The organism is Tabrizicola sp. (assembly GCF_034366665.1).
Classification (GTDB): domain Bacteria; phylum Pseudomonadota; class Alphaproteobacteria; order Rhodobacterales; family Rhodobacteraceae; genus Tabrizicola.
In genome coordinates this window covers 1-43114 of the sequence record NZ_JAXMMF010000080.1, presented here as the reverse complement: position 1 = coordinate 43114, position 43114 = coordinate 1, and the positions used below count along the sequence as shown (strand labels likewise).

Below are 43114 nucleotides of genomic sequence, written 5' to 3'. Positions count from 1 at the left end.
TCTCGCCCACCACGTTCGACACGATGTGCATGACGTGGCTGTAGCGTTCGATGATGAAGGTTTCCGTGGGGCGCACCGTCCCCACCTTCGTCACCCGACCGACGTCGTTGCGGCCCAGGTCCAGCAGCATCAGATGCTCGGCCCGTTCCTTCGGGTCGGCAAGAAGGTCCAGCTCCAGCGCCTTGTCTTCCTCGGGCGTGGCCCCGCGTTTGCGCGTCCCAGCGATGGGGCGGACGGTGACCTCGCCGTCGCGAAGGCGCACCAGAATTTCAGGGCTGGCACCGACGACCTGAAAGCCGCCGAAGTTGAAGAAGAACATGAAGGGCGAGGGGTTGGTCCGCCGCAAGCTGCGATAAAGGGCAAAGGGCGGCAGTTCGAACCGCTGCGACCAGCGCTGCGAGGGCACCACCTGGAAGATGTCACCCGCGCGGATATAGTCCTTGGCCTTCTCGACCGCGGTCTTGTAGCCGTCGTGCGTAAAGTTCGACGTGGCCTCGCCGACCGGCGCCGTCTCACCCAGGTCACGCGCGGCAGAGGGCGCGCGGTCCAGATCCCTCAGCGCGTCCATCACCCGTTCTGCGGCCTGCGCATAGGCCGCCCGTGCCGACAAGCCGCCCGCAACCCAGGCCGGGGCCACCACTGTCACCTCGCCCTTGACCCCGTCCAGCACCGCGATGACCGAAGGGCGGATCAGTTCGGCATCGGGCAGGCCCAGGGGGTCGGGGTTCACGTCCGGCAAGTGTTCCACAAGACGGATCATGTCATAGCCGAGATAGCCGAACAGCCCCGCCGACACGGCAGGCAGCCCTTCGGGCATCTCGATCCGGCATTCGGCCAGCAGGTCGCGCAGGGTCTGCAAGGGGTGGCCGGGAAGGTCGGTGAACGACTGCCGGTCAAAGCGCGCTTCGCGGTTGATCCGGCTTTTGTCGCCGTGGCACTGCCAGACAAGGTCGGGCTTCATGCCGACGATGGAATAGCGGCCCCGGATCTCGCCCCCGGTGACCGATTCCAGCATGAAGGTATCGGCGCGGGCGTCGCCCAGCTTCAGCATCAGGCTGACCGGAGTATCCAGGTCCGCCGCCAGCCGCGCCCAGACGATCTGGTTCTTCCCAGCAGTCCAACCTGCCTCGAACTCGGCAAAACCGGGGGAAAGCTGCATCAGGGCAGGCTCGCGTGGACGGCGTTGATCGCGGCCTGGTCCAGCGAGATGCCGGCCTCGGCGGTCAGCGCGTTGGTGAAGGCGGCAAAGGCGTCCTGGGCGATGGCCTGGCGGGCCTGGGCGGCAAGGGCGGCGCGCATCCCTTCGGCATCTTCACCCTCGGTGGCGGCGGGCAGGATGCGGTCAAGCTTGACCACGGCGATGAAGCCGTCCGCCTCGATCACCCGGGCTTCGCCCTCGGTCATCTTGAAGACGTCCTCAAGCAGCGTCTCGGGCGTGTCGGCGACAAAGCCCGAGCGGTCCGTCTCGGGCGTCACGTCGACGATCCCGAAGCTGCCGATGGCAGCCCCGCCGTCCAGCGCGGCCTTGATCTCGGCCCCGCGGGCGGTCAGCGCCTTGGCAACGGCGTCGCGGCGCCAATCCTCGGTCACCTGGTCTTTCGCTTCGTCGAAGGGGATCGGAGCGGCGGCGACGATCTCGTCCAGCCGCAGGGCGACGACCCCGCCGTCCTCCAGCACGATGGCTTCGGGGAAATCCCCCTCTTGCACCGCATCGGCAGCGGCGCGGAAAGCCGGATAACCTTCGATGCTGTCCTGCCCCTGCTGGCCCGGCACATGGTCCAGCGTGGCCAAGGCAAGTCCCATCTCCTTGGCAAGGTCCTCCAGCGTCGCTCCCCCGGCAAGAAGGTCGTCGATCGCCTCGACCTGATCGGCGATCAGGCGACGGGCCGCGTCGGTCTGGATCTCGATCGCCAGCGTTTCGCGTGCTTCGTCAAAGGTGGTCTCTTCGGCCGCCAGGACCGAGACGACGCGGTAAAGCGCAGGTCCAAGGTCGCTGTCCAGCGGCCCGGCCACCTGACCCTCGGCCGTGGCGAAGATCGGCTCGCCCGCGGCCCCGAGTTCGTCCAGCGAGACATCGCCCATGTCGATGGCGTCCAGCGTCAGCCCGCGCTCGGCCACCAGGTCCTCGAACGTGGTTCCGGCGTCGAACTTGGCCTTCGCGGCCTCGGCTGCGGCCTGGTCGGGATAGACCAGCCGTTCCAGGATGCGGCGTTCGGGGATGACGAATTCGGCGATCCGGTCCTGGTACATCTTCTGCAGCATGGCATCGTCAACCGGCTGGTCCTTGGCGATGGCCTCGGGCAGGAGGGCAGCATAGGTGACGCGCTTGGCCTCGGGCCGGGTGAAGCGGTCAAGGTTGGCGTCGTAATGCGCCTGCAGCTCGGCCTCTGTCGGTTCGGCCGGCGGAGCGGTCAGGTCCCCTTCGGTCAGACGCAGCATGGAAAAGCCCCGCCGTTCCCCCACCCAGGCATAAAGCGTATCGGTCAGCGCAGCCGGGGCCGCAAAGCCACCCGCCACCGCGCCCTGCAACAGCTCGCGGCTGATGTCGCGGCGCAGGTTCGTCTCGAACTCGGTTTCCGACAGGTTGTTGCGCTCCAGCGCGAAGCGGTAGGTCTCGCGCTCGAAGCTGCCCGAGACGCCCTTGAAGGCGTCCATCCCCATGATTTCGGTCGCGACCACATCGTCTCCGACCGAGACCCCGACGCGCTGCGCCTCGTTGTCCAGCGCCGCGCGCGTCAGCACGTCCTGCAGCACCTGCTTGTCGATCCCGAAGGCCAGCGCCTCCTGCATCGACAGCTGCTGGCCGAACTGCTGGCCGAAAGCCGCGACCTGGGTCTGCAGCGCGCGGGCATAATCGTCGGTGGTGATGTCGATGTCGCCGACGCTGCCGACCTTGGTCACCCCGCCCGAGAAGCTGGTGACGCCGAAGCCGCCAAGGCCCAGGATCAGCATCCCCAGCATTGTCCAGACGGCCACCTCTTTCACCGTGCTGCGCGGGCGCTTGCCGTCTTCGGTCGGGGTCTTCGCCATGAGTTCGGGCCCTCTGATTGGTTATGGATCAGGTGCATAGTGGGAAGCCCGCAGGGGGGCAAGATCAAGATCGCCCGCCCCTCCTACCGGTCACGCGCCTGTCAGGGCCGAAAGGCCTGCAAGCGGCGGATCACTTCGGCGATGCCGGCGCTGTCCACGTTGGCAAAGGCGATGCGGATCTGGCGCTTGCCGGCTTCGGACCCGTCGGGCTGGAACATCGTCCCCGGCAGCATCAGGAGAGAGGCTTCCGTCACCAGCCGCTTGCACAGGGCGTCGCTGGCCATGTCGAACGGGTGCTCGACATAGGCGAAATAGGCGCCGCAGCCCAGCAGCTTCCACCCCGGCAGGGTCTTGAACCCTTCGGCCATCGCGCGGCGGCGGGCGAGGATCTCGTCGCGTTCCCCCGCAAGCCATTGGCCCAGGTTCCGCATCCCCCACAAGGCGCCGATCTGGCCCAGCTGGCTGGGGCAGATCGCGACGGTATCCAGGAACTTCTCCACCTCGGCCAGCCGCGCGGCCCCGGCGACCACAGCACCCACCCGGTGCCCGGTCAGCCGGTAAGCCTTGGAGAAGCTGTAAAGCTGGATCAGCGTGTCGGCCCAGTCGGGGTCCTGGAACAGGTCATGCGGAGCCCCCGTGCGGCTGTCGAAATCGCGGTAGGTCTCGTCCACGATCAGCGCCAACCCCTTCTCGCGGCACAGGTCGCGGAAGGCCGCCAGCGTTTCCGCCGGATACTCCACGCCACCGGGGTTGTTCGGACTGACAAGGACGATGGCGCGGGTCCGGTCGGTGACAAGCTTCGCCGCCGCCTCGGCCGAGGGGACAAGCGTCGGGCCAGCATCCAGCGGCACGGTCTTCACCGACGACATGTCCAGCCACATCTTGTGATTGAAGTACCAGGGTGTCGGCAGGATCACCTCGTCCCCCGGTCCCGCCAGCGTTGCCATCACCGTGCAGAAGGCCTGGTTGCAGCCTTGGGTGATCGCGACCTGTGCGGGGGCAATTCTGCCCCCGTAGATCGCCGACCATTGCGTCGCGATCTCTTCGCGCAAGGCCGGAAGGCCCAGCACCGGGCCGTACAGATGCGCATTCGGGTCGTTCAGCGCCGCCTCGGCCAGCGCCTGCCGCAAGCCCAGGGGCGGGCTTTCCACCGGGGCGGCCTGGCTGATGTTGATCAGCGGGCGGTCGGCCGGAAAGGTCACCCCCTCGATCCAGCGCCGCGCCTCCATCACCGGGGGCGGCTCAGTGGCGGCAAAAGCGGGGTTCAGGGGCAAGGTCATCGCAAGGCTCCTTCCGGACATCTCAGGCGGCGGGGGCGACCCGCCCGCATAGCGCTTTCCATTCCTGCCAGACGAGGCCGATCATCACCAGATCGAATACTGCCAGCAACAGCAGGATCGGCGTTCCGGCATGGACGAACTCGTAAAGTTGGTAGGCCACGAACCCCGCCAGCACGACCATCGCGGCCGGATAGGCCCAAACCACCTTGCGCCACAGCAACAGCACCAGCGTCAGCTTCAGCCCACCATGCGCCAGCAGGTAAAGCGCATAAAAGTGCTGCGTTGGGACCGGGAACTGCTGGACGGCGCGCAGGGTCCAGCTTGCAAGCGTGTCGTCGGGATGTTCGGCAATCTGGAAATGCGTGACCCAGAAGACAAACCGCGCAACAAGCGGGTTCGGGGTCACGATCAGGCCCAGCCCCGCAAGCGCTTCAAGCGAGGTCAGAAGACCCTTGATCGCCAGACTTGCCTCGAACAGCCAGTGCAGCAGCCGGTCGCGGCTGTGGCGGAGCATTTCAGGGCTCAGTCCGCCCCCCGCATGGGCTGGACGTATTGCAGCGCCATGTCCCAGGGGAAGAAGATCCAGGTGTCCTGGCTGACGGATGTGATGTAGGTGTCGGCCTGCTTTTCGCCCTCGGGCTTGGCATAGACGCAGGCGAAATGCGCCTTCGGATAAAGGCCACGGATCAGTTCCAGCGTCTTGCCGCTGTCCACCAGGTCATCGACGATCAGGACACCGGTCCCGTCGCCCATGATGTCGGCCTGCGGGGCCTTGATCACCATCGCCTCGCGCCGCTGGTCGGCCTTGCCGCCGCCCGAGTGGTAGGACTTCACGGAAATGCTGTCGACCACCCGTATGTCCAGCTCGCGGCTGACGATCATCGCCGGGACCAGGCCGCCGCGGGTGATGCCGACGACGGCCTTCCAGGTCCCGCCCTCGCCCGGCCCCTTGCCGTCCAGCCGCCAGGCCAGCGCGCGCGCGTCGCGGTGGATCTGGTCCCAGCTGACGTGAAACCCCTTTTCATGCGGCAGGCGGTCGGCGGACATGGCAAGCCCCTCCTTCAGGTGGCGACGATCTTGATGCCCAAAAGGGCCAGTGCGGCCCCGAAGCAGCGGTCGATCACGGTTTTCAGGCTGATATAGGTCGCCCGCGTCCGCTCCATCGAGAAGATGCGGGCGACAAGACTGTTCCAGGCGGTCTCCATCACCAGGATCATGAGGATCAGGCTGGCAAGCACCCAGGTCGGCGTGCCGGGGGTTATGGTGCCAAGGAAGATCGAGGAATACATGACCACGGCCTTCGGGTTCGACAGGTTGGTCCACAGACCCAGCCGATAGGCCGCAAAGGGCGAGCGCGGCACGGGGCGCGCGTCATCGGCGATGAAAGGCGTTTTCGCATCCCGCCACAGGTGCCAGGCCAGCCACATCAGATACCCGGCCCCGCCGATCTTCAGCGCCCACAGGAGCGAGGGCGCGGCATCAAAGATCAGGTGCAGCCCGAACATCGCCGCCAAGGCCCAGAAGACCGCGCCAGATGCGATGCCCAGCGCCAGCATGACACCAGTGCGGAAGCCTTCGCTCAGCCCGGTGCGGGCCGACATCAGGACCGCCGGGCCGGGCGAGACCACGGCAAACAGCACCAGACCCGCGAAGGCCAGGAAGGCCGCAACGCTCATGCCCCAACTCTCATTCCACGCCGCGGCTCATTGGCCGCTCTCTTTCTTGCCGGTGACGATGTCGATGTCGGGCGCGTCGATCGCCTTCATGCCCACGACATGGTAGCCCGCGTCGACATGCAGGTTCTCGCCCGTCGTTCCGGACCCAAGGTCTGACAGCAGGTACAGTGCGGCCTTGCCGACCTCTTCCTGCGTCACGTTGCGACGAAGCGGAGAGTTCAGTTCATTCCAGCGCATGATGTAGCGGAAATCGCCGATACCGCTGGCGGCCAGCGTCTTGATCGGCCCTGCGCTGATCGCGTTGACGCGGATGCCGTCCTTGCCCAGATCCTCGGCCAGATACTTGACCGACGCCTCAAGCCCCGCTTTCGCCACGCCCATCACGTTGTAATGCGGCATGACCTTCTCGGCCCCGAAATAGGTCAGGGTCAGCAGGCTGCCCCCCGGCCCCATCATCGCCGCCGCCCGCTGGCAGACCGCGGTAAAGCTGTAGACAGAGATATCCATCGCCAGCGCAAACCCCGCGCGCGAGGTGTCGACGTAGCGGCCGCGCAGCTCGTTCTTGTCGGCAAACCCGATGGCATGGACCAGAAAGTCGATCTGCCCCCATTCGGCCTTCAGCCCGGTGAAGAGCGCATCAATGCTGTCGTCACTGGCAACGTCGCATTCAAAGAGCATCGGCTTGCCCAGGGATTCCGCCAAAGGCTCGACCCGCTTCTTCAGCGCCTCGCCCTGATAGCTGAACGCAAGTTCTGCCCCTTGGGCCGCCAAAGCCTGGGCGATCCCCCAGGCGATGGACTTGTCGTTCGCAAGCCCCATGATCAGGCCGCGCTTGCCCTGCATCAGTCCGGTTGACATTCCTGACCCCTAGCCCATTTTTCGTTGGATATGACGTGTAGGCGAAGCGGGGCCGCCCTTCAAGGCAGGTCCTTACCGCCAGGGAAGGAGTTCTCTCATGGATCGATCAGGCATTTTCGCGGGCAGCGACCCCTTCGTGCTGGCCCAGTCCTGGCTGACCGAGGCCGAAGGGACCGAGCCGAACGACCCCAACGCAATCGCCTTGGCCACCGTGGACGACCAGGGCCTGCCCAATGTCCGCATGGTCCTGCTCAAGGAGATCGAGACCGAAGGCGAAGGCGGCGGGGCCTTCGTCTTCTACACCAACTACACCTCGAAGAAGGGCCAGGAGATCGAGGCCGCCGGCAAGGCCGCCTTCGTGCTGCACTGGAAATCCCTGCGCCGCCAGATCCGCGTCCGCGGGACCGTCACGCGTGAGGATGGCCCCAAGGCCGACGAATACTACACAAGCCGCAGCCTGAAGTCCCGCATCGGCGCCTGGGCCAGCCAGCAGTCGCAACCCCTGTCGTCGCGTGAGGCGCTGATGGCCGAGGCGGCTAAGCAGGCGCTTACAAAGGGCCCGAATCCGCCCCGCCCGCCGTTCTGGGGCGGTTTCCGGATTCGCCCGGTCGAGATCGAATTCTGGGCCGACGGCGCGTTCCGGTTGCATGACCGCTTTCGCTGGTATCGTGCGGGGGTTTCCGACGACTGGATTGTTACAAGATTGAATCCCTGAGGTTTCCGGCACTTGTCGGATTTTATGCAACGAACCGGCACATTTGCCCTTGATCCCCGGTTAACTTTCGCCCCATCTGTGCCCCTTAGGGCTCATTCTGGGGAGAAGGCTCTGTAAATGTCGGAAGAAGATGAGGTCATGCAGATCGTGCATGGTCGCGTTAAGTGGTTTGATCCTTCCAAGGGTTTCGGTTTCATCGTTTCAGACCAGACGGATGCAGATATACTCCTGCACGCCAACGTTCTTCGGAACTTCGGGCAGGGGTCAGTGGCAGATGGTGCGGGTATAGAGGTCCGTGTTCAAAGGACACAGCGCGGCGTGCAAGCCGTTGAAGTGGTTCGCATCGATCCGCCGGAAGGCGTCGTTGTGCCCTTCGGCGAGGATGCGGCCCAGATGGTCAGCGAGGATATCCTTGCTCTGGCCCTGGAACCTGCACGCGTGAAGTGGTTCGACAAGGGCAAGGGCTTCGGCTTTGCCAATGTCTTCGGCAAGCCCGAGGACGTGTTCATCCATGCCGAGGTGCTGCGCGTCTCGGGCTTTGCCGACCTTGCGGCTGGCGAGGCCGTGGCGTTGCGCATCATCGAAGGCAAGCGCGGCCGGATGGCCATCCAGGTCGTGTCCTGGGAAGCCGCCGCGCGTGAGCATACATGACGGTGCTCCGCGCGCTTGCCCTTGCCGCACTTCTGCCGGGCGCTGCCTGGGCTGAAGCCGCCTGTTCCTTGGACCGGCTGGATCTGCGCTGGGAGGGCGGCCGCGAAAGCTTTGCAGTCGAGGTGGCCGATGATGGCGAGGAGCGGGCGCAAGGCCTGATGTTCCGGACCGAGCTGCCCCCCGCGTCGGGCATGCTTTTCGTCTATGCGGCCCCGCGACGGGTCAGTTTCTGGATGAAGAACACACTGATTCCGCTGGACATGGTCTTTGCCGACCCGACCGGAACCGTCACCCGCGTCCATGCGGGTGCGGTCCCCGGCGATCTGACGCCCATCGACGGCGGCGAGGGCGTGCAGTTCGTGCTGGAAATCAATGCGGGCCTTGCCGCCAAGCTGGGAATAGTGCCTGGCACCGTCATGCGCCACCCCGCGATCCCGGCTGAAACCGCCGCCTGGGCCTGCGGCGGATAACCGGCGTCCGCATCGCGCAAGACGTGCGCGCCACTCTCACCTCCTGCCTGACATGTCGCCCAAGCCCACCCGTGACATCTGCCGGCGCGTCGTGGATGTATGACCGCTGCTTTGGCCAAACTCCCTGAAGCCCGACCGCACGCGAAGGCTTTTCAATCCCCGCGTTCCCCTGTAAGTGACCCGCGTCGGGGCGTAGCGCAGCCTGGTAGCGCGACGGTTTTGGGTACCGTAGGTCGAGAGTTCGAATCCCTCCGCCCCGACCACTTTTCACCCCGCCAGCCAACCAAATTTCTTAAGCAAGAAATTTGTCAAAATCCTTTCGTAAGGATTTTGGTCAGGCTCCCGTGCCTTGCCCTTCGCCAGCCCGGACGCCATATCCAAAGGTGAAAGGGGCCCCTTCATGACCATCGCCTTCGACCACAGCTATGCCCGTGATCTGCCCGGCACCTACCTGCGCGCCACCCCCGACGTGGCCCCTGCCCCCAGGCTTCTGGCATTGAACCGGCCCCTGACCGATGCGCTTGGCCTGACCCTGACCGATGCCGAGGCGGCCGACTGGTTCTCGGGCGCCCGGCTGCCACCGGGGGCGGACCCCATCGCCCAGGCCTATGCCGGCCACCAGTTCGGCGGCTTCTCGCCGCAACTTGGCGACGGGCGCGCGCATCTGCTGGGCGAGATCTTGACCCCGTCCGGGCGGTTCGATCTGCAACTCAAGGGCTCGGGCCGCACGCCCTTTTCGCGTGGAGGCGACGGCAAGGCCGCCATCGGCCCGATGCTGCGCGAATACCTGATCTCCGAGGCGATGCACGCCCTTGGCATCCCCACCACCCGCGCCCTTGCCGTCGTCGCGACCGGCGAGGAGATCTGGCGCGAGACGAAGTTGCCCGGCGCGGTCCTGGCCCGCGTCGCCGCAAGCCACCTGCGCGTGGGCACGTTCCAGTTCTTTGCCGCCCGGGGCGATCAGGCCAACGTCAAGGCCGTGGCCGATTATGCCATCGCCCGGCACTACCCCGACCTTGCGCAGGCCGATGCGCCCTACCTGGACTTCCTTGACGCCGTCATCGCCGCCCAAGTCCGGCTGGTGGCGCAGTGGATGGGCGTGGGCTTCATCCACGGCGTCATGAATACCGACAACATGGCGATCAGCGGCGAGACCATCGACTACGGCCCCTGCGCCTTCATGGAAGGCTACGCCCCCGGCACGGTCTTCTCCTCGATCGACCACCAGGGCCGCTATGCCTATGCCAACCAGCCGCTGATCCTGGGCTGGAACCTGGCCCGCCTGGCCGAGACGCTGGTCCCGCTGCTGGATGCCAACCCGGAAAAAGCCGTCGAGATCGCCAATGACCGCCTGTCCGGGATCGCGGGACGCTACCGCGCCGAATGGCTGGCCGTGATGCGACGCAAGCTTGGCCTTGTGGGCGACGACAAGGACGACGCGCCCCTCGCCGACGATCTGATGACCGCGATGGAGGGGGCCGACTGGACGCTCACCTTCCGCCGCCTCACCGACGAAGCAGCGCTGCGCCCGCTTTTCAGCGACTTTTCGAAGATGGAAGCCTGGCTTCCCCGCTGGCGCGCCCGCGCCGGCGAGGGCGCGGCCCAGCGCGTCTCGCAAGCCAACCCCGCCGTGATCCCGCGCAACCACCAGGTCGAGGCCGCCCTGACCGCCGCCACCAACGGCGACATGGCCCCTTTCCATGCCCTTCTGTCCGCGATCCAAAAGCCCTTCACCGAGGCCGAGCCCTACATGCTCCCCGCCCCCACCGGCTTTGGCCAATACGTCACCTTCTGCGGCACCTGACCGGACTGCTCTTCGTTCGACTTCGTCTCCTCATCGCCAAAGCCAGCGAGGAGTGACGAAGTCATCGACGAGCGTCCCCCGAAGATTGACGCCCCCCCTGTTCCCCGCCACCATGCCCACATGGCCGACCGCTCCGACATCCACGACCGCCTCGCCGCCTCCCTCCGCGCCGCCCGCAAGGCGCGCGGCCTTTCCCTCGACGCCGCCGCCAAGCTCTCCGGCGTCTCCCGCTCGATGGTCAGCCAGATCGAACGCGGGGAATCCTCGCCCACCGTCGCCACCCTGTGGGCGTTGACCCAGGCGCTGCAGCTGGACTTCGCCGGTCTGCTGGAAGGCCGCCCCCTCCCCGGCATCGAGGTCACCCGCGCTGCCGCCGCCCCGGTGATCCAGCGCGGCGGCGTCAGGATTCGCATCCTGTCCGCCCCCGAAAGCGTCGGTCGGCACGAGGTCTACGAACTGGCCTTCGCCCAAGGTGCCAGACTGACCTCCGAACCCCATTCCCCCGGCTGCCGCGAGCACCTCACTGTCCTTGAAGGCCACCTCACCGTCACCTCCGGCGACGCCACCGACCACCTCGCCCAAGGCGATGTCGCCCGCTACCCCGCGGACCGCAGCCACGAAATCTCGGCCCAGGACACCGCCCGCGCCATCCTGATCGTCCAGGACAGCTGACTTCCACTTTAACGGAGCCACCTCCGCCAAGTTGACACTGCGCCAACCGTCTGCCACCATCCGCCAAAACGGAAAGGACTCTGCCATGACGGAAATGACTGCTTTCCTGGACCACATCGCCGCTACTCTTCGGGACATCGAGGCGGACGGCCTGATGAAGCGCGAACGCCTGATCACCGGCGCTCAGGGAGCCCACGTCCAGATGGCCGGGCGGCAGATGCTGAACCTTTGCGCCAACAATTACCTTGGCCTCGCAGACGACCCCCGCCTGATTGCCGCCGCCAAGCAGGCGATGGACGACCACGGCTTCGGCATGGCCTCGGTCCGCTTCATCTGCGGCACGCAGGACCTGCACCGTCGCCTGGAAACCCGCCTCGCCCGCTACCTTGGCCACGACGACACGATCCTCTTCGCCGCCTGCTTCGACGCCAATGGCGGCCTGTTCGAACCCCTCCTCGGCCCCGAAGACGCTGTCATCTCGGACGCCCTGAACCACGCCTCCATCATCGACGGCATCCGCCTGTGCAAAGCGAAACGCTACCGCTACGCCAATTCGGACATGACCGACCTTGAAGCCCAACTGCAGGCCGCAAAGGCCGACGGAGCCCGCTTCATCCTGATCGCAACCGACGGCGTCTTCTCGATGGACGGCTACTACGCCAACCTCCCCGCAATCCGCGCCCTTGCCGACACCTACGACGCAATGATCATGGTCGACGACTGCCACGCCACCGGCTTCACCGGCCCCAAAGGCGCAGGCACCCCCGCCCGCGCGGGCGTCACCGTCGACATCCTCACCGGCACCCTTGGCAAGGCCCTGGGTGGCGCGCTGGGAGGCTACATCGCCGGCCCGCAACCGGTCATCGACCTCCTGCGTCAACGCGCCCGGCCCTACCTCTTTTCCAACGCCCTCCCCCCCGCCGTCGTCGGGGCAGCCCTCGCCGCCCTCGACATCGTCGAGACCGCCGACGACCTCCGCCACAAGCTTACCGACAACGCGCAATACTGGCGCGCGGGCCTCACCCGGGCAGGCTTCACCCTCCTTGCCGGAGACCACCCGATCATCCCCGTCATGCTCGGCGACGCCAAACTCGCCCAAGCCATGGCCGCCAACCTCAACCAGCGCGGAGTCCATGTCGCCCCCTTCTTCTTCCCCGTCGTCCCCAAAGGCCAGGCCCGCATCCGCACCCAGATGAACGCGGCCCTCACCCGCACGGACCTCGACTTCGCGCTCGACGCCTTCACCCAGGCCGGCAAAGCCACCGGAGTCCTTGCGTGACCAATGACCCCGCCCTTGCGATCTACGCCGCGAATGCCGGGGCGATGGCCCGACGCTATGACAGCGTGACGACCGACAGCCTTCTGTCCGGGCTGGCCGACCTTATCCCGGCCCCCCCGGCAGCGGTGCTGGACATCGGCGCGGGCAGCGGACGCGACACCGCCTGGTTCCAGTCTCGCGGTCACCGCGTCACCGCCGCCGAACCAGTCGCCGCCTTCCGCCAGATGATTGCCCTTCGCGTCCCCGCCGCCACAGTGATGGCCAGCGCCCTGCCCGACCTTGTGGGGCTTTCCGGCCACCATGACCTGATCCTGGTCAACGCCGTCTGGCATCACCTTGCCCCCAGGGCCCGCGACCAGGCGCTGGCCCGGCTGACCAACCTCCTCGCGCCCGGGGGCCGGGTCTTCCTGGCCCTGCGTCGCGGCCCGGTGCCGCCCGGCGCGCCCCTGCACGACCTTGACCCGCAAACCGAGATCGCCCGCGTCGCCACCGCAGGGCTGACGCTTCTCCGCCGCCACGACGCCCCCGCCCACGACGCAGACACCGCCGCTGCCGGGATCAGCTGGACCTGGCTTGCCCTTACGATGGACCGCGACAATGACCAATGAAATGAAGACCCTGGTCAAATCTAGACCCGAACCCGGCCTCTGGATGGAGACCCGCCCGGTCCCCGAAATCGGCCCCGACGATGTCCTGATCAAGATCCACAAGACCGGCATCTGCGGCACCGACATCCACATCTGGAACTGGGACGACTGGGCACAGCGCACCGTCCCCGTCCCCCTCGTCACCGGCCACGAATTCGCAGGGATCATCGTCGACATGGGCCGCAATGTGGAGGGGCTCCAGATCGGCCAGCGCTGCTCGGGCGAAGGCCACCTGATCGGCAAGACCTCGCGGCAAAGCCGCTCCGGCCGCTTCCACCTTGACCCCGAAACGCGGGGCATCGGCGTCAATGAACCCGGCGCCTTTGCGCAATACCTGCGCCTGCCTGCCTTCAACGTCGTCCCCCTGCCCGACGCCATCGACGACGAGATTGGCGCCATCCTCGACCCCCTCGGCAACGCCGTCCACACTGCCCTTTCCTTCGACCTCATTGGCGAGGATGTCCTGATCACCGGCGCAGGCCCCATCGGCATCATGGCCGCCGCCGTCGCCCGCCACGTCGGCGCGCGGCATGTGGTGATCACCGACATCAATCAGGCCCGTCTCGACCTTGCAGCGCAAGTCGCCGACGTGGTCCCGGTCAACGTCGCCACCACCGACCTGCGCTCCGTCTACCCCAGCCTCAAGATGTCTCAGGGCTTCGACGTCGGGATGGAGATGTCCGGCTCCCAAGCAGCCCTCGACCAGATGGTCGAACACATGGTCATGGGCGGTCGCATCGCCATGCTCGGCATCCCGCCGGGAAAATCCCCGGTCGACTGGAGCCGCATCGTCTTCAAGGCCATCACCATCAAGGGCGTCTCCGGCCGCGAGATCTTCGAGACCTGGTACAAGATGATCGCCATGCTGGAAAACGGCCTCGACATCCGTCGCGTCATCACCCACCGCTTCAAGGTCGACGACTTCCAGCAGGGCTTCGCCGCCATGCGCTCCGGCCTCTCCGGCAAAGTGGTGCTCGACTGGACGTAACGTCCGCCCCCCCTTTCACCTGGCTCCAAATATCCCCGCCGGAGGCCCTTTGCCCGAGCCTTTCGCGCGTCCTTCACGCGCGAAAGGCGAGACAAGGGGTCTTCGCGCCTGCCAAGGCGCTCAATCTGAAAACCGCCCCCATCCGCAAACACCCCGGCCTGCAACCGCCCCGGAAATGCCTCGAAATGGCCCGACGGCGTTAACCCCCTGCTAACCATTTCCCGATGACTCTCACAGCATGACAGAAGAGGACGGGATCATGGACGGATCGCACCACGCAGGCTTTGCCGAAGCACCGATGATGTTCGTATCGGCCAGGCCCGTCTCGGCCCCTGCGCCGCTTCTGGCCGAAGGCAGCCGGTTCCGCGTCCGCTCACTGCGTCTTTCGCCGGGCGAGGCGACATCACTGCAATCCCACCTCCACCGTTCCGAACACTGGGTCGTCGTCGAGGGCACCGCCGAAGTCACCCTGGGGACCCGCGCGCGTCTGGTCGGCGAAGGCGAAGCCATCCACATCCCCCTTGGCCAGCCACACCGGCTGGAAAACCCCGGCCGCCTGCCCGTCACCCTGATCGCGGTGGAAACCGGCTGCTATCTCGGCGCAGACGACGTGGTCCACCACGACTGACGCCTCCTCGTGTCCCTTCGGGCGCTCGTCGGTCCCACGCGAGGAGCGACCGAAGGAAGCGAGGAGCCGCCGCAAGGTAAAGCTCGGGTCAATGCTCGCGCCCAACCCCTTGATTTCCCAAGACCCGAAACCCTGCTCATGCGCGGGCAGCCCCAGCCCAACCCCGGTTTACACCGCCCGCCGCATCGGCGATAACCAGCCGGAACCACTTCGGGGTCCGCCATGCTCCTCCTGATCGACAACTACGACAGCTTCACCTACAACCTCGTCCACTACCTGGGCGAGCTTGGCGCGGATGTCGTCGTCAAGCGGAACGACGCCCTGCAGGTCCAGGACGTCATCGCGATGGCGCCGGAGGTGATCGTCCTCTCCCCCGGCCCCTGTGACCCCGCCGCCGCCGGGATCTGCCTGCCCCTGACCAAAGCCGCCGCGACCGCCGGCATCCCCCTCCTTGGAGTCTGCCTCGGCCACCAGACCATCGGTGAGGCCTTCGGCGGCAAGGTCGTGCGCTGCCACGAGATCGTCCACGGCAAGATGGGCACCATGCACCACGCCGGAAAAGGCGTCTTCCGCGGCCTGCCCTCGCCCTTCCAGGCGACGCGCTACCACTCCCTCGTCGTCGACCGCGCGACCCTTCCCGCCGACCTTGAAATCACCGCCTGGCTGGAAGACGGCACGATCATGGGCCTTCGCCACAAGCACCACCTGATCGAAGGCGTACAGTTCCACCCGGAATCCATCGCCTCCGAACACGGCCACCAGCTCCTGCGGAACTTCCTTGACGAAGCCCGCGCCAAGGTCCCGGCATGAGCGAGGTCCTCAAGCCGCTGATCGGCATCGCCGCCAACCGCCCCCTCACGCGCGCCGAGGCCGAAGCCGCCTTCAACGCGCTCTTCGAAGGCGACGGCACACCGGCCCAGATGGGCGGCTTCCTGATGGCGCTCCGCACGCGCGGCGAGACGGTCGACGAATACGCCGCCGCCGCCAGCGTGATGCGGTCCAAATGCAACCCCGTCAAAGCCCCGCCGGGCGCGATGGACATCGTCGGCACCGGGGGTGACGGCAAGGGCACGCTCAACATCTCCACCGCCACCGCCTTCGTCGTGGCGGGCGCGGGCGTCACGGTCGCGAAACACGGCAACCGGAACCTGTCGTCCAAATCCGGCGCCGCCGACGCGCTGACCGAGATGGGCCTGAACGTGATGATCGGCCCCGAGATCGTGGAACGCTGCCTGACCGAGGCCGGGATCGGCTTCATGATGGCCCCGATGCACCACCCCGCGATCCGCCACGTCATGCCGGTCCGTGCCGAACTCGGCACGCGCACGATCTTCAACATCCTCGGCCCCCTGACCAACCCCGCCGGGGTGAAACGCCAGCTGACCGGAGCTTTCTCCGACGCCCTGATCCGACCGATGGCAGAAACGCTCCTCACCCTCGGCTCCGAAAAAGCCTGGCTCGTCCACGGCTCGGACGGCACGGATGAGATCACCATCTGCGGCCCCACCTCGGTTTCGGCCGTGGAAAACGGCGGGGTGCGTGACTTCACCGTCCACCCCGAAGACGCAGGCCTTTCCCCCCACCCGTTCGAGGCGATCCTGGGCGGCACACCGGCCGAAAATGCCCAGGCGTTCCGCGCCCTCCTGGACGGCGCACCGGGGGCCTACCGCGACGCGGTCCTTCTGAACGCCGCTGCCGCCCTTGTGGTGGCCGACAAGGCGGGAACCCTGCGCGACGGCGTGGCGTTGGCCCGGGAGTCGATCGATTCCGGTGCGGCCAGGTCAAAGGTCGACGCGCTCCGCCGCCTGACGAACGCCTGAAGGACCCCCATGAGCACCATCCTCGACCGCATCAAGGCCTACAAGCTGGAAGAAGTGGCCAAGGCCAAGGCCGCCACGTCGCTGGCCGATCTGGAAGCCGCTGCCAAAGCCGCCAGCCCGCCCCGCGGGTTTGCCCGCGCCCTGCGCGAGGCGACGCTGACCGGATACGGCCTGATTGCCGAAATCAAGAAGGCCAGCCCCTCCAAGGGCCTGATCCGCCCGGATTTCGACCCGCCCGCGCTGGCAAAGGCCTACGAGGCCGGGGGCGCCACCTGCCTGTCGGTCCTGACGGACGGTCCCAGCTTCCAGGGGGCCGACGAGTACCTTGTGGCCGCCCACAACGCGGTCGCCTTGCCCTGCCTGCGCAAGGATTTCCTCTATGACCCCTGGCAGGTCACCCAGTCCCGCGCGCTGAATGCCGACTGCATCCTGATCATCATGGCCTCGCTGGACGACAGCCAGGCCGCCGAACTGGAAGACGCGGCGACCGACCTTGGCATGGACGTCCTGATCGAGGTCCATGACGAGGCCGAACTTGACCGCGCCGCGCTGCTGAAATCCCCGCTGATCGGGATCAACAACCGCAACCTTCACACCTTCGAGGTCACACTGGAGACCACGCGCAGGCTGGCCCGCCGGGTGCCCGCCGACCGGACCATCGTCGCCGAAAGCGGGCTTTACACCGCCGATGATCTGGCCGACCTGGCGCAATACGGGGCGCGCTGCTTCCTGATCGGCGAAAGCCTGATGCGGCAGGACGACGTCACCGCCGCGACCCGGGCGATCCTGTCCAAGCCCTTGACTGCGCAGGGTGGGCTGTGACCTCGGGGCTTTCGCACTTCGACGACCAGGGCCAGGCTCATATGGTCGATGTCTCGGGCAAGCCGGTGACCGACCGGGTCGCAGTTGCCGTGGGTGCCGTGCGGATGAGTGCCGAGACGCTGGCCCTGATCACCGAAGGTCGGGCGAAGAAGGGCGATGTCCTGTCCGTCGCGCGGCTGGCGGGGATCATGGCGGCCAAGAAGACCTCGGACCTGATCCCTCTCTGCCACCCGCTGCCGATCACCAAGGTCGCTTTGGAACTGACTGCCGATCCCGCTTTGCCCGGCGTGCGGATCGAGGCCACCGTCAAGACCTCGGGCCAGACCGGGGTCGAGATGGAGGCGCTGACTGCCGTCTCGGTCGCGGCGCTGACGGTCTATGACATGGTCAAGGCGGTCGAAAAGGCGATGGTGATCGACGACATCCGCCTGATCCTGAAAGACGGTGGAAAATCGGGACGTTACGAGGCTGAGTGAAGGCGGGCGGAATGAAGGTTGGCGCGATGATCTCGGTGGATGAGGCGCTGAACCGCTGCCTGGCGCAGGTGACCCCGGTGCCAGCCGAAACCGTGCCTCTGCACGAGGCCTCGGGCCGCTGGATGTCCGCACCCGCCGTCGCCCAGCGCGACCAGCCGCCCTTTCCGGCCTCGGCCATGGACGGCTATGCGCTGCAGGGCGATCCCGTGGCGGGTGACAGCTTCACCGTGATCGGCGAGGCGGGCGCGGGCCATGCCTTTTCCGGCCCCGTTGCCCCAGGCCAGGCTGTCCGCATCTTCACCGGCGCCCCGGTGCCCGAAGGGGCGACCCGCGTCGTGATCCAGGAGGACGTGACCCGCGACGGCGACAGGATCACGGTCAACCCCGGTGCGGACGCAGGCCCCCACATCCGACCCAAGGGCCAGGATTTCCGCATCGGCGACAGCCTCTCGCCGCGTCTGCTGCGCCCCAACGACCTTGCCCTTCTGGCCGCGATGAACATCCCGACCGTGCGGGCCACGCGCCGCCCGATCGTCGCCATCGTCGCCACGGGAGACGAGCTGGTGATGCCCGGCGAAGACCCGCGCCCGGATCAGATCATCGCCTCGAACAGCTTTGCCCTGAAGGCGATGGTCGAGGCGGAGGGGGGCCTTGCTCGCCTCCTTCCCATCGCGCGCGACACCGAGGCAGAGCTTGCGACCGTGCTTGGTCTTGCTGCCGAAGCCGACCTGATTGTCACCATCGGCGGGGCCTCTGTCGGGGACCATGATCTGGTCGGCCGCGTCGCGGGGCTGGAGCACAGCTTCTGGAAACTGGCGCTGCGGCCCGGCAAGCCCCTGATGGCGGGGCGGCTGAACGGTGTCCCGCTGCTGGGCCTGCCGGGGAACCCGGTCAGCGCCATCGTCTGCGGGCATCTGTTTCTTCTGCCGATGATCCGCGCCATGCTGGGCCGCCCCGACGCAGCCCCAAAGCCGCGTCAGGCCCGGCTGGCGGTGGACCTGCCCCCGAACGGCCCCCGGGCGCATTACATGCGGGCACGGCTGACCCCCGGGGACGGACTGCCCGCGATTACCCCCTTCGACCGGCAGGATTCCGCACTTCTGTCGATCCTGGGCCAGGCCGACGCCCTCTTGATCCGGCCCGTCGACGCACCCGTCTGTCACGCCGGAGACACGGTTCCCTTCCTGCCGCTTTAGGCGCTTGTGGATATTTCTTGACACAAACAGGGAACACGGGCAGAACATTATGCAAACGCATGATGTGGGAGAGAGCCCTGTGCTGACACGCAAGCAGTTGGAACTTCTGGACTTCATCAAGACGCGGATGGACCGCGACGGGGTGCCGCCCTCCTTCGACGAAATGAAGGATGCGCTGGACCTGCGGTCGAAGTCGGGCATCCACCGGCTGATCACCGCGCTGGAAGAACGCGGCTTCATCCGCCGCCTGGCCCACCGGGCCCGCGCGCTGGAGATCGTCAAGCTGCCGGAAGCGATGGAAAAGCCGGGCTTCAGTCCCAAGGTCATCACCGGTGACAAGGTCGACCCGCCACGTGGGGCGATGCCTGTCTCGACCGTCGACGCGATGGAACTGCCCGTGATGGGCCGCATCGCCGCCGGTGTCCCGATCGAGGCGATTTCCGAAGTGTCGCACCACATCGCGGTGCCGGGGTCGATGCTTTCGGGCAAAGGGCAGCACTATGCCCTTGAAGTCAAAGGCGATTCCATGATTGAAGCCGGGATCAACGACGGCGACATCGTGGTGATCCGCGAACAGACCACCGCCGACAACGGCGATATCGTGGTGGCCCTGGTCGAAGATCACGAGGCGACGCTGAAGCGCTTCCGCCGCCGCGGCAACATGATCGCGCTGGAAGCCGCCAACCCGGCCTATGAGACGCGGGTGTTCCCCGATCACCTGGTCAAGGTGCAGGGCCGCCTGGTCGGGCTGATCCGCAGCTACTGAGCGACCAGCCGCAGGTCCTTGGCCAGAAGCCTGGGAAGATCAATCTTGCGCGCAGGCGGCGACCACAGCCGCCGCGCGCCCTTGGTCGTCTCGATCCTTAGCCCCTCCGTGTCGGCCCAAAGTGCCAGGGGACCGGTTGCCGCAAGCGTGGCCTGGTCGATCAGCGGGCAATCCCTTGGCACGATCATCGGCTCGGCAGCCAGGATCACAAGGGCGGCTTCTGCGCAGACCCGCGCCAGCTTCTCCTCGGCCCCCTTGCCGGTCAGGGACACCACGCGCAGCCCCGCAAGGGTAAACCAGCGCTCACCCTTCGGGCCGTCAAAACCCGGACGCTCGGCAGCCTTGGCCTGTTCCGCAAGATCGCCATCGTTCTGCAACCAGTTCTCGGCGGCGAAGCCACCGCCCTTGGGTGCCGACAGCGCCCGGCCTTCGGGCCCCTCAAGCCCCAGAAGCCGACCATCGCCCGAGACAAGCAGCACCGGCCGCTCGGCCATGAGCCATAGCGTCAGGGCAGCCAGCACCGGAAGCACGCCCACGAGCTGCACCCTGCCCCGCCACAGGATCAGCCAGATCGACCCCAGCGTGAAAAGCGGCAGCGCCCAGGGCCCCGGCGCGGGGATGGCGGTGACCGCCCCCTCCAGCCCGGCAATCCAGTGCGCCACGAACAGGATCCAGCGCGCGCCCTGCTCCATGAACCACAGGGGCAGCCAGGCAAGGCCGATGGGGGCCAGAAGTGCGGCCACCGCCCCCGCCGGCATGATCACCGCCCCCATGACCGGCACGGTCAGCACGTTGGCCAAAAGCCCGTAATCGGTGAACCGGTTGAAATGTGCCGCCGCATAGGGCGCGGTCGACAGGCCCCCGATCAGCGAGGACAGGACCAGGGTAAAGACCGGCATCATCCAGCGCGGGATGCGCTCGCGGTAGATGCTGCCGTCCAGCGCGGCAAAGCCCACGATCAGCGCGATGGTGGCCGCGAAGGACATCTGGAAGCCTGGCTCCAGCAGGCTTTCCGGCTTGATCAGCATCAGGATCATCGCCGCCACCGCAACCGACCGCAACGACAGCGCGCGCCGGTCCAGAAGCACCGCCCCCAGCACGACCGAGATCATGATGAAGGCGCGTTCCGTCGCCACGTTCGCGCCCGACAGCAGGAGATAGAAGAGCGCCACCCCAAGGCTGACCACGGCGGCCACCTTCTTGGTGTTCACCCGCAAGGCAATGAAGGGGATCAGCGCCAGCCCATAGCGGAACAGCGCGAAGACGAAGGCGGTGAGGAACGCCATGTTCATCCCCGAAATCGCCAGAAGATGCGCCAACGAGCTGTCGCGCAAGGCCTGCACCGTGTCCTCGGTGATCGCCGACCGGTCGCCTGTCATCGCGCCCGCCGCAAAGGCACCGGCCTGCCCGTCCATATGGGCCAGCATCCCTTGGGTCAGCCAGGTCCGCAGCCGGTCGATCGGCAGCGCACCGTCTGTGGGTTCCTCCAGCAAAAGGACGGGCGTGCGGGTATATCCGACCGCGCCCAGCTGGTCGAAAAAGGCCATGCGGCGGAAGTCGAAGGCCCCGGGCTCGACCGGTCCTTCCGGGGCCGCAAGGTTCGCCGTCAGGATCACCACCTGGCCGGGCGTGGGCTTCAGCCAGTCCTGTTCGCCCTGCAAGGACACGCGGACCCGAAGCGGAGTACGGTCAGGCGAGACCTCTTGCAGCACCACCTGATCCAGCGTCAGGCGCAGCGCGTCGGATTGCGAGCGGTCAATCTCGACGATCCGGCCCTCGACCGGGCCATAGTAGCGGAAGGTCAGCATCGGCGCGTCCAGCGAATGGGCCCGGATGCCTGCCGCGATCCAACCTGCCGCAAGGGCTGCCACGGCAAGACCAAGGGGCCGCGCCAGGGCGGACCGCCAGCCAAGGCCCAGCCCGCCCGCCAGCAGCAGGGCCGCCAGAGCATAGCTTCCTGCCCCCGGCTCACGCTCCAAGGTGAACCAGATGCCGATGCCGCAGCCGATCAGCACGGCGATCCAGGGGAACAACATCCCCCGCGCCATCTGCAGCGCCTCCAGCGGCGCAAGGATCAGCCTTGAGACCGTATGAACGGGGGCCACCTTGTTTCCAACCCCACGATTGCCTAAACCCACGCCAACCCTACGCCGCTCATGGTTTCCGAAAGGTTAACGCCGTCATGTCTCAGGTCGTCACCCGCTTTGCGCCTTCGCCCACCGGGTATCTGCACATCGGCGGTGGGCGGACGGCCTTGTTCAACTGGCTTTACGCCCGGGGACGCGGCGGCAAGTTCCTGCTGCGGATCGAGGATACCGACCGCGAACGGTCAACCCCCGAAGCGACGGCAGCAATCCTGCGCGGGCTGACCTGGCTGGGCCTTGACTGGGACGGCGAAGTCGTCAGCCAGTTCGAACGCCGTGACCGCCACGCCGAGGTCGCGCGCGAGATGCTGGCGCGAGGAACGGCCTACAAGTGCTTCTCGACCAAGGAAGAAATCGAGGCCTTCCGCGCCGCGCGTGAGGCGGAAGGCGCAAGTTATGCGGTCTTCCAAAGCCCTTGGCGCGACGCTGATCCCGCGACCTATCCGGACGCGCCCTATGCGATCCGCATGAAGGCCCCCCGCACCGGTGAGACGATCATCGACGACCAGGTCCAGGGCCGCGTGGTGATCAAGAACGAGACGCTGGACGACATGATTGTCCTGCGGTCGGACGGCACGCCAGTCTACATGCTGGCCGTCGTCGTGGACGATCACGACATGGGGGTCACCCATGTGATCCGGGGCGACGACCACCTGAACAATGCCGCCCGCCAGCAGATGGTCTATGACGCGATGGGCTGGGCGATCCCTGTCTGGGCGCATATCCCGCTGATCCACGGGCCGGACGGCAAGAAGCTGTCGAAACGCCACGGCGCGACCGGGGTCGAGGAATATCAGGCGATGGGCTACCCGGCGGCGGGGATGCGCAACTACCTCACGCGGCTGGGCTGGGCGCATGGCGATGCCGAGATCTTCACCTCCGCCGAGGCGATGAAGATGTTCGACTTGTCTGGAATCGGTCGCGCCCCCGCGCGGCTGGATTTCAAGAAGCTGGAAAACACCTGCGGTCACCATATGGCGATGGCCGAGGATGCCGCGCTGCTGCATGAATTGCAGGCCTACCTGGCCGCGGCGGGGCGCCCGGCGCTGACCGAACACCAGGCAGGCCTGATGCTGCAGGCTTTGCCCTTCCTGAAGTCCTCGGCCAAGACCTTCCCGGAACTGCTTGATAAAGCGGCGTTCCTGATGGTTTCTCGCCCCGTCGCCCGCGACGCAAAGGCCGAAGAGGCACTGGATACGGTATCCCGTGGTATACTGAAATCGTTGACGCCGCGCCTGCATAATGCTAGTTGGACGAAAGAGGCGCTAGAGCCCATCCTGACCGGCATTGCCGCGGAAAACGGCATCGGGTTCGGCAAGCTTGCAGCTCCCCTGCGCGCGGCCCTTGCTGGCCGAACTGTTACACCTTCGGTTTACGACATGATGCTTATCATCGGTCGTGAGGAAACCGTCGCCAGGCTGTCGGACGCCGCTTCGTGAAGTGCGCCCCCCGGCCTTGAACCCACCCCAGCCGGGGTGCAGGATATCAAATGGCCGCCCCTGCCAGGGACGACCGCCATGACCGGGGAGCACCATGTCCGATACTGTCGCAAAGCTTGAGCTGAACGGGAACACCTACGACCTTCCCGTCCACAAACCCACTCTCGGCCCCGATGTGCTGGACATCCGCAAGCTGTATGGCGAGGCGGACGTCTTCACCTATGACCCGGGCTTCACCTCGACGGCCGCTTGCGAAAGCGCCATCACCTATATCGACGGCGACAAGGGCGAGCTGCTGTATCGCGGCTATCCCATTGAACAGCTTGCGGAAAAATCGACGCACCTTGAGGTTTGCTATCTGCTTTTGTACGGCGAACTGCCGAATGCCGCGCAGCTGGCCGACTTCACCCAGCGCGTGACGAAGCACACGATGGTGCATGAACAGATGCACTACTTCTTCCGCGGTTTCCGCCGCGACGCGCATCCGATGGCAACGATGGTCGGTGTGGTCGGCGCGATGGCCGCTTTCTACCACGACAGTACCGACATCAACGACCCCTGGCAGCGCGAGGTCGCGGCGATCCGCATGATCGCCAAGCTGCCGACCATCGCCGCGATGGCCTACAAGTATTCCGTCGGCCAGCCCTTCGTCTATCCGAAGAACGCGCTCAGCTACTCCGGCAACTTCCTGCACATGTGCTTCGCCGTCCCGGCCGAAGATTACGTCGTCAATCCGATCCTGGAAAAGGCGATGGACCGGATCATGATGCTGCATGCCGACCATGAGCAGAACGCCTCGACCTCGACAGTGCGTCTGGCCGGGTCCTCGGGTGCCAACCCCTTTGCCTGCATCGCCGCCGGTATCGCCTGCCTCTGGGGCCCGGCGCATGGCGGGGCCAACCAGGCCGCGCTGGAACAGCTGCGCGAAATCGGGACGGTCGACCGCATCCCGGAATACATCAAGCTGGCAAAGGACAAGTCCTCGGGCGTCAAGCTGATGGGCTTTGGTCACCGGGTCTACAAGAACTTCGACCCGCGCGCCAAGGTGATGAAGGAATCCGCGGACGAGGTGCTGGGCCTTCTGGGCGTGGACAACAACCCCCTCCTCCAGGTCGCCAAGGAACTGGAGCGGATCGCGCTGGAAGACGAATACTTCGTCTCGAAGAAGCTGTATCCGAACGTCGACTTCTATTCCGGCATCATCCTGGAAGCGATGGGCTTCCCCACCGCCATGTTCACGCCGATCTTCGCGATCAGCCGGACCGTGGGCTGGATCAGCCAGTGGAAAGAGATGATCGCCGACAAGAACCAGAAGATCGGTCGCCCGCGGCAGCTGTACATCGGCCCGTCCCAGCGCGATTACGTCGATTTGCGTCACCGCTAAGGCTCTGACACTACGAAAGAAAGGCCGCCCCTTCGCCGGGCGGCCTTTGTCATTCCGCGCTGCGCTGTCACGCCGCAGGGGGTGCCTGATGAAATCTGTCGGGAAATTGTTATGTTCCGGGTGTTCTTTCACTGCGGAGTATCACCATGAAAGACACGTACCCTGCGGCCGACCTGACGGCCCATCATGCACCGGCCACCTTCGGGGACCGGGTCGCGCTGAAGACGGTGAAGTTCATGCGTCTTTTTGCCGATGCCTTCTTCTCCAAGCGTTACGGCCACCGCGCGGTCGTGCTGGAAACCGTCGCCGCCGTTCCGGGGATGGTGGGCGGTCTGTTGCAGCACCTGAAGGCGCTGCGCCACATCCGCGACGACCAGGGCTGGATCCGGGAGCTTCTTGAAGAAGCCGACAACGAACGGATGCACCTGATGACCTTCATCCACGTTGCGCAACCCTCGCGGTTCGAGCGTGCGGTCATCATGATTGGCCAGGCGATCTTCTATAGCGCCTACTTCTGGCTTTACCTCTTTGCCCCCCGCATCGCGCACCGGATCGTGGGGTATCTGGAGGAAGAGGCCGTGGTGAGCTATACCCAGTACCTTGCGCAGATTGACGCGGGCCTCGTCGACAACGTCCCGGCCCCGCAGATCGCCATCGACTATTGGCACCTGCCGCAGACCGCGCGTCTGCGCGAGGTGGTCATCGCCGTCCGCGCCGACGAGGCCGGCCACCGCGACCGCAATCACGAGATGGCCGATAAGCTGAAGGCGGCCTGACCGCTCATCCCGTCGCTTCGCTCGGATCTTCGCATCCCGCGAGGAGCGACGCGATAGCCAAGCGAGGAGCTACCCCCGCCCGTCCAGCGTGCCGACGGCCCGGTACAACTCGGGCCGCCGGTCGCGGAACAGGCCCCAGCTGGCCCGCAAGGCGGCGATGGCATCGAGGTCGAACTGGTGCACCAGCACAGCCTCGGTGACGCGGTCGGCCTTGGCCACCAGCTGGCCGGTATGGTCGGCAATGAAGCTGGAGCCGTAGAACGTCACCTCGCGGCCATCCGGCGCCACCTCCACCCCGATCCGGTTCGAGGCCACCACCGGCAGCAGATTCGCCGCGGCATGGCCGCGCTGGACCATCTCCCAATGCGACTGGCTGTCGTAGCCTGGGGCAGGCGGCTCGGACCCGATGGCGGTGGGATAAAGCAGCACCTCGGCCCCCTGCAAGGCCATCGACCGGGCGCACTCGGGGAACCACTGGTCCCAGCAGATGCCAACGCCGATCCGCCCGAAGGCCGTGTCCCAGACCTTGAAGCCGGTATCCCCAGGCGAGAAGTAGTATTTCTCCTCATACCCCGGCCCCTGCGGGATGTGGCTTTTGCGGTAAACCCCCAGCACCCGCCCATCCGCATCGAGCATCGCGACCGAGTTGAAGAAGGCTGGCCCCGCGCGTTCAAAGAAGCTGACCGGGATCACCACACCCAATTCCTTCGCCAGCGCCGCAAAGCGCGCAACCAGCGGGTTTCCCACAAGCGACTGCGCCAGATCGAAATAGGTCGGATGCTGCTCGATGCAGAAGTAGGGCGCCGCAAACAGCTCCTGTATCAGCACCACATGCGCGCCCTGCCCCGCCGCCTGGCGCACGAGCGCTTCGGCACGGGTCGCATTGGCGGGCAGGTCCCAGGTGCAGGCGAACTGGGTGGCGGCGACGGTCAGGGGTCTCATGGCAGGCCTCGAAGCGGTTTCGCCGCCAGCCTAAGGCTCTGGCTTCGCGGCTTGAAGCCCGATTCCATCAGAGGTGGGCCAGCGGTCCCCCGCCGCCCCGACCGCCGTCGGATGCAGCCGTTCCGACCGGTCGCGGCCCACCACACGCTTGCGGCGCAACAGGAAAGCCTTTCCCCAACTGCGCCAGGTGCCCACCATCGGGGCCTCGGGATCACAGGGGAAGCGGGCGCGCCAGCCTTCGGGCAGGGCGAGCCCCAAAGCCTCGGCCCGGTCCAGCATCCAGACCAGCGGAATGTTCGCCAGGGGACGCGCCGCCGCAAAATCTCCGATCTGACCGCCGACATCGGCATGGGCACCCCGAAACCAGACCTGCTCGACGTTGCCTTCCCAGCCCGGCGGACAATCCCACAGGACCGGGGCAAAGGCCTCGCGCGTCTCGTTCAGGGCCAGAGCATGATAGCCATGCCGGATCGACGCGCCAAGGTGGTGGCTGTGGAACGCATGCCGATCCGGCGCAAGCATCCAGAACAAGGGCAGCCTCAGCCCCAGCGCTTTCACCGTGTCCCAGACCCCGACCATCTCGATCGGGGCCTCGGGATGGCAGAACCGGCGCGTGAACGCCTGCGAGGCCGAATTCTCCGCCGCACGCTCATAATGCCGCCAGGCCAGCCGCACCGCCCGTTCCGTCGCATGTTCGCGCCGCAGAAGGCCCACCCGGTCGATCACCCCGGCCAGCGAGCGCACGGCATAGGCCCCGCGCGAATAGCCGAAAAGGAAGATCCGGTCCCCCGTCCGGTACCCGCTGGCCAGCCAGCCATAGGCCCGCTGGATCTGCGGCGCGGTCCCCCGGCCTTCCAGGATCGCGACGCCGCGCAGCCAGCCTTCCCACTGCATCCCGGGTTCATAATAAAGCCGCCGGTTGGCGTGGTGGCCCATCTCTTTAAGCAGGTGAAACAGCAGGCCCGCGTTGCCTTCCTGGCCCGGCAGCAGGCTGGACATCGTGCCGTCCAGGATCACCACATGATCGACCACCCCCCGCACCCGGCCGGGCTTGGGCGCGGGCGCAGGTTCAACCTCGGGCTCGACGGTCCGGCGAAAATAGCTGCGAAGGCGGTCCAGAAGGCGCATCGGCCCCCCATCCTGAATGGCGCGCCCCAGTGTGACAGGGAACCCCTTTCGCAAACGCTAAGCGCCCGGCAGGATTTGTCCAGCCGGGCGCTTCGATTTCACAAGGATTTCAGACAGTCAGAGCTTGAGGCTCAGGACCGTTGCCATCTGCAGCTCGCCAAAGCCGTTGAAGCGGGTGTTGGTGACGGTGGAGTAGGACCCCATCCCCTGCCAGATGACGAAGTCGCCTTCCGACAGGTCGGACGGCAGCGGGATCTCGCCCGGCAGACGGTCAACCGAATCGCAGGTCGGCCCGAAGACGATGCGCGGGACGGGTTCGCCCTTGCGCTTCTGACCCTCGGGCGTCAGCACCTCGATCCGGTCGATCACGCCGATCATCGGCAGTTCGGTGAGCGAGCCATAGACGCCGTCGTTCAGGAACACGTGGCTTCCGTCGCGCAGCGCCTTGACGCGGGCCGCCAGTGCAAAGGCATCGCCACACAGCGCCCGGCCCGGCTCGCAGATCAGGGCCGGACGGTCGGCCCCGAAGGCCTCGGTCGTGACCCGGTCGATCAGCTGGAACGTGTCCTCGATCTGCGGGACCACGGCCTGCAGGCGATGGTTCGGGAAACCGCCGCCGACGTTCAGCCGCGCGATCTTGACCTCTGCCGCCGATGCGATGTTCGCTGCCTCACGGATATAGGCCTCCCACGCATGGGGATCGGTGCATTGCGTGCCGGGGTGGAAGGTGATCGACGGGATATAGCCCGCCGCGGCCACTTCGCGCAGCAGTTCCGTCGCCAGTTCCACCGTCGCACCGAACTTGGCACCGAAGTTGTAGGCGGCACCGGCCACCGGCAGCTTGAAGCGGACAGAGATTTCAGTGCCCTGAACCGGGACCATCTCGATCAGCTTCTTCAGTTCCGACTGCGAATCGACGCTGTAGGACTTCACGCCCTTTGCGACCGCATAGGCAATCTCGTGGCGCGCGCGGACCGGATTGTTGTAGTGGATCGCGGCATCGGGGGCGAGACGGCGGATCAGGTCGATCTCGAAGGGCGAGGCGCAGTCAAAGCCGCGCACACCGGCTGCCGCCAGGTTTTCCACCATCGCCTCGCCGGGGTTCGACTTGACGGCATAGGTCACGAGGCCGGGAAAGCCGTCGATGAACCGGCGCGCGGCGGCTTGTGCGGCCGAGGGGGCGAAGAACAGGACCGGGTTTTCCGGCTGCTCTTTGCGCAGATAGTCAGTGGGGTTGGACCAGATTGTCTTGGAGAGTCCCATCGGCCGATTTTCCTTTGCCAACAAGACGCTTCGCCCTTCCCCGTGCAGCTATGGGATCGGGCACCAGCGTGGTTTCAAGTGAACCAGGCCAGGTGCGTATGAACCGCCCTTTTCCTGCAATCGAGGATGACGCATATGGGTTACAACTTCACCGAACAAAACTATATAAATGCGCGGTTGTGTCGTTATAATGACGAAAACGGACGGCAGATTGCATGGACGAACTGGATCGCAACATCATTGGGCTGCTCTCCGCCGACGCGCGGGTTTCGGTGGCCACTCTCTCGCGCCGGTTGAAGGTCGCCCGGTCGACGATCCAGGCCCGGCTGGAGCGGCTGGAGACTTCGGGCGTGATCGCCGGATACACGCTGAAACTTGGAGAGGCGGCGCGGGAGGGGCGGCTGCGCGCCTCGGTCCTTCTGACCATCGAACCCCGCTCCCAGGCCGCCGTTCTGTCCCGTTTGCGGTCAATTGCCGAGATCGAGCGGGTCTTCACCACCTCTGGCCGCTTCGACTTTCTGGTGCAGGTCGCCTGCCCCAACACCCAGGTCCTCGATTCGGTGCTGGACCAGATTGGTGCCATGACCGGGGTGCGGGCGTCGGAAAGCCTGATCCACCTCTCGACCAAGATCGACCGGGCCGTCTGAACGGGCGGTGGGCGAATCGCCCACCCTACAGACCCAGCGCCCGGAACACCTTTGGCAGCTCCTCGGGCAGGTCCTCGGCGATCAGCCCCGGCCCGAAACTCAGCGCACATTCCACATGCAACCAGGCCCCGGTGCAGGCCGCATCGAAGGGGCTGAATCCCCGCGCCAGAAGCCCGGTGATGAACCCCGCCAGCACATCGCCCGACCCCGCCGTCGCCAGCCACGGCGCGGCCCGGTCGTAGTGGGCCGAGTTGATGGCGCAGCGGCCCGAGGGATCGGCGATGACGGTGTCGGGGCCTTTGAACAGGACCACACAGCCCGCCCGCTTTGCGGCCTCACGGGTGGCATCGACCTTGGAATAGGCGGGGCCTCTGGTGGCGGGCTGGCTGAGTTTCTCGGCGATGTCGGGGAAAAGGCGTGCGAACTCTCCGGCATGGGGGGTCAGGACGCATCTTTTGTGGAGGGCGGCGAAGAGGTCGGGGTTTTGCGAGAGGATCGTCAGGGCGTCGGCGTCGAGGACAAGACCCCGCCCCGCACTTGATCCGGGACCTCCAGCTCCACCCTCACCGCCGCCCGACGGGAGGTCCCCCCGGGTCAAGCCCGGGGCAGGCTGGGTCGCGCCCGGGACGGGCATCCCCAACGCCACCCCAATCAGCTGCTTGCCCCGCGCATCGAGCCCCAACCCCGGCCCCACACACAGCGCTTTGATCCGCCCGTCCAAAAGCGCCTCCTCCAGCGCCAGCCCGTCCACGACCCCCCGCAGCATCACCGCATCCAACCGCGCGGCGTGCTCAGGGATCGCGTCCAAAGGACACCCCACCGTCACCACCCCCGCCCCGATCCGCAACGCCCCCCGCGCCGCCAACCGCGCCGCCCCGCCGCGACCGGAGGGGCCGGAGAGGATGAGCGCGTGGCCGTGGGAGAATTTGTGCGCACTCTGCGCCTCAACCCAGCCTTTCTTGCCCAGCATGTAGGTTGGGAGCGCGCCGGGTTGGTATTCAAAAGCAGCGCCGCTCGACTTTACCGGACCGACCAGCGAAAGCGTCACGCGGCGCAGAGGGCCGATCCAGTGCCCACGCATCCTTACGGGATCTCGCATTCGCCTCCAGGGGCCGACGCCAATGTCTGCAACGACGACGCGGCCACAGTGTTCCGGCCCTTCATGAAGGAAGTGACCTGCTCGAAGGCATTCGAATGTGACGGTGAGCGCGGCGGAGGGTCGCGCCCAACCACCAATCAACATCTTCCCACTGTCAAGGCAAAGACCAGACGGCGCATCAATGGCGACAAGTCGAGGATAGTGCTCGCCGCCATAGCCGCCAAGGTGACGCAGAAACCCAGCCAGTTCGCCCTCTGGCGGACGCGTCAGCCCGGTCCCGAAGATTGCATCAACGTAAAGGTCGGCATACGCGTTACCGTGGATGGCATGGGGTGCGCGGAACGCCCGTTCCGTTAGTTCCCTCACCTCCCCCATCCCCCGCCACCGCTCATAATTCAGCCGTGCATCCGGCGGCAGCCGTTCCGGGTCGCCGTAAAGGAAGACCTCCACCTCCCAGCCCCACTCCTTCAACAGCCGCGCGACCACGAACCCGTCGCCGCCGTTGTTGCCCGGCCCACACAGGACCACCGCCCGGTGCGAGGTGGCCTTCAGCTCCGGCCATTCCTGGAAGATCGCCTCAACCACGCCCCGCCCGGCACGCTCCATCAGCTCCAGGCCCGTCACCTCACCCGAGGCAATCGCCGCCGCCTCAACGGCCCGCATCTGCGCGGCGGTCAGGAGTTCGGTCATTCTTCAACCACCATAGTTTTCAAACCGCCCACCCAGCAGGCGCATTGCACAAATTTTAGGCGACACCCCAGGAATCCCCCGGCCACAGCCCAGAACAAAACCCTGTCACATTGCCCCTCCCAAGGGGAAGTGGTCAGACGGGCAAAGACGGAACCGGGGGGAGTCGGCCCAATGAAGAAAGTCGAAGCGATCATCAAGCCGTTCAAGCTGGATGAAGTCAAAGAGGCGCTTCAGGAAGCGGGCATCCAGGGCTTGTCGGTCACCGAGGTCAAGGGCTTCGGCCGCCAGAAGGGCCACACCGAGCTTTACCGTGGTGCCGAATATGTCGTCGACTTCCTGCCCAAGGTGAAGATCGAGGTCGTGCTGACCGACGACATGGTCGACACCGCCGTCCAGGCGATCATCGCAGCCGCCCGCACCGACAAGATCGGCGACGGCAAGATCTTCGTCACCCCCGTCGAACAAGCCATCCGCATCCGCACCGGCGAGACCGGCGACGATGCTGTCTGACGCAACCTTGGGAATTTTCGTCGAAAATTCCTGACGTTGATCCAAAACCGGGCCACAAGCCCTAACCGAAACCAAACCGAAAGGCAGCATGATGAGCGCAGTGAAGAATGCTCTGAAACTGATGAAGGACGAGGAAGTCGAATACGTCGACATCCGTTTCACCGACCCGAAGGGCAAGCTCCAGCACGTAACGCTGGTCGCCGACCTGGTGGACGAGGATTTCTTCGAGGAAGGCTTCATGTTCGACGGCTCGTCGATCGCGGGCTGGAAGTCGATCGACCAGTCCGACATGAAGCTGATGCCCGACGCGGCCTCGGTCTACATCGACCCGTTCTACGCCGAAAAGACCATGTGCGTGCATTGCAACGTGGTGGAGCCCGACACAGGCGAAGCCTATTCGCGCTGCCCGCGCCAGATCGCGCTGAAGGCCGAGGCGTACCTCAAGTCCTCGGGCATTGGTGACGCCGCCTACTTCGGGCCGGAAGCTGAGTTCTTCCTCTTCGACGACGTTCGCTACTCGGTCACGCCGCGCAAGGTCAGCTACGAGATCGACGCCGAGGCGGCAGCCTGGAACACCGACACCGTGACCGAAGGCGGCAACTACGGCCACCGCGCGGGTCACAAGGGCGGTTACTTCCCGGTCAACCCGATCGACGAAGCCCAGGATATCCGCGGCGAGATGCTGTCCACGATGAAACGGATGGGCATCAAGGTCGACAAGCACCACCACGAGGTCGCGACCTGCCAGCACGAGCTTGGGATGATCTTCGGGGGCCTCGTCGAGCAGGCCGACAACATCCAGAAGTACAAGTACGTGATCCACAACGTGGCCCACGCCTACGGCAAGACCGTGACCTTCATGCCGAAGCCCATGAAGGGCGACAACGGCTCGGGGATGCACGTCAACATGTCGATCTGGAAGGGCGGCAAGCCCCTCTTCGCGGGCGACAAGTATGCGGACCTGAGCCAAGAGGCGCTGTATTTCATCGGCGGCATCCTGAAGCACGCCAAGGCCCTGAACGCGCTGACCAACCCGGGCACCAACAGCTACAAGCGCCTGATCCCGGGCTTTGAAGCCCCGGTTCTGCGCGCCTATTCGGCCCGCAACCGGTCGGGCTGCGTCCGTATTCCGTGGACGGAATCGCCCAAAGCCAAGCGCGTCGAGGCCCGTTTCCCCGATCCGTCGGCGAACCCCTACCTCGCTTTCGCAGCACTTCTGATGGCTGGCCTTGACGGCATCAAGAACAAGATCGACCCGGGTCCGGCTTCGGACAAGGACCTGTATGATCTGCCGCCGGAAGAACTGGCCGAAATCCCGACCGTCTGCGGCTCGCTGCGGGAGGCTCTGGAAGAGCTGGAGAAGGACATGGACTTCCTGCTGGCGGGCGATGTCTTCGACCGCGACCAGCTGGAGGCCTACATGGCGCTGAAGTGGGAAGAGGTCTACGCCTACGAGCATACGCCTCACCCGGTCGAGTACCAGATGTACTACTCCTGCTGAAGCGGGCGGTGGGCCGATGGCCCACCCTACTGCAGCACCGGAAAGGGCGCCCCTGGGCGCCCTTTTTCATTGCCGTCCAGGGCGGGCCGATCGGCCAAGTGGGTGATGGGGGACCGGTGATCTTGACGACTTGGAAAGCATGGGGCGGGCGGCTAACCTGCGGTTGAAACCATTGGCGGGACAGGCATGGCGAAGGACCCTTTGCGCAAGACGTCCAGCGCGGGACGACCAGAAATCTGGGCCTCGGGGGGGCAGCGGCCGCCTTTCGATCTGCGCGCGCTGGGGCGGGGCGGACTGCACCTTGCGCGCGAAGGTGTGGCCCCGCTCCACGCCTGGGCGGCGCGGCGGTTGCGGCGGTTGGCGACCGAGGCAAGGGATGGCAGGGGACGCATTCCGGCGGACAAGCTGGGGCGGGCCGCGCGCTTCGTGCCGTCGCACCTGCGGGTCGCGGTGTGGGTCAAGACCCTGGCGGACCTTCTGTCCCATGCCAGCGCGACCGCTGACCCGGACGTGCGGCGCGGCAATGCGCTGGTTGCCGAAATCCAGCCGCATCTCTGGAGCGAAGCCAACGCCGTCTCACCGGTCCCGCCCGAACCTGCCCCCATTCGGGCTTTTGGCGAGGTCACCCCGGTGGTTCTGGCCGAACCGAAGATCCTGCAGCCGGGGGATGACCCGCTTGCCGCGATCCGTGAGGAGATCGCTGCGGGGCCGACGCCGGACACCGGGCCGAGGTCGGGGCCAAGGTCGGGGCCGAGATCGGGGCCGAGGTCGGGGCCGAGGTCGGGGCCGAGGTCGGATCAGCCCCCTGCCCCGCCGGGGCCGGTGGCAGCGGGGGCGATCCAGGTCCTGGGCTACGGGTTCGGTTGGGCCACGGTGGGTGTCGCCCTGCCCTACGGCCTGGGCCGGGCGCTATGGCTCTGGGCCAGCGGGCGCGACTTGCGGCAGATCGGGGCGGATGACTGACCGGTCCCCCGGCTGCGGGCGGGTTTCGCAAGGAGCGCGTTCCGCGCACGCCTTTTGTCTCGCGGTCTTGCGTGAAGGACGCAAGACCGCTTGGGGAGCGCGCCGCGCGGGGATATTTGTCGCCAGGTGAAAGGGCTTGGGCGCAGTGCAGAGTGTCAGGCGAGGGTCTTTTGCAGGAAGGCCATCACCTCGGCCTTGACCGGATCGGTCTCGAACTCCGTGCCGCCGTGGCCTGCACCGGGGACAAGCTTGTAGTCCACCTCGGCCCGCGGATCGGCGGCGATCCAGGCTTCGCGCAGCCGCTTGGCCTGCAGGTCGGCGATCAAAGGGTCGGCGTCGCCGTGGCGGATCAGGATCGGCGGCAGCGGTTCCTGCAGCCGGGAGAGCCGCCCGATCGGCCCCACCCCTCGGGCGGCGGCGCGGTTTTCGCCCACGGCATAGCCGAGCAGTTCGCTTTCCGCGCTGTCGGCCGGATCGGTCGCGCCCATCGCCGGGGTCCGGCCCAGGGTCGCCATGTCCTGATCCATCGTCGAGAAGTCCATCGGGCCGAACAGGCTGACCACGCCGCGCGGACGAAGTCCGACTTCGACCAGGCTGAGGGCGGTCGAGACCGCAAGGAAGGCGCCCGCCGACTGACCAAGCAGCACCAGCCGCGCGGGATCCAGGCCCAGCGCCATGCCCTCACGCTGCAGATGGACCACGGCGGCCAGGCAATCCTCGCCCTGAGCGGGCCATTTCGCGGTTCCCGAAAGGCGGTAGTTGATCCGCACCACGGCAATCCCGGCCTGGGTCAGGTCCGGCCAGATCGTCATCTCGGACTTGTCGCCGATCTTGAAGGCGCCGCCGTGGATCATCATCAGCACCGGATGCGGGCCGTTGCCCGCGGGCAGGGTCACGTCCATCACCTGGCGCGGGTCGGAGCCATAGGTGATCTCGGTCGCACTCTGGCCGCGCCGCCACAGCGCGACCCCCCCGGCGGCCACGGCAGCAGCGCCCCCGATCAGCAGGGTACGGCGGATCAGTCCGGGCATGTCAGTCTCCGTTTGATGCGGGCAAGGTCGGTGGCAAGGGTGGCTTCCAGCGCGGCGATGCGCGGTTCGGGCACAGCTTCGGCAGCATGCAGCGCCCGCCAGGTCAGCCTGGCCTTCGGTGCGCAGGGCCTCAGGATGGCAAGGCGCAGGATACGGCGCAGCGGGCGGCGCAAGACCAGCCAGTCGATCCAGGACGGCGCGCCCATCGTGGTCACGGCCAGCACCGCCTGCAGCTTGTGCAGGCGCGGAAGCATCGGGCCGAAGCCCGGGGAATGATCAAAGGCAGTGCCCGGCGTCCAGACCCGGTCGAACCAGCCCTTCAGGATCGCAGGGAAGCCGAACCACCAGGTCGGGAAGACCAGGATCAGGACCTGGGCCTGGGTCAGCTCATCCTTTTCATCCACAAGCGTGGCGGGCGGCGTGGCGGGCGGCGTGGCGTAGTAGCCCGCGCGTTCCTCGGGTGTGAGGCGGGGGTCGAAGTCCTGGGCGTAAAGGTCGCGGCGGGTAACCTGCCAGGCTTGGGCGCGCGCCTGTGCCTCGACCGTCGCGGCAAGGCGCTTGGTCAGGCTTTGCGGCAGCGGATGGGCGGTGACGATCAGGCAGCGGGTCAATGCACGGCCTTTCGCAGGGCGGCCAACTCGTCCGGCGTCACCGTCGAGGCGTCGACGACATAGGTGTGGATCGTGAAGACCACCGCTTTGGTCTTGGGCAGGCGCAGCAGGCACTGGCGTTCGCAGCGGATGAAGACATGGCCCTTGGGTTGCGGACGCTTTTCGCCCTCACGCCTGGGCTGGTACAGGACAAAGTCGTCGTAGGTCAGGTAATTCATCCGCCACAAGGCCTGCTCGGGCCGGATCGCGTCGAACAGACGCGCAACGCGCTTGGCGACGTCGGCGTCATAGACCGGGACCGGGTCATGGATGCCGGTCAGCGGGCGGCCGAGCTTCTGGGCCAGTGACCAGCTGGCGGGAAAGCAGAGGATGCCGCCGGTCAGGACATATTCCTCGCCCTCACGCTGCATCAGGCAGAGGTCCTCTTGCACCAGGCGCCCAAGGGTAAGAAGCGGTTGCGCAGGGTCGAGCGGGACGCTGATGCCATCGGGACGGACCGCGGAGGTCGCGGTGAGGTGAAAGCCGGGGGCCTGGCGCAGCCAGTCCAGGGTGACGGCGTACAGTTCCTCGGCAGCGGGCCGGGCCTGGGGCAGAAGGGCGTGGACGGCCTTGGCCTGGGCCGCAATCAGGCGGTCGCGCAGCGCCATCTGCGCGGCGTAAGCCTCGTCGATCCGCAGCCAGTCCTGACCGTCCACCGGCAGGATTCCGGGCAGGCGGCGGGTGCGCGGGTCGATCCACGGCAAATGCGGCAGGCGGTCCTGCAGGATGGGCTGATCTTGCATCGGGTCGGGCATGGCGGTCTTTGAGCATGGGGCGCAGGCCGCTGCAACCAACACATTTGCGACCAGTGGGCGTCGCGGCTGGCTTAGGCGGGGCTTCGCCGCCGGGGCAGTCTGGCGCGAAACGGGAGGCCCACATGGACTATCAGCGCGACCGCCGGAAGATCGACCCCTCACGCGGGGCGGCGTTGGGCGACGGCAGCCCGAACGACAACGACCGGGTCGAGATCGGGCCGACGCAGCTTGCCTTCGCGGAATGGGCGGCGGCCGGGCTGACCCTGCCGAACCTCGCCCGGATGCGCGAGGATCGGTGGCAGAAGCTGACCGCGGGCCTCGTCGCGCGCGACTATGGCGGCCTTCTGCTCTTCGACCCCCTGAACATCCGCTACGCCACCGACACCACCAACATGCAGCTGTGGAACACCCACAACCCGTTTCGCGCCTGCCTTCTGTGCGCCGATGGGCACATGGTGATGTGGGAGTACAAGAATTCACCCTTCCTGGTGACCTTCAACCCCCTGGTCAAGGAACTGCGCTCGGGGGCGACGTTCTTTTACAACTCCACCGGCGACCGGGGCCAGCAGGCGGCGCAGGGGTTCGCGGCGCAGGTGGGTGAGGTGATGCGCGCCCATGCCGGGACGAACCGGCGGCTGGCGGTGGACAAGATCATGATCCACGGCCTCCGCGCGCTGGAGGCGGCGGGGTTCGTGGTCGAGGAAGGCGAAGAGGTGACCGAACGGGTGCGCGCGGTGAAGACCCCGGACGAGATCCTGGCGATGCGCTGCGCCCATCTGGCCTGCGAGGCGGGGATTGCCGAGATGGAGGCCTTCACGCGGGCCAATGTGCCCTCTGGCACGGTCTCGGAGGATGCGATCTGGGCGGAACTGCACGCGGCGAACATCCGGCGCGGCGGGGAATGGATCGAGACGCGGCTTTTGGCCTCGGGTCCCCGGACGAACCCGTGGTTTCAGGAATGTGGGCCCCGGATCGTGCAGCCGAATGAGATCGTGGCCTTCGATACCGACCTGATCGGGGCCTACGGCTTCTGCATCGACATCAGCCGGACCTGGTGGGTGGGGGATGCGCGGCCCTCGAATGCGATGGTCTCGGCCTTCCACCACGCGCTGGATCACATCGCCGACCACAAGGCGCGGCTGCGTCCGGGCGTGATGATCGAAGAACTGGTGATGCAGGGCCATCAGCTGGCCCCCGAATACTGGGCGCAGAAATACTCCTGCAAGATGCACGGGGTCGGCCTTTGCGACGAATGGCCTTACGTGCATTACCCCGACGGCTGGCTGCCCGGCGCCTTCGATGCGGCGCTGGAGCCGGGGATGGTGCTGTGCGTCGAGGCGCTCGTCTCGCCCCAGGGCGGGGATTTCTCGATCAAGCTGGAGGATCAGGTGCTGATTACCGAGGACGGCTGCGAGACGCTGACGCGCTATCCGTTTGACGCGCGTTTGATGGGATGACAGCCGCCTCCTCCTGCGACGTCGTCTTCTCGTCGGCCCGGCTTCTCGTCGGTCCGGCGCGGCGCAAGCGAGGAGTGACGAAGTCATCGACGAGCGGTCCTGCGCGCGCGGGCCTCACCCGGCAGGACGCAGCCCCTCAGATCTCGACCGCAGCAAGGATTCCCAGGTGATCCGACCCCAATGCCGGGCGCGGGGCGGTCTTGCCGCCCTGGGTCGCGAAGACATGGTCGATGGGCAGCGGGAACAGGCCGCTCAACCCGATGTAGCTGCCGAAAGTCGGCCCCGCCGGACGGGTCCCGACGATCTCGGCCAGGCGCGTCACCGAATTGGCCCAGCGGACCATGTTGAAATCGCCGCCCATCACCACCGGCCCCTCCAGCCGGTCCAGGATCGGCAGCAGAAGCTCGACATGGTCGGCCTGCTGGTAGGGCCAGGGCCAGTGCAGGTGGACCGAGACCAGCCAGAACCGCTCCTCCCCTGCGACAACCTGCAATGCGGCCAGATTCGGGCCGCAGAAGGCCGTGCCCGGGATCGGTTCCAGTCGTGTCAGGATCGCCGGGCCACCGACAGCCCCGCCCGGGCAGAGGTGCTGCGTCGGATAAAGGTCCTTCAGGTTCGCCAGCATCGCCTGGTTGGGGGTCGAGACCTCCTGCAGCGTCACGATCTGCGCGTCTGCCGCACGGATGTCTGCCTCCAGCGCGGGCAGTTCGGCGTTCCGGAACAGCATGTTCTTCTGGTAGACCGTGTAACGACCCGGCACGCCCGGCCAGCTATAAGCCAGCAGCACCTGCGCCCCGGTCAGAAGCGCCAGCAGCATCGAGACGAAGGCCGCCATCCGCAGGCCCGCAAAACTGGCAAAGACCGCCAGGATCAGCACCGCCGCCGCTGCGATCCCGCGTCCCACCGACAGCGAATCGCCCAGCGGATGGAAAAAGCCCAGATAGCCCCCCACCAGACCCAGCACCGCGAGGCCAAGCGCGCTGCCGATCACTTGCTGCCAGATCCTGCTTTCGTCTTCCATCACTCGTCCGCACCGCATCGCATCACTTCACCCGATCAACCGTGCCACCAGACTTCGCAAGGCCGGACCCATCTCGGCCCCGGTTGTCAGTCGCAACTGTTCTAACCCGATCACTGCGGCATAAATGAGTTGCGCTTTTGGCAACAGTTCGCCGTCGCGGACCCCGACCCCACGCAGGAATTCGGCGATGTCCTGTAGCCGCTGGCGGTCCACCCGCTCCAGCACAGCCCGGGCGCGCGGATCGTTGCGGCCCCAGTCGCGCAGCGCCGGTTCGACCTCGACTCCGCCCACCGCCTCGCCAGGGCGGACCGAGACCATGTCGACCAGCAGCATCAGCTGCCCCCGTGGATCAAGACCCGACGCCCGCACCGCCGCCGTGAGGCGCTGGGTCCCGACCTCTTCCCACAGTTCAAGCATCACCTGATGAAGTTCACCGAGATCCTTGAAATGCCAGTAGAAAGACCCCTTCGTCGCCCCGATCTCCCGCGCCAGGGCCTCGACCCTGACCGCGCCGATGCCCCCCCGCACCAGTGCGCGCAGGGCGGCCAGCACCCAGTCGGTGCGGCCCAGTTTCGTGTTGGAACGGGTCCCGGTCATGCGGCAAACATACGCAACCGTATGGACAGCGTCCAGCGGATCGACTAAACCATACGCAACCGTATGGAGGATGCAATGAACGCATGGCTTCTGGCCGCCGGAGTGGCGGCACTTGTCCTTGATCTTGTCCATATCTTCCGCGGCGGGCGCGAGATTCACCGCCCGATGGTCGCCGCGCAGTGGCCCGAACCGGCCAAGGCGGTCTGGTCGGTGGTCTGGCACGCAGCCACCGCCGTCATGGCGTTGGGGGGCCTGGCCCTGATTGCTGCCGGGTTGTTTCCCGATCAGGCGCTGGTCCTTGCCGCGCTGCCCGTGGCGCTGTTCGTCAGCACGGCGGCCCTGTTCCTGTTCTACGGGATCAAGCGATTGGGCACGATCTGGGTTCTGCCGCAGTGGGTCGCGTTCCTCGGCATTTCGGCACTGGCGGTCACGGGCCTGGCATGAGGCGCGCGCACCGGGCGCTGGCAGTCGTGCTGGCCCTGTTCCTGGCGCTGCATCTGGGCAACCACCTGGCGGGACTGGGCGGTCAGGCGACCCACGGTGCAGTGCAGGCCGCAGCCCGCTCCGTCTACCGGCATCCGCTGGTCGAGCCGGTGCTGCTGCTGGCGCTGGTGGTTCAGATCGGGCTGGGCCTTGCGCTTGTCGCCCGGCGCAGGCGGGTGACCGTGCAGACCACCTCGGGCCTTTACCTCGGCCTCTTTCTGCTGGTCCACCTTGGCGCGGTCCTATCAGCCCGCGCCCAAGGGGTAGACACCGACCTTGCCTTTGCCGCCGCCGGGTTGCAGGCCCCTGCCCCCTGGCCCGTCGTCTTCGCGGCCTATTACGGCTTGGCCGTCCTGGCAGTCTTCGCGCATTTTTCGGTGCCACTGTCGCGCCGCTCGGCGGCGTTGGGCACGGCAACGCTGGCCCTCGGGGCGGCAATCGCCGTCACCCTTGTCGCCCTCTTGGCCGGCCTTGTCACCCCGTTGACGATCCCGCCCGCTCTGGTCGCGGCCTTCCCCTGACGCCTTGCACCCTGACGACCTGCGGATTAAGGGGGCGCAACCCTTGCTGTTCCGGAGTTCCCCGATGATCCCGCGCTATTCCCGTCCCGAAATGGTGGCGATCTGGTCGCCGGAAACCCGCTTCAAGATCTGGTTCGAGATCGAGGCCCACGCCTGCGACGCGCAAGCCGCCCTTGGCGTGATCCCGAAAGCCAACGCCGAAGCCGTCTGGCGCGCCAAGGATGTGCCCTTCGACGTGGCCCGCATCGACGAGATCGAGGCGGTGACCAGGCATGACGTCATCGCCTTCCTGACCCACCTGGCCGAGATCATCGGCAATGACGAGGCGCGCTTCGTCCACCAGGGGATGACGTCGTCGGACGTCCTCGACACCACGCTGAACATCCAGCTCGTGCGCGCGTCGGACCTTTTGCTGAAGGCGCTGGACCGGGTGCTGGCCGCGCTGAAGACCCGCGCGTTTGAACACAAGGATACCGTCCGCATCGGCCGCAGCCACGGCATCCACGCCGAACCTACCACGATGGGCCTGACCTTTGCCCGCTTCTACGCCGAGATGCAGCGCAACCGGGAACGGCTTGAAAACGCCCGGAAAGAGGTCGCCACCGGCGCGATTTCCGGCGCCGTGGGCACTTTCGCCAATATCGACCCCGCGGTCGAAGAGCACGTCTGCAAGATGCTGGGCCTGACGCCCGAGCCGATCAGCACGCAAGTCATTCCCCGCGACCGGCACGCGATGTTCTTCGCCACCCTGGGCGTCATTGCCAGCAGCATCGAAAACGTCGCGATCGAGATCCGCCACATGCAGCGGACCGAGGTGCTGGAGGCCGAAGAGTTCTTCTCTCCCGGCCAGAAGGGCAGTTCGGCCATGCCGCACAAGCGCAACCCGGTCCTCACCGAAAACCTCACCGGCCTTGCGCGCCTCGTGCGCATGGCCGTGGTTCCGGCGCTGGAGAATGTGGCGCTCTGGCATGAACGCGACATCAGCCATTCCAGCGTGGAACGCGCCATCGGCCCCGACGCCACGGTCACACTGGACTTTGCGCTGCACCGGCTGGCGGGCGTCGTCGAAAAGCTGGTGATCTACCCCGAAAACATGTTGCGCAACATGAACAAGTTCAAAGGCCTTGTCATGTCGCAGCGCGTCCTTCTGGCGCTGACCCAGGCCGGTGTTTCCCGCGAGGACAGCTACCGCCTGGTCCAGCGCAACGCGATGAAGGTCTGGGAAAAGGGTGCCGACTTCAAGACCGAGCTTCTGGCCGACCCCGAAGTCACGGCGGCGTTGACCCCCGCCGAGATCGAGGAAAAGTTCGACCTCGGCTACCACACCAAACACGTCGATACGATCTTCGCCCGGGTTTTCGGCAGCTGACAGAAGCGTGATCGGCCCCTCCGGGCCGATTGGCGCAATCCGTTCTTGCCTTGGCGACAATCATGCTACCTTTCGGGAAATTACCCAAAGGTACCGCCATGCGCATGATCCTTGCTGCAGCTTTGGTCCTCGCACCGCACCTGGCCCTTGCGGCGGGCAGCGATGACAGCGAGCCGCCGACACCCACCGAAACCACGACGGTCTGCGAAAAGGGCACGGTCTGGGACGAAAAGACCAAGACCTGCATCAAGGCCGAGGAGTCCAGCCTGAGCGACGACCAGCGCTACGGCGCGGTGCGGGAACTGGCCCATGCCAAACGCTATGACGAGGCCTTGGCGATCCTGGCCCTGATGACCGAGGGCGAGACCTCGCGCGTCATGACCTATCAGGGCTTTCTTCTGCGCCAGACCGGCCGGGTGGACGAGGGCATCGCCGCCTACGAACGCGCCATTGCGATGGACCCGGCCAATATCCTGGCCCGCAGCTACTATGGCCAGCTGCTTGTCCAGCTGGACGAACCCCAGCTTGCCCAGGCCCAGCTTGACGCCATCCGCCAGTCGGGTGGCACCGGAACCTGGGCCGAAACCGCGCTTGCCGGCGCGATCACGACCGGAGTGACCTACACCTACTAACCCACAAGGAGGACGACCGATGAAGACTGCAACGACCCTCGCCGCCTTGGCGATTGCCCTTCTCCCCGGCTTTGCCTTCGCCCAATGCGCGGGCAAGCACACCGAACAGACCGCCGCCAGCTGCATGGCCGGGACGACTTGGGATGCCGTGAAGGGAACCTGCGTCGATACCCCGTCCAGCTGATCCGTCACCGGACCCCGCCACTGATCCTGGCGCCATCAAGCAGCCGTTAACCCAGGGGCGTCTAGGCTGACCTTGTCGAATCGATGAGGACCTGATGCCGCAAGACATGGTGCCCCTGGCCCGGATCACCCCGGAACGCCGGATCACGAC

45 protein-coding genes and 1 tRNA gene are annotated in these 43114 nt (G+C 66.3%); 29 read left to right on the top strand and 17 right to left on the bottom strand.

Annotated features, from left to right (window positions below; all coding sequences use genetic code 11):
- From U1E69_RS10795 to fabI, 7 genes are all read right to left on the bottom strand, one after another.
- Positions 1-1159: anthranilate synthase component I family protein (locus tag U1E69_RS10795; protein ID WP_322244380.1), on the bottom strand; the 1159-nt coding region annotated here is incomplete at its 3' end.
- On the bottom strand, positions 1159-3030 hold the full coding sequence (locus U1E69_RS10790; protein WP_322244379.1) for a peptidyl-prolyl cis-trans isomerase: 1872 nt from the start codon (positions 3028-3030) through the stop codon (positions 1159-1161). The genes U1E69_RS10795 and U1E69_RS10790, both read right to left, overlap by 1 nt.
- A 101-nt stretch (positions 3031-3131) precedes the next feature.
- Positions 3132-4310 carry an aminotransferase gene (locus U1E69_RS10785; RefSeq protein ID WP_322244378.1) on the bottom strand — a complete coding sequence of 393 codons (1179 nt, stop codon included), beginning with the start codon at positions 4308-4310 and terminating at the stop codon, positions 3132-3134.
- A gap of 22 nt (positions 4311-4332) precedes the next feature.
- Positions 4333-4824: a DUF2127 domain-containing protein gene (locus tag U1E69_RS10780; RefSeq protein ID WP_322244377.1), complete on the bottom strand. Its 492-nt coding sequence runs from the start codon at positions 4822-4824 to the stop codon at positions 4333-4335.
- An 8-nt stretch (positions 4825-4832) separates the two neighbouring features.
- Positions 4833-5357 carry a xanthine phosphoribosyltransferase gene (gene gpt / locus U1E69_RS10775; RefSeq protein WP_322244376.1) on the bottom strand — a complete coding sequence of 175 codons (525 nt, stop codon included), beginning with the start codon at positions 5355-5357 and terminating at the stop codon, positions 4833-4835.
- Between the two features lie 14 nt (positions 5358-5371).
- Entirely contained in the window at positions 5372-5986 is a 615-nt protein-coding gene (locus U1E69_RS10770) for a LysE family translocator (protein ID WP_322244375.1), read from the bottom strand.
- Between the two features lie 27 nt (positions 5987-6013).
- A complete protein-coding gene (gene fabI, locus U1E69_RS10765) occupies positions 6014-6844 on the bottom strand; it encodes an enoyl-ACP reductase FabI (RefSeq protein ID WP_322244374.1) in 831 nt (276 codons plus the stop codon).
- A gap of 97 nt (positions 6845-6941) precedes the next feature.
- On the opposite strand from fabI, the gene pdxH reads away from it, so the two are divergent.
- The 16 genes from pdxH to lexA all read left to right on the top strand — a co-directional run bounded on the left by pdxH (position 6942) and on the right by lexA (position 19778).
- Entirely contained in the window at positions 6942-7559 is a 618-nt protein-coding gene (gene pdxH / locus U1E69_RS10760) for a pyridoxamine 5'-phosphate oxidase (protein ID WP_322244373.1), read from the top strand.
- A 117-nt stretch (positions 7560-7676) separates the two neighbouring features.
- On the top strand, positions 7677-8210 hold the full coding sequence (locus U1E69_RS10755; protein ID WP_322244372.1) for a cold shock domain-containing protein: 534 nt from the start codon (positions 7677-7679) through the stop codon (positions 8208-8210).
- Positions 8207-8680: a DUF192 domain-containing protein gene (locus U1E69_RS10750; protein ID WP_322244371.1), complete on the top strand. Its 474-nt coding sequence runs from the start codon at positions 8207-8209 to the stop codon at positions 8678-8680. The genes U1E69_RS10755 and U1E69_RS10750 overlap by 4 nt, the downstream gene beginning before the upstream one ends.
- A gap of 186 nt (positions 8681-8866) precedes the next feature.
- Positions 8867-8943: transfer RNA gene (locus U1E69_RS10745), tRNA-Pro, on the top strand.
- 137 nt (positions 8944-9080) lie between these two features.
- The gene (locus U1E69_RS10740) at positions 9081-10484 is read left to right on the top strand and encodes a protein adenylyltransferase SelO (protein WP_322244370.1); all 1404 of its coding nucleotides are present in this window, start codon (positions 9081-9083) and stop codon (positions 10482-10484) included.
- Positions 10485-10604: 120 nt separating this feature from the next.
- Positions 10605-11156 (top strand): helix-turn-helix domain-containing protein, encoded by a 552-nt coding sequence (locus U1E69_RS10735; RefSeq protein ID WP_322244369.1) that lies wholly within the window; start codon positions 10605-10607, stop codon positions 11154-11156.
- An 85-nt stretch (positions 11157-11241) separates the two neighbouring features.
- Positions 11242-12435, top strand: coding sequence for a glycine C-acetyltransferase (locus tag U1E69_RS10730; RefSeq protein ID WP_322244368.1), 1194 nt, complete (start codon positions 11242-11244; stop codon positions 12433-12435).
- Positions 12432-13043, top strand: coding sequence for a class I SAM-dependent methyltransferase (locus tag U1E69_RS10725; protein WP_322244367.1), 612 nt, complete (start codon positions 12432-12434; stop codon positions 13041-13043). The genes U1E69_RS10730 and U1E69_RS10725 overlap by 4 nt, the downstream gene beginning before the upstream one ends.
- A gap of 1 nt (position 13044) precedes the next feature.
- On the top strand, positions 13045-14070 hold the full coding sequence (gene tdh, locus U1E69_RS10720) for an L-threonine 3-dehydrogenase (RefSeq protein WP_322244366.1): 1026 nt from the start codon (positions 13045-13047) through the stop codon (positions 14068-14070).
- 238 nt (positions 14071-14308) lie between these two features.
- A complete protein-coding gene (locus tag U1E69_RS10715; RefSeq protein ID WP_322244365.1) occupies positions 14309-14698 on the top strand; it encodes a phosphomannose isomerase type II C-terminal cupin domain in 390 nt (129 codons plus the stop codon).
- A 222-nt stretch (positions 14699-14920) separates the two neighbouring features.
- Entirely contained in the window at positions 14921-15508 is a 588-nt protein-coding gene (locus U1E69_RS10710; RefSeq protein ID WP_322244364.1) for an aminodeoxychorismate/anthranilate synthase component II, read from the top strand.
- Complete coding sequence (gene trpD, locus U1E69_RS10705; protein ID WP_322244363.1) at positions 15505-16518, top strand: anthranilate phosphoribosyltransferase; 1014 nt, start codon at positions 15505-15507, stop codon at positions 16516-16518. The genes U1E69_RS10710 and trpD overlap by 4 nt, the downstream gene beginning before the upstream one ends.
- A 9-nt stretch (positions 16519-16527) precedes the next feature.
- Positions 16528-17340 (top strand): indole-3-glycerol phosphate synthase TrpC, encoded by an 813-nt coding sequence (trpC, locus tag U1E69_RS10700; protein ID WP_322244362.1) that lies wholly within the window; start codon positions 16528-16530, stop codon positions 17338-17340.
- Positions 17337-17816 (top strand): cyclic pyranopterin monophosphate synthase MoaC, encoded by a 480-nt coding sequence (gene moaC / locus U1E69_RS10695; RefSeq protein ID WP_322244361.1) that lies wholly within the window; start codon positions 17337-17339, stop codon positions 17814-17816. The genes trpC and moaC overlap by 4 nt, the downstream gene beginning before the upstream one ends.
- A gap of 26 nt (positions 17817-17842) precedes the next feature.
- The gene (glp, locus tag U1E69_RS10690) at positions 17843-19012 is read left to right on the top strand and encodes a gephyrin-like molybdotransferase Glp (RefSeq protein WP_322244381.1); all 1170 of its coding nucleotides are present in this window, start codon (positions 17843-17845) and stop codon (positions 19010-19012) included.
- A 79-nt stretch (positions 19013-19091) separates the two neighbouring features.
- A complete protein-coding gene (lexA, locus tag U1E69_RS10685) occupies positions 19092-19778 on the top strand; it encodes a transcriptional repressor LexA (RefSeq protein WP_322244360.1) in 687 nt (228 codons plus the stop codon).
- Here the strand turns inward: lexA and U1E69_RS10680 are convergent.
- Positions 19772-21826 (bottom strand): ComEC/Rec2 family competence protein, encoded by a 2055-nt coding sequence (locus tag U1E69_RS10680; protein ID WP_416200274.1) that lies wholly within the window; start codon positions 21824-21826, stop codon positions 19772-19774. The two genes, lexA and U1E69_RS10680, sit on opposite strands and share 7 nt — an antisense overlap.
- Positions 21827-21960: 134 nt before the next feature.
- Between U1E69_RS10680 and gltX the strand changes: the two genes are divergently transcribed.
- From gltX to U1E69_RS10665, 3 genes are all read left to right on the top strand, one after another.
- Positions 21961-23361, top strand: coding sequence for a glutamate--tRNA ligase (gene gltX / locus U1E69_RS10675; RefSeq protein WP_322244358.1), 1401 nt, complete (start codon positions 21961-21963; stop codon positions 23359-23361).
- 94 nt (positions 23362-23455) lie between these two features.
- Entirely contained in the window at positions 23456-24745 is a 1290-nt protein-coding gene (locus tag U1E69_RS10670; protein WP_322244357.1) for a citrate synthase, read from the top strand.
- Between the two features lie 146 nt (positions 24746-24891).
- On the top strand, positions 24892-25521 hold the full coding sequence (locus U1E69_RS10665; protein ID WP_322244356.1) for an alternative oxidase: 630 nt from the start codon (positions 24892-24894) through the stop codon (positions 25519-25521).
- Positions 25522-25590: 69 nt separating this feature from the next.
- On the opposite strand, the gene aguB is transcribed toward U1E69_RS10665, so the two are convergent.
- The 3 genes from aguB to U1E69_RS10650 all read right to left on the bottom strand — a co-directional run bounded on the left by aguB (position 25591) and on the right by U1E69_RS10650 (position 28854).
- A complete protein-coding gene (gene aguB / locus U1E69_RS10660; RefSeq protein WP_322244355.1) occupies positions 25591-26463 on the bottom strand; it encodes an N-carbamoylputrescine amidase in 873 nt (290 codons plus the stop codon).
- Positions 26464-26493: 30 nt separating this feature from the next.
- The gene (locus U1E69_RS10655; protein WP_322244354.1) at positions 26494-27591 is read right to left on the bottom strand and encodes a DUF2235 domain-containing protein; all 1098 of its coding nucleotides are present in this window, start codon (positions 27589-27591) and stop codon (positions 26494-26496) included.
- A gap of 117 nt (positions 27592-27708) precedes the next feature.
- Complete coding sequence (locus U1E69_RS10650; RefSeq protein WP_322244353.1) at positions 27709-28854, bottom strand: type III PLP-dependent enzyme; 1146 nt, start codon at positions 28852-28854, stop codon at positions 27709-27711.
- A 215-nt stretch (positions 28855-29069) separates the two neighbouring features.
- On the opposite strand from U1E69_RS10650, the gene U1E69_RS10645 reads away from it, so the two are divergent.
- The gene (locus U1E69_RS10645; protein ID WP_295020162.1) at positions 29070-29501 is read left to right on the top strand and encodes an Lrp/AsnC family transcriptional regulator; all 432 of its coding nucleotides are present in this window, start codon (positions 29070-29072) and stop codon (positions 29499-29501) included.
- Positions 29502-29526: 25 nt separating this feature from the next.
- On the opposite strand, the gene U1E69_RS10640 is transcribed toward U1E69_RS10645, so the two are convergent.
- Entirely contained in the window at positions 29527-31290 is a 1764-nt protein-coding gene (locus U1E69_RS10640; RefSeq protein WP_322244352.1) for an NAD(P)H-hydrate epimerase, read from the bottom strand.
- Positions 31291-31461: 171 nt separating this feature from the next.
- On the opposite strand from U1E69_RS10640, the gene U1E69_RS10635 reads away from it, so the two are divergent.
- The 3 genes from U1E69_RS10635 (at position 31462) to U1E69_RS10625 (ending at position 34264) form a co-directional block, all read left to right on the top strand.
- Positions 31462-31800, top strand: coding sequence for a P-II family nitrogen regulator (locus tag U1E69_RS10635; protein ID WP_103255696.1), 339 nt, complete (start codon positions 31462-31464; stop codon positions 31798-31800).
- Between the two features lie 91 nt (positions 31801-31891).
- Complete coding sequence (gene glnA / locus U1E69_RS10630) at positions 31892-33301, top strand: type I glutamate--ammonia ligase (protein WP_322244351.1); 1410 nt, start codon at positions 31892-31894, stop codon at positions 33299-33301.
- Between the two features lie 186 nt (positions 33302-33487).
- Positions 33488-34264, top strand: a complete 777-nt coding sequence (locus U1E69_RS10625) for a hypothetical protein (protein WP_322244350.1) — start codon at positions 33488-33490, stop codon at positions 34262-34264.
- 155 nt (positions 34265-34419) lie between these two features.
- Here the strand turns inward: U1E69_RS10625 and U1E69_RS10620 are convergent, their stop codons facing one another.
- The 3 genes from U1E69_RS10620 to U1E69_RS10610 are packed head-to-tail and all read right to left on the bottom strand — an operon-like array spanning position 34420 to position 36700.
- The gene (locus tag U1E69_RS10620) at positions 34420-35295 is read right to left on the bottom strand and encodes an alpha/beta hydrolase (protein ID WP_322244349.1); all 876 of its coding nucleotides are present in this window, start codon (positions 35293-35295) and stop codon (positions 34420-34422) included.
- Positions 35283-35906 carry an NAD(P)H-dependent oxidoreductase gene (locus U1E69_RS10615; protein ID WP_322244348.1) on the bottom strand — a complete coding sequence of 208 codons (624 nt, stop codon included), beginning with the start codon at positions 35904-35906 and terminating at the stop codon, positions 35283-35285. Before U1E69_RS10615 ends, U1E69_RS10620 begins: the two co-directional genes overlap by 13 nt.
- Positions 35903-36700 carry a DUF3445 domain-containing protein gene (locus tag U1E69_RS10610; RefSeq protein WP_322244347.1) on the bottom strand — a complete coding sequence of 266 codons (798 nt, stop codon included), beginning with the start codon at positions 36698-36700 and terminating at the stop codon, positions 35903-35905. The genes U1E69_RS10615 and U1E69_RS10610 overlap by 4 nt, the downstream gene beginning before the upstream one ends.
- Positions 36701-36822: 122 nt before the next feature.
- Here U1E69_RS10610 and dddP point away from each other — a divergent pair, with 122 nt between their 5' ends.
- Positions 36823-38157 (top strand): dimethylsulfonioproprionate lyase DddP, encoded by a 1335-nt coding sequence (gene dddP / locus U1E69_RS10605; RefSeq protein ID WP_322244346.1) that lies wholly within the window; start codon positions 36823-36825, stop codon positions 38155-38157.
- A 136-nt stretch (positions 38158-38293) separates the two neighbouring features.
- Here dddP and U1E69_RS10600 read toward each other — a convergent pair whose 3' ends face one another.
- Both U1E69_RS10600 and U1E69_RS10595 read right to left on the bottom strand, forming a co-directional pair.
- Positions 38294-39178, bottom strand: a complete 885-nt coding sequence (locus U1E69_RS10600) for an endonuclease/exonuclease/phosphatase family protein (protein WP_322244345.1) — start codon at positions 39176-39178, stop codon at positions 38294-38296.
- Positions 39179-39205: 27 nt separating this feature from the next.
- Positions 39206-39775, bottom strand: a complete 570-nt coding sequence (locus tag U1E69_RS10595; RefSeq protein WP_322244344.1) for a TetR/AcrR family transcriptional regulator — start codon at positions 39773-39775, stop codon at positions 39206-39208.
- A 75-nt stretch (positions 39776-39850) separates the two neighbouring features.
- Between U1E69_RS10595 and U1E69_RS10590 the strand changes: the two genes are divergently transcribed.
- The 5 genes from U1E69_RS10590 (at position 39851) to U1E69_RS10570 (ending at position 42964) form a co-directional block, all read left to right on the top strand.
- A complete protein-coding gene (locus U1E69_RS10590) occupies positions 39851-40219 on the top strand; it encodes a hypothetical protein (protein ID WP_322244343.1) in 369 nt (122 codons plus the stop codon).
- Positions 40216-40779, top strand: a complete 564-nt coding sequence (locus U1E69_RS10585) for a hypothetical protein (protein WP_322244342.1) — start codon at positions 40216-40218, stop codon at positions 40777-40779. The genes U1E69_RS10590 and U1E69_RS10585 overlap by 4 nt, the downstream gene beginning before the upstream one ends.
- A gap of 64 nt (positions 40780-40843) precedes the next feature.
- Positions 40844-42148 (top strand): adenylosuccinate lyase, encoded by a 1305-nt coding sequence (gene purB / locus U1E69_RS10580; RefSeq protein ID WP_322244341.1) that lies wholly within the window; start codon positions 40844-40846, stop codon positions 42146-42148.
- A 104-nt stretch (positions 42149-42252) separates the two neighbouring features.
- Positions 42253-42780, top strand: coding sequence for a tetratricopeptide repeat protein (locus tag U1E69_RS10575; protein ID WP_322244340.1), 528 nt, complete (start codon positions 42253-42255; stop codon positions 42778-42780).
- Positions 42781-42799: 19 nt separating this feature from the next.
- Complete coding sequence (locus U1E69_RS10570; protein ID WP_322244339.1) at positions 42800-42964, top strand: adenylosuccinate lyase; 165 nt, start codon at positions 42800-42802, stop codon at positions 42962-42964.
- Positions 42965-43114: the final 150 nt, after the last annotated feature.

Excerpts from the sequence above, each read along its gene's own strand:
- U1E69_RS10770 (WP_322244375.1), bottom strand. The coding sequence starts at position 5,986 with ATGAGCGTTGCGGCCTTCCTGGCCTTCGCGGGTCTGGTGCTGTTTGCC.
- U1E69_RS10595 (WP_322244344.1), bottom strand. The coding sequence starts at position 39,775 with ATGACCGGGACCCGTTCCAACACGAAACTGGGCCGCACCGACTGGGTG.
- glp (WP_322244381.1), top strand. The coding sequence starts at position 17,843 with ATGATCTCGGTGGATGAGGCGCTGAACCGCTGCCTGGCGCAGGTGACC.
- U1E69_RS10785 (WP_322244378.1), bottom strand. The coding sequence starts at position 4,310 with ATGACCTTGCCCCTGAACCCCGCTTTTGCCGCCACTGAGCCGCCCCCG.
- U1E69_RS10640 (WP_322244352.1), bottom strand. The coding sequence starts at position 31,290 with ATGACCGAACTCCTGACCGCCGCGCAGATGCGGGCCGTTGAGGCGGCG.
- U1E69_RS10645 (WP_295020162.1), top strand. The coding sequence starts at position 29,070 with ATGGACGAACTGGATCGCAACATCATTGGGCTGCTCTCCGCCGACGCG.
- dddP (WP_322244346.1), top strand. The coding sequence starts at position 36,823 with ATGGACTATCAGCGCGACCGCCGGAAGATCGACCCCTCACGCGGGGCG.
- pdxH (WP_322244373.1), top strand. The coding sequence starts at position 6,942 with ATGGATCGATCAGGCATTTTCGCGGGCAGCGACCCCTTCGTGCTGGCC.
- aguB (WP_322244355.1), bottom strand. The coding sequence starts at position 26,463 with ATGAGACCCCTGACCGTCGCCGCCACCCAGTTCGCCTGCACCTGGGAC.
- U1E69_RS10680 (WP_416200274.1), bottom strand. The coding sequence starts at position 21,826 with ATGGCGCGGGGGATGTTGTTCCCCTGGATCGCCGTGCTGATCGGCTGC.
- U1E69_RS10625 (WP_322244350.1), top strand. The coding sequence starts at position 33,488 with ATGGCGAAGGACCCTTTGCGCAAGACGTCCAGCGCGGGACGACCAGAA.
- gpt (WP_322244376.1), bottom strand. The coding sequence starts at position 5,357 with ATGTCCGCCGACCGCCTGCCGCATGAAAAGGGGTTTCACGTCAGCTGG.
- tdh (WP_322244366.1), top strand. The coding sequence starts at position 13,045 with ATGAAGACCCTGGTCAAATCTAGACCCGAACCCGGCCTCTGGATGGAG.
- U1E69_RS10620 (WP_322244349.1), bottom strand. The coding sequence starts at position 35,295 with ATGCCCGGACTGATCCGCCGTACCCTGCTGATCGGGGGCGCTGCTGCC.
- U1E69_RS10575 (WP_322244340.1), top strand. The coding sequence starts at position 42,253 with ATGATCCTTGCTGCAGCTTTGGTCCTCGCACCGCACCTGGCCCTTGCG.
- glnA (WP_322244351.1), top strand. The coding sequence starts at position 31,892 with ATGAGCGCAGTGAAGAATGCTCTGAAACTGATGAAGGACGAGGAAGTC.
- U1E69_RS10715 (WP_322244365.1), top strand. The coding sequence starts at position 14,309 with ATGACAGAAGAGGACGGGATCATGGACGGATCGCACCACGCAGGCTTT.
- U1E69_RS10585 (WP_322244342.1), top strand. The coding sequence starts at position 40,216 with ATGAGGCGCGCGCACCGGGCGCTGGCAGTCGTGCTGGCCCTGTTCCTG.
- U1E69_RS10635 (WP_103255696.1), top strand. The coding sequence starts at position 31,462 with ATGAAGAAAGTCGAAGCGATCATCAAGCCGTTCAAGCTGGATGAAGTC.
- fabI (WP_322244374.1), bottom strand. The coding sequence starts at position 6,844 with ATGTCAACCGGACTGATGCAGGGCAAGCGCGGCCTGATCATGGGGCTT.
- gltX (WP_322244358.1), top strand. The coding sequence starts at position 21,961 with ATGTCTCAGGTCGTCACCCGCTTTGCGCCTTCGCCCACCGGGTATCTG.
- U1E69_RS10665 (WP_322244356.1), top strand. The coding sequence starts at position 24,892 with ATGAAAGACACGTACCCTGCGGCCGACCTGACGGCCCATCATGCACCG.
- U1E69_RS10730 (WP_322244368.1), top strand. The coding sequence starts at position 11,242 with ATGACGGAAATGACTGCTTTCCTGGACCACATCGCCGCTACTCTTCGG.
- U1E69_RS10780 (WP_322244377.1), bottom strand. The coding sequence starts at position 4,824 with ATGCTCCGCCACAGCCGCGACCGGCTGCTGCACTGGCTGTTCGAGGCA.
- U1E69_RS10790 (WP_322244379.1), bottom strand. The coding sequence starts at position 3,030 with ATGGCGAAGACCCCGACCGAAGACGGCAAGCGCCCGCGCAGCACGGTG.
- U1E69_RS10735 (WP_322244369.1), top strand. The coding sequence starts at position 10,605 with ATGGCCGACCGCTCCGACATCCACGACCGCCTCGCCGCCTCCCTCCGC.
- trpD (WP_322244363.1), top strand. The coding sequence starts at position 15,505 with ATGAGCGAGGTCCTCAAGCCGCTGATCGGCATCGCCGCCAACCGCCCC.
- U1E69_RS10740 (WP_322244370.1), top strand. The coding sequence starts at position 9,081 with ATGACCATCGCCTTCGACCACAGCTATGCCCGTGATCTGCCCGGCACC.
- U1E69_RS10750 (WP_322244371.1), top strand. The coding sequence starts at position 8,207 with ATGACGGTGCTCCGCGCGCTTGCCCTTGCCGCACTTCTGCCGGGCGCT.
- U1E69_RS10655 (WP_322244354.1), bottom strand. The coding sequence starts at position 27,591 with ATGCGCCTTCTGGACCGCCTTCGCAGCTATTTTCGCCGGACCGTCGAG.
- U1E69_RS10670 (WP_322244357.1), top strand. The coding sequence starts at position 23,456 with ATGTCCGATACTGTCGCAAAGCTTGAGCTGAACGGGAACACCTACGAC.
- U1E69_RS10600 (WP_322244345.1), bottom strand. The coding sequence starts at position 39,178 with ATGGAAGACGAAAGCAGGATCTGGCAGCAAGTGATCGGCAGCGCGCTT.
- U1E69_RS10755 (WP_322244372.1), top strand. The coding sequence starts at position 7,677 with ATGTCGGAAGAAGATGAGGTCATGCAGATCGTGCATGGTCGCGTTAAG.
- U1E69_RS10570 (WP_322244339.1), top strand. The coding sequence starts at position 42,800 with ATGAAGACTGCAACGACCCTCGCCGCCTTGGCGATTGCCCTTCTCCCC.
- purB (WP_322244341.1), top strand. The coding sequence starts at position 40,844 with ATGATCCCGCGCTATTCCCGTCCCGAAATGGTGGCGATCTGGTCGCCG.
- U1E69_RS10610 (WP_322244347.1), bottom strand. The coding sequence starts at position 36,700 with ATGCCCGACCCGATGCAAGATCAGCCCATCCTGCAGGACCGCCTGCCG.
- trpC (WP_322244362.1), top strand. The coding sequence starts at position 16,528 with ATGAGCACCATCCTCGACCGCATCAAGGCCTACAAGCTGGAAGAAGTG.
- U1E69_RS10590 (WP_322244343.1), top strand. The coding sequence starts at position 39,851 with ATGAACGCATGGCTTCTGGCCGCCGGAGTGGCGGCACTTGTCCTTGAT.
- U1E69_RS10650 (WP_322244353.1), bottom strand. The coding sequence starts at position 28,854 with ATGGGACTCTCCAAGACAATCTGGTCCAACCCCACTGACTATCTGCGC.
- U1E69_RS10710 (WP_322244364.1), top strand. The coding sequence starts at position 14,921 with ATGCTCCTCCTGATCGACAACTACGACAGCTTCACCTACAACCTCGTC.